General features: G+C 74.6%; 52 protein-coding genes (1 of these 52 running past the window's edge). 17 read left to right on the top strand and 35 right to left on the bottom strand.

All coding sequences use genetic code 11. From position 1 onward, the window contains the following. A protein-coding gene (gene hrcA, locus EPD83_RS07240; protein ID WP_128365922.1) for a heat-inducible transcriptional repressor HrcA crosses the window boundary here: on the bottom strand, window positions 1-783 show its 5' portion. The gene continues 249 nt to the left of window position 1, outside the view; 783 of the gene's 1032 nt are visible here — the first part of the coding sequence; its start codon is at window positions 781-783; its stop codon lies off the left edge, out of view. A gap of 173 nt (window positions 784-956) precedes the next feature. Here hrcA and EPD83_RS07235 point away from each other — a divergent pair, with 173 nt between their 5' ends. Then, window positions 957-1832: a DUF3097 domain-containing protein gene (locus EPD83_RS07235; protein ID WP_128365923.1), complete on the top strand. Its 876-nt coding sequence runs from the start codon at window positions 957-959 to the stop codon at window positions 1830-1832. A 26-nt stretch (window positions 1833-1858) separates the two neighbouring features. On the opposite strand, the gene EPD83_RS07230 is transcribed toward EPD83_RS07235, so the two are convergent. Continuing rightward, window positions 1859-2143: a TfoX/Sxy family protein gene (locus EPD83_RS07230; protein ID WP_235950396.1), complete on the bottom strand. Its 285-nt coding sequence runs from the start codon at window positions 2141-2143 to the stop codon at window positions 1859-1861. 149 nt (window positions 2144-2292) lie between these two features. Between EPD83_RS07230 and EPD83_RS20605 the strand changes: the two genes are divergently transcribed. Next, the gene (locus EPD83_RS20605; protein ID WP_165566405.1) at window positions 2293-2829 is read left to right on the top strand and encodes a DUF4870 domain-containing protein; all 537 of its coding nucleotides are present in this window, start codon (window positions 2293-2295) and stop codon (window positions 2827-2829) included. Window positions 2830-2859: 30 nt separating this feature from the next. On the opposite strand, the gene hemW is transcribed toward EPD83_RS20605, so the two are convergent. Further along, window positions 2860-4089: a radical SAM family heme chaperone HemW gene (hemW, locus tag EPD83_RS07220; protein ID WP_128365924.1), complete on the bottom strand. Its 1230-nt coding sequence runs from the start codon at window positions 4087-4089 to the stop codon at window positions 2860-2862. 76 nt (window positions 4090-4165) lie between these two features. Between hemW and EPD83_RS07215 the strand changes: the two genes are divergently transcribed. Together EPD83_RS07215 and EPD83_RS07210 are read left to right on the top strand one after the other, a co-directional pair. Continuing rightward, entirely contained in the window at window positions 4166-4945 is a 780-nt protein-coding gene (locus EPD83_RS07215; RefSeq protein ID WP_235950395.1) for a tyrosine-protein phosphatase, read from the top strand. Beyond that, window positions 4938-5486 carry an NUDIX hydrolase gene (locus tag EPD83_RS07210; protein WP_205859445.1) on the top strand — a complete coding sequence of 183 codons (549 nt, stop codon included), beginning with the start codon at window positions 4938-4940 and terminating at the stop codon, window positions 5484-5486. Before EPD83_RS07215 ends, EPD83_RS07210 begins: the two co-directional genes overlap by 8 nt. A gap of 27 nt (window positions 5487-5513) precedes the next feature. Here EPD83_RS07210 and EPD83_RS07205 read toward each other — a convergent pair whose 3' ends face one another. Then, window positions 5514-6512, bottom strand: a complete 999-nt coding sequence (locus tag EPD83_RS07205; RefSeq protein ID WP_128365926.1) for a LacI family DNA-binding transcriptional regulator — start codon at window positions 6510-6512, stop codon at window positions 5514-5516. A 187-nt stretch (window positions 6513-6699) separates the two neighbouring features. On the opposite strand from EPD83_RS07205, the gene EPD83_RS07200 reads away from it, so the two are divergent. Then, window positions 6700-8682, top strand: coding sequence for a glycoside hydrolase family 30 beta sandwich domain-containing protein (locus tag EPD83_RS07200; protein WP_128365927.1), 1983 nt, complete (start codon window positions 6700-6702; stop codon window positions 8680-8682). Here the strand turns inward: EPD83_RS07200 and EPD83_RS07195 are convergent. Together EPD83_RS07195 and lepA are read right to left on the bottom strand one after the other, a co-directional pair. After that, a complete protein-coding gene (locus EPD83_RS07195; RefSeq protein ID WP_128365928.1) occupies window positions 8655-9899 on the bottom strand; it encodes an MFS transporter in 1245 nt (414 codons plus the stop codon). The genes EPD83_RS07200 and EPD83_RS07195 overlap by 28 nt on opposite strands. Beyond that, window positions 9896-11752, bottom strand: a complete 1857-nt coding sequence (lepA, locus tag EPD83_RS07190; protein WP_235950394.1) for a translation elongation factor 4 — start codon at window positions 11750-11752, stop codon at window positions 9896-9898. The genes EPD83_RS07195 and lepA overlap by 4 nt, the downstream gene beginning before the upstream one ends. 126 nt (window positions 11753-11878) lie before the next feature. Between lepA and EPD83_RS07185 the strand changes: the two genes are divergently transcribed. Together EPD83_RS07185 and EPD83_RS07180 are read left to right on the top strand one after the other, a co-directional pair. Beyond that, window positions 11879-12364, top strand: coding sequence for a type II toxin-antitoxin system PemK/MazF family toxin (locus EPD83_RS07185; protein WP_165566403.1), 486 nt, complete (start codon window positions 11879-11881; stop codon window positions 12362-12364). Window positions 12365-12395: 31 nt separating this feature from the next. Further along, a complete protein-coding gene (locus tag EPD83_RS07180) occupies window positions 12396-12926 on the top strand; it encodes a type II toxin-antitoxin system PemK/MazF family toxin (RefSeq protein WP_128368028.1) in 531 nt (176 codons plus the stop codon). A gap of 73 nt (window positions 12927-12999) precedes the next feature. On the opposite strand, the gene rpsT is transcribed toward EPD83_RS07180, so the two are convergent. The 4 genes from rpsT to EPD83_RS07160 all read right to left on the bottom strand — a co-directional run bounded on the left by rpsT (window position 13000) and on the right by EPD83_RS07160 (window position 18059). Then, a complete protein-coding gene (gene rpsT, locus EPD83_RS07175) occupies window positions 13000-13260 on the bottom strand; it encodes a 30S ribosomal protein S20 (protein ID WP_128368029.1) in 261 nt (86 codons plus the stop codon). A gap of 200 nt (window positions 13261-13460) precedes the next feature. After that, on the bottom strand, window positions 13461-14453 hold the full coding sequence (holA, locus tag EPD83_RS07170) for a DNA polymerase III subunit delta (protein WP_165566402.1): 993 nt from the start codon (window positions 14451-14453) through the stop codon (window positions 13461-13463). Between the two features lie 34 nt (window positions 14454-14487). Beyond that, complete coding sequence (locus EPD83_RS07165; protein WP_128365978.1) at window positions 14488-15738, bottom strand: MFS transporter; 1251 nt, start codon at window positions 15736-15738, stop codon at window positions 14488-14490. A 62-nt stretch (window positions 15739-15800) separates the two neighbouring features. Then, complete coding sequence (locus tag EPD83_RS07160) at window positions 15801-18059, bottom strand: ATP-dependent DNA helicase (protein WP_235950393.1); 2259 nt, start codon at window positions 18057-18059, stop codon at window positions 15801-15803. Window positions 18060-18188: 129 nt separating this feature from the next. Between EPD83_RS07160 and EPD83_RS07155 the strand changes: the two genes are divergently transcribed. Then, on the top strand, window positions 18189-19895 hold the full coding sequence (locus EPD83_RS07155) for a formate--tetrahydrofolate ligase (RefSeq protein ID WP_235950392.1): 1707 nt from the start codon (window positions 18189-18191) through the stop codon (window positions 19893-19895). Window positions 19896-19917: 22 nt separating this feature from the next. Next, a complete protein-coding gene (locus EPD83_RS07150) occupies window positions 19918-21096 on the top strand; it encodes a hypothetical protein (RefSeq protein ID WP_128365980.1) in 1179 nt (392 codons plus the stop codon). Between the two features lie 6 nt (window positions 21097-21102). Here the strand turns inward: EPD83_RS07150 and EPD83_RS07145 are convergent, their stop codons facing one another. Beyond that, window positions 21103-22203 (bottom strand): GNAT family N-acetyltransferase, encoded by a 1101-nt coding sequence (locus EPD83_RS07145; RefSeq protein ID WP_128365981.1) that lies wholly within the window; start codon window positions 22201-22203, stop codon window positions 21103-21105. Window positions 22204-22242: 39 nt separating this feature from the next. Between EPD83_RS07145 and EPD83_RS07140 the strand changes: the two genes are divergently transcribed. Beyond that, the gene (locus EPD83_RS07140) at window positions 22243-22635 is read left to right on the top strand and encodes a hypothetical protein (protein ID WP_128365982.1); all 393 of its coding nucleotides are present in this window, start codon (window positions 22243-22245) and stop codon (window positions 22633-22635) included. Between the two features lie 4 nt (window positions 22636-22639). On the opposite strand, the gene hflX is transcribed toward EPD83_RS07140, so the two are convergent. Next, window positions 22640-24112, bottom strand: coding sequence for a GTPase HflX (hflX, locus tag EPD83_RS07135; protein ID WP_128365983.1), 1473 nt, complete (start codon window positions 24110-24112; stop codon window positions 22640-22642). Window positions 24113-24207: 95 nt separating this feature from the next. On the opposite strand from hflX, the gene EPD83_RS07130 reads away from it, so the two are divergent. Then, window positions 24208-24822, top strand: coding sequence for a class I SAM-dependent methyltransferase (locus EPD83_RS07130; RefSeq protein WP_128365984.1), 615 nt, complete (start codon window positions 24208-24210; stop codon window positions 24820-24822). 78 nt (window positions 24823-24900) lie between these two features. Here EPD83_RS07130 and ggt read toward each other — a convergent pair whose 3' ends face one another. From ggt to def, 4 genes are read right to left on the bottom strand one after another with little or no spacing between them, the layout of a single operon-like run. Continuing rightward, window positions 24901-26781 carry a gamma-glutamyltransferase gene (gene ggt / locus EPD83_RS07125; protein WP_128365573.1) on the bottom strand — a complete coding sequence of 627 codons (1881 nt, stop codon included), beginning with the start codon at window positions 26779-26781 and terminating at the stop codon, window positions 24901-24903. Window positions 26782-26827: 46 nt separating this feature from the next. Beyond that, a complete protein-coding gene (gene dapF, locus EPD83_RS07120) occupies window positions 26828-27706 on the bottom strand; it encodes a diaminopimelate epimerase (protein WP_128365574.1) in 879 nt (292 codons plus the stop codon). Then, window positions 27699-28667, bottom strand: coding sequence for a tRNA (adenosine(37)-N6)-dimethylallyltransferase MiaA (miaA, locus tag EPD83_RS07115; protein WP_205859444.1), 969 nt, complete (start codon window positions 28665-28667; stop codon window positions 27699-27701). The genes dapF and miaA overlap by 8 nt, the downstream gene beginning before the upstream one ends. Before the next feature lie 49 nt (window positions 28668-28716). Beyond that, window positions 28717-29322, bottom strand: a complete 606-nt coding sequence (gene def / locus EPD83_RS07110) for a peptide deformylase (RefSeq protein ID WP_128365576.1) — start codon at window positions 29320-29322, stop codon at window positions 28717-28719. A gap of 133 nt (window positions 29323-29455) precedes the next feature. Between def and EPD83_RS07105 the strand changes: the two genes are divergently transcribed. Continuing rightward, window positions 29456-29647: an antitoxin gene (locus EPD83_RS07105; protein ID WP_128365577.1), complete on the top strand. Its 192-nt coding sequence runs from the start codon at window positions 29456-29458 to the stop codon at window positions 29645-29647. A gap of 163 nt (window positions 29648-29810) precedes the next feature. Then, the gene (locus EPD83_RS07100; RefSeq protein WP_128365578.1) at window positions 29811-30023 is read left to right on the top strand and encodes a hypothetical protein; all 213 of its coding nucleotides are present in this window, start codon (window positions 29811-29813) and stop codon (window positions 30021-30023) included. A 106-nt stretch (window positions 30024-30129) separates the two neighbouring features. Here the strand turns inward: EPD83_RS07100 and miaB are convergent, their stop codons facing one another. The 6 genes from miaB to EPD83_RS07070 all read right to left on the bottom strand — a co-directional run bounded on the left by miaB (window position 30130) and on the right by EPD83_RS07070 (window position 36923). After that, window positions 30130-31647, bottom strand: a complete 1518-nt coding sequence (miaB, locus tag EPD83_RS07095; RefSeq protein WP_128365579.1) for a tRNA (N6-isopentenyl adenosine(37)-C2)-methylthiotransferase MiaB — start codon at window positions 31645-31647, stop codon at window positions 30130-30132. Between the two features lie 38 nt (window positions 31648-31685). Next, window positions 31686-32495, bottom strand: coding sequence for an ABC transporter permease (locus EPD83_RS07090; RefSeq protein ID WP_128365580.1), 810 nt, complete (start codon window positions 32493-32495; stop codon window positions 31686-31688). After that, window positions 32492-33496, bottom strand: a complete 1005-nt coding sequence (locus EPD83_RS07085) for an ATP-binding cassette domain-containing protein (protein WP_128365581.1) — start codon at window positions 33494-33496, stop codon at window positions 32492-32494. The genes EPD83_RS07090 and EPD83_RS07085 overlap by 4 nt, the downstream gene beginning before the upstream one ends. 103 nt (window positions 33497-33599) lie before the next feature. Continuing rightward, entirely contained in the window at window positions 33600-34439 is an 840-nt protein-coding gene (locus EPD83_RS07080) for a transglutaminase family protein (protein ID WP_128365582.1), read from the bottom strand. A 1-nt stretch (window position 34440) separates the two neighbouring features. Then, window positions 34441-35367 carry an alpha-E domain-containing protein gene (locus EPD83_RS07075; protein WP_128365583.1) on the bottom strand — a complete coding sequence of 309 codons (927 nt, stop codon included), beginning with the start codon at window positions 35365-35367 and terminating at the stop codon, window positions 34441-34443. Then, the gene (locus tag EPD83_RS07070; RefSeq protein ID WP_128365590.1) at window positions 35361-36923 is read right to left on the bottom strand and encodes a circularly permuted type 2 ATP-grasp protein; all 1563 of its coding nucleotides are present in this window, start codon (window positions 36921-36923) and stop codon (window positions 35361-35363) included. Before EPD83_RS07070 ends, EPD83_RS07075 begins: the two co-directional genes overlap by 7 nt. A gap of 231 nt (window positions 36924-37154) precedes the next feature. Between EPD83_RS07070 and EPD83_RS07065 the strand changes: the two genes are divergently transcribed. Beyond that, window positions 37155-37565: a YccF domain-containing protein gene (locus EPD83_RS07065; protein ID WP_128365584.1), complete on the top strand. Its 411-nt coding sequence runs from the start codon at window positions 37155-37157 to the stop codon at window positions 37563-37565. Window positions 37566-37592: 27 nt separating this feature from the next. On the opposite strand, the gene EPD83_RS07060 is transcribed toward EPD83_RS07065, so the two are convergent. The 9 genes from EPD83_RS07060 to EPD83_RS07020 form a co-directional block, all read right to left on the bottom strand. After that, window positions 37593-38141 (bottom strand): regulatory protein RecX, encoded by a 549-nt coding sequence (locus EPD83_RS07060; protein ID WP_235950391.1) that lies wholly within the window; start codon window positions 38139-38141, stop codon window positions 37593-37595. Window positions 38142-38277: 136 nt separating this feature from the next. Then, window positions 38278-39312, bottom strand: coding sequence for a recombinase RecA (gene recA, locus EPD83_RS07055; protein ID WP_128365591.1), 1035 nt, complete (start codon window positions 39310-39312; stop codon window positions 38278-38280). Window positions 39313-39637: 325 nt separating this feature from the next. Further along, window positions 39638-40066 (bottom strand): hypothetical protein, encoded by a 429-nt coding sequence (locus EPD83_RS07050; protein WP_128365586.1) that lies wholly within the window; start codon window positions 40064-40066, stop codon window positions 39638-39640. Then, window positions 40063-42126 carry a CARDB domain-containing protein gene (locus tag EPD83_RS07045; RefSeq protein WP_128365587.1) on the bottom strand — a complete coding sequence of 688 codons (2064 nt, stop codon included), beginning with the start codon at window positions 42124-42126 and terminating at the stop codon, window positions 40063-40065. Before EPD83_RS07045 ends, EPD83_RS07050 begins: the two co-directional genes overlap by 4 nt. 119 nt (window positions 42127-42245) lie before the next feature. Next, window positions 42246-43031, bottom strand: coding sequence for an ABC transporter permease (locus EPD83_RS07040; RefSeq protein ID WP_128365588.1), 786 nt, complete (start codon window positions 43029-43031; stop codon window positions 42246-42248). Beyond that, window positions 43028-43873 carry an ABC transporter permease gene (locus EPD83_RS07035; RefSeq protein WP_128365589.1) on the bottom strand — a complete coding sequence of 282 codons (846 nt, stop codon included), beginning with the start codon at window positions 43871-43873 and terminating at the stop codon, window positions 43028-43030. Before EPD83_RS07035 ends, EPD83_RS07040 begins: the two co-directional genes overlap by 4 nt. Beyond that, entirely contained in the window at window positions 43873-44802 is a 930-nt protein-coding gene (locus EPD83_RS07030) for an ABC transporter ATP-binding protein (RefSeq protein WP_128368639.1), read from the bottom strand. The genes EPD83_RS07035 and EPD83_RS07030 overlap by 1 nt, the downstream gene beginning before the upstream one ends. Window positions 44803-44873: 71 nt before the next feature. Then, window positions 44874-45098, bottom strand: a complete 225-nt coding sequence (locus EPD83_RS07025; protein WP_128368638.1) for a DUF3046 domain-containing protein — start codon at window positions 45096-45098, stop codon at window positions 44874-44876. Window positions 45099-45188: 90 nt separating this feature from the next. Next, a complete protein-coding gene (locus tag EPD83_RS07020) occupies window positions 45189-46181 on the bottom strand; it encodes an aldo/keto reductase (RefSeq protein WP_165566401.1) in 993 nt (330 codons plus the stop codon). 112 nt (window positions 46182-46293) lie between these two features. Between EPD83_RS07020 and EPD83_RS07015 the strand changes: the two genes are divergently transcribed. Then, the gene (locus tag EPD83_RS07015; RefSeq protein WP_165566400.1) at window positions 46294-51000 is read left to right on the top strand and encodes an ATP-dependent helicase; all 4707 of its coding nucleotides are present in this window, start codon (window positions 46294-46296) and stop codon (window positions 50998-51000) included. Between the two features lie 9 nt (window positions 51001-51009). Then, window positions 51010-51885 carry a DNA-formamidopyrimidine glycosylase family protein gene (locus EPD83_RS07010; protein ID WP_128367086.1) on the top strand — a complete coding sequence of 292 codons (876 nt, stop codon included), beginning with the start codon at window positions 51010-51012 and terminating at the stop codon, window positions 51883-51885. Between the two features lie 31 nt (window positions 51886-51916). Here EPD83_RS07010 and EPD83_RS07005 read toward each other — a convergent pair whose 3' ends face one another. From EPD83_RS07005 to rimO, 4 genes are all read right to left on the bottom strand, one after another. Then, window positions 51917-52225: a helix-turn-helix domain-containing protein gene (locus tag EPD83_RS07005; RefSeq protein WP_128367087.1), complete on the bottom strand. Its 309-nt coding sequence runs from the start codon at window positions 52223-52225 to the stop codon at window positions 51917-51919. Further along, a complete protein-coding gene (locus EPD83_RS07000; protein ID WP_128367088.1) occupies window positions 52222-52761 on the bottom strand; it encodes a CinA family protein in 540 nt (179 codons plus the stop codon). Before EPD83_RS07000 ends, EPD83_RS07005 begins: the two co-directional genes overlap by 4 nt. Then, window positions 52758-53432 (bottom strand): CDP-diacylglycerol--glycerol-3-phosphate 3-phosphatidyltransferase, encoded by a 675-nt coding sequence (gene pgsA, locus EPD83_RS06995; RefSeq protein ID WP_165566406.1) that lies wholly within the window; start codon window positions 53430-53432, stop codon window positions 52758-52760. Before pgsA ends, EPD83_RS07000 begins: the two co-directional genes overlap by 4 nt. An 83-nt stretch (window positions 53433-53515) precedes the next feature. Beyond that, window positions 53516-54928 (bottom strand): 30S ribosomal protein S12 methylthiotransferase RimO, encoded by a 1413-nt coding sequence (gene rimO, locus EPD83_RS06990; protein WP_128368177.1) that lies wholly within the window; start codon window positions 54926-54928, stop codon window positions 53516-53518. Between the two features lie 60 nt (window positions 54929-54988). Here rimO and EPD83_RS06985 point away from each other — a divergent pair, with 60 nt between their 5' ends. Continuing rightward, window positions 54989-56182 (top strand): dipeptidase, encoded by a 1194-nt coding sequence (locus EPD83_RS06985; protein WP_128368178.1) that lies wholly within the window; start codon window positions 54989-54991, stop codon window positions 56180-56182. Window positions 56183-56330 lie beyond the last annotated feature (148 nt).

Below are 56330 nucleotides of genomic sequence, written 5' to 3'. Positions count from 1 at the left end.
CTCGAGCGCCTCGAGCACCGGCCCGATGCTCGCGACGAAGTCGCCGCCGGAGCGCACGAGGTTGGCGGTGCCGGCGAGGACGACGCGCTCCTCGCGCTCCTCGACGAGGGAGTCCTCGAGCGCCGCGACGACGGCCCGGGCGACGTCCCGCAGCCCGGGCTCGAGCCGGTCCGGGACGACGGCGAGCTCGGCCGAGGCGTCGGCGAGCGTGCGTCCGGCCGTCGCGCCGTTGAGCTCGGATCGCAGGACGGCGAGCGTGCTCTCGCCCTCGACCGTCATCAGGTCGGTGCCGACGTCGACGACGCGCTGCTCGACCCGGCCGGTGGTCGTGATGAGGACGACGAGCAGCCGCGGCCCGCCGATGGGGACGAGCTCGACGTGCCGCACGGACGAGCGCGACAGCGACGGGTACTGGACGACGGCGACCTGCCGGGTCAGCGACGCCAGCAGACGGACCGTGCGGTCGACGACGTCGTCGAGGTCGAGCGCGCCCTCGAGGAAGTGACCGATGGCGCGCTGCTCCGCGGCGGTCATCGGCTTGACCTGGCTCAGGCGGTCGACGAAGACCCGGTAGCCGGCGTCCGTGGGGATCCGCCCGGCGCTGGTGTGCGGGGCGGCGATGAGGCCCTCCTCCTCCAGCGCGGCCATGTCGTTGCGCACGGTGGCGGCGGACACGCCGAGCTGGTGACGCTCGAGCAGCGCCTTGGAGCCCACGGGCTCCGAGGTCTCGACGTAGTCCTGGACGATCGCCCGGAGGACCCGGAGTCGACGGTCCTCGCTCATCGGGGGTCACCTCCCGGGCCATGGTCGACAGTCGGAGCGGGCGGCGGACACCGGTGCTGGCACTCTCGCCGTCCGAGTGCCAAGCCTAGCCGCCGGGCCGGACATCGCGAAAAGCCGGGACGTCCGCGCGGCGGTCACCGGCCCGTCCGGCCCGCGCGGCTAGCGTCGCCGCCGTGGTGGACAGGTACGGGTCGGACGTGCTCTCGGACGACTGGCGGAAGCCCCCGCGCGGGCGGTCCACCGAGCTGCCCGCCGAGCCGGGCACCGTCGTCGAGGACGTCGAGACCGGCTGGGTCGGCGCCGTCGTCGCCGTCGAGAAGGCCGGCGGCGTGCACGTCGTCCATCTCGAGGACCGGCGGGGCCGGCTCAAGGGCTTCCCCCTCGGCCCCGGGTTCCTCCTCGACGGCGCCCCCGTCACCCTCGTCCCGCCCCGCGCGGCGGCGGACGCCCGCCTCGACGCCGCCCGGGCGGCCACGGCCCGCACGGCCAGCGGCTCGGTGGCCGCGCCTCGCACCCGCGCCCGGGTCGCCCGGGCCTCGCGGATCTACGTCGAGGGCCGGCACGACGCCGAGCTCGTCGAGAAGGTCTGGGGCGAGGACCTGCGTGCCGAGGGTGTCGTCGTCGAGATGCTCGACGGAGTCGACGACCTCGCCGGTGTCGTCCGCCAGGTGCAGCCCGGTCCGGGCCACCGCATGGGCGTGCTCGTCGACCACCTCGTCCCCGGCAGCAAGGAGACCCGGGTCGTCGACGAGGCCCGCCGGGTCCGGTCGTACGCCGACCACCTCCTCGTCGTCGGGCACCCCTACGTCGACGTGTGGCAGTCGGTCAAGCCGCAGCGCCTCGGCCTGGACGCCTGGCCGGTCATCCCGCGCGGGCAGTCGTGGAAGCACGGCGTCTGCGCCCACCTCGGCTGGCCGCACGACACCCAGGCGGACCTGGCGCGGGCCTGGCGGCGGATCCTCGCGTCCGTCACCTCGTGGACCGACCTCGAGCCGGAGCTGCTCGGCCGGGTCGAGGAGCTCATCGACTTCGTCACCGCCCCCGAGTGACGACGGGGTCAGCCGGCGGCGCGCGCCTATGCGACAACGCGTCCGACCCACTCCCGCAACACGGCGTCCTCGGCGAGCGCACCGGCGTCGACGCGCACCCAGCCGCCCATCACGCGCTCGCCCATCCGCTGCTCAGCCACCCCCGGCCGGTCCAGCAGGGACTCCCGCTCCGCACGGTCCACCCGGACCATGAGCCCGTCGGGGCCGACCGCGACCGCCATGGCGCCCTCGACCATGAACGAGACGCCGCCGAACATGCGCTTCTCCTCGGCGTCGGGCAGGAGGGTCCGGACCCGGTCGAGGAGCTCCACGGCCCCAGTGTGCCCGCGGTGCGAGCCGCCGCGGTAGGGGTCGGCCCTGACCCGACCCGGAGCCCGACCCCGAGCGGTCCCCGGAACCGCACCCGCGTCCCGTCCGTCCCTGGTGTGATGGGACGAGACACCCCCACCGAGGAGGAGACATGACCGACCACCCCCAGGGCGACCGTCCCGAGGGCGGCTCGCCGTTCGCGAACCCCACGCCCCCGCCCCCGCCGGCCGAGCAGTCCGGCAGCGCCGCCCCGCCCCCGCCCCCGCCCGGCGGCCAGGAGTACCGCCAGCCCTACGGCGCGCCGGCCCCCGGCACGTACGGCGGCTCGACGCCGACGCCGATGTCACAGCAGGAGGAGAAGACGTGGGGCGCGGCCGCCCACGGCGTCTCCCTCGCGGCCACGGTGCTCAGCGGCGGCTTCCTCAGCTTCGTCGCGGCGCTCGTCGTCTACCTCGTCGTCAAGGACCGGGGACCGTTCGTGCGGGCGCATGCGGCGAACGCCCTCAACGTCCAGATCGTCGCGAGCATCGTGTTCCTCGTGTCGCTGCCGCTCATGGCCGTCTTCATCGGCTTCCTCACCTTCGGCGTCGCGTGGATCGTCGCGGTGATCCTCCACGTCGTCGGTCTCATCAAGGCCAACAACGGGGAGTGGTGGACCCCGCCGCTCACCCCGAGCTTCGTCCGCTGACGACACCCCTCGTGCGCCGGCGGCGCGGCCTCACGGGCCGAGCAGCCGGCGCACGACCGTGTCGGCGAGCAGCCGGCCGCGCAGGGTGAGGACGCAGCGGCGGTCGCGGACGGCGGCGGCCCCCTCGAGCAGCCCGTCGGCGACGAGTCCCGCGACGGCCGTGCGACCGGCGTCGTCCAGCCGGTCCACCGGCAGGCCGTCGCGCAGCCGCACCCCGAGCAGCACCTCCTCGTCGCGGCGCTGCTCGACGGTCAGCACCTCGCGCCCGGCCGCCGGGGAGTCCCCCAACGCCAGCCGGGCCGCGTAGGCCCGGGGGTGCTTGACGTTCCACCAGCGCACCCCGCCCACGTGCCCGTGTGCGCCGGGGCCGACACCCCACCAGGCGTCACCCCGCCAGTACCCCTCGTTGTGACGGCACCGGCCCGCGGGCGTCCGGGCCCAGTTGCTCACCTCGTACCAGTCGTAGCCCGCCTGCGCGAGGAGCGTGTCGGCGAGCTCGTACTTGTCGGCCTCGTCGTCGCCGTCGGGCGCCGGCAGCTCGCCGCGCGAGACCTGACGGGCCATCGCCGTCCCCGCCTCGACGACGAGGGCGTAGGCCGAGACGTGGTCGGGTGCGTGCTCGAGTGCCGCCTCCAGGCTGCGCCGCCAGTCTCCGAGGGACTCCCCCGGCGTGCCGTAGATGAGGTCAAGGCTCGTGGCCAGCCCGGCGGCCCGCGCCGCGGACACCGCCCGGCCCACCCGGGCGGGGTCGTGGGTGCGGTCCAGCGTCGCGAGGACGTGCGGCACCGCCGACTGCATGCCCACGCTCACCCGGGTGAAGCCGCCGGCGGCCAGGGTCGCCAGGCCGGCCTCGTCGACCGAGTCGGGGTTGGCCTCGGTGGTCACCTCGGCGTCCGCGGCCAGCCCGAACCGCTCGCGCACCCCGTCGAGGACCCGGACGAGGTCGGCGGGGGGCAGCAGGGTGGGGGTGCCCCCGCCGACGAAGACGGTGTCGACGACGGGCGCGGCATCCCCGAGCACCCGCGCGGCGAGGTCGAGCTCGCGCAGCGCCGTGTCCGCGTAGTCGTCCGTGGAGGCGCCCGCGCCGAGCTCGGGCAGGGTGTAGGTGTTGAAGTCGCAGTAGCCGCAGCGCACGGCGCAGAACGGCACGTGGACGTAGACGCCGAACCGGCCCTCGCCCAGCCGGGAGAGCGCCGCGGCGGGCAGCTCCCCGCTGGGGGGCGCGGGCTCGCCGTCGGGCAGTCGTGGCACGCCCGCCATTGTCGGCCATGCCCCGGCGGAGGCCGGGACCGGGCGCCGCCGTCGGTGGGAGGTGGCCGCGGCCTACGATGATGCGGTGCCGGACCGCTGGATCGACCTCGACGGGCTCGTCAACATGCGCGACGTCGGCGGGCTGCCGACCCGCGACGGCGGCGCGACGGTGCCGGGGCGGCTCATCCGCTCCGACAACCTCCAGGACCTCACCGAGGCCGACGTCACCCGGCTCGTCGAGGACCTCGGCGTCACCGACGTCGTCGACCTGCGCACCGAGACCGAGCTGCACCTCGAGGGTGACGGGCCGTTGCGGCGGCTGGAGTCGCTGACCCACCACCACCACTCGCTGCTGCCGGCGCGCGCGCCGGAGTCGGCCGACGAGGTCGCGGCCCGAGCCCTCGCCCTGCCCCGCCGGGAGCGGGACCGCAGCCCCGCGTTCTGGTCCGAGCACTACCTCGGCTACCTCGCCAAGCGGCCCGACTCGGTCGCCGCGGCCCTCGCGGCCGTCGCCCGGGCCCGCGGCGCGGCCGTGGTGCACTGCGCCGCCGGCAAGGACCGCACCGGCACCGTCGTGGCCATGGCCCTCGACGTCGCGGGCGTCCCGCACGAGGAGATCGTCGCCGACTACGTGCTGTCCGGCGAGCGGATCGAGGCCATCATCGCCCGGGTCGCCGGCACCGACTCCCAGGGCCCGGTGCTGCGGGACCAGGACGTCGCCGACCAGACCCCCCGGGCGGAGTCGATGCAGGCCATCCTCGACGCCGTCGAGGACGGCTGGGGCGGCGCGGAGGGCTGGCTGCGCGCGCAGGGCTGGTCGGCCGACGACGTCGGCGCGCTGCGTGACCGGCTCACCCGTGCCTGAGCCGGGGACCGGGCACGACCGCCGCCGGCCGCGCACGTCGCGCCGGGCGGTGCGGGTCCTGCTGCTCGACGAGGCGGGCCGGATCCTCCTCATCGAGGACTCCGACCTCGGCCTGGACCCCGTGACGCACTGGTGGAGCACCCCGGGTGGCGGCGTGGACCCGGGCGAGACCGACGAGCAGGCCGCGGTCCGCGAGCTCTTCGAGGAGACCGGCCTCACCGTCGGCGCCGACGAGGTCGAGGGACCGTTGCTCGTGCGCACCGTCGTCCACGGCTACAGCGACAAGGTGGTGGACCAGACCGAGGTGTTCTTCCGGGTCCGGGTGCCCGCCTTCGAGGTCGACACCTCCGGCCACACCGACGAGGAGCGGCTCACCATCGCCGACATCCGCTGGTGGGACGTGCCGGCGCTGCTCGCGTCCGGCGCCCTCGTGTGGCCGGCCGACCTCGCCGACCTGCTGGCCCTGGCCGAGGACCGCCCACGGTGGCGGGACGGCCCGGTGGACGGGGGGACGGTGGAGGAGTCCTCGCTGCCGGCCTGAGACCGGAGGCGGTCAGACCGGCCGCGGTCAGAGCGGGGAGGGGCCGGTCGATCCTCGGGGGAGAAGGGTCGTGGCGAGCTCGACATGGAGGGCCTCGACCCGCGAGCCCCGCATCAGCCGCGACAGCAGGCCCACGGCGATCCGCCCCATCTCCGCCAGCGGCTGCCGGACGGTGGTCAGCTGTGGTGCGGTGGCCCGGGCCAGGTCGATGTCGTCGAAGCCGGTCACGGACACCTGCTCCGGGACGTGCAGGCCGCGGGCCTCGGCGGCGCGCAGCACCCCGAGGGCGACCTTGTCGTTGAAGGCGACGACCGCCGTCGGTGGCTCCGGCAGGTCCAGGAGCTCGCCACCGGCCCGCTGCCCGTCGGCGGTCGTCGCCTCGACCTGCCGGACGAGCGCGGGATCGGGGAGCATCCCGGTCTCCAGCAGCGCCGCGGCGTGTCCCGCGGCGCGTTCGCTCGAGGCGACCCAGCCCGCCGGGCCGCGCAGGAGGGCGATCCGCCGGTGCCCGAGCCCGAGGAGGTGGCGGGTGCACTGCCGTGCCCCGGACAGGTGTGCGGCGGAGACCGCCGCGACATCGGCGGGCGGGGGCGTCCGGGGGTCCAGGACGACGAGCGGAAGCCCGGCCCGACGCACGGCGACCAGCGCCTCGGGCGTTTCCGGAGGGAGCAGGAGGAGGGCTCCAGTGACGCGCGGACGGGTGGCCAGCGTGGCCAGGGAGTCCCGGTGCTGGGCGCTCTCGCCGGCCTCGAGGACGACCTCGAAGCCCTCCGCCTCCAGCGTCTCCGCCGCCGATGACACCAGCAGCCCGAAGTAGTCGGTGAGCGTGTACGGGCACCGCAGGAACACCCGCCCGGCCGGGACCCCGTCCCTTCCGGTCGGGGCGAGGCGATCCAGCGCAGCGCGGACCGCCTCCCGGGTCCCCGGGGCGACGTGTCGGGCGTCGTTGAGGACCCGCGAGACCGTGGCGATGGAGACGCCCGCCTCGGCGGCCACCGCACGCACGGTGGGGGTGGTTCGGGCCATTGCGTTACATCCGTTTCATCGTCACGCACCCTGGAGCCGCAGCCTGACCTGGTGCATGATCGTTGAGAACTCCGCGGGGCGACCCATCCCTGGGCGGCCCTCACCAGTCCGCGGGCACCTGGCGTTACAGATGTTACAGGAGCCGCGGAGGGCACCGAACGACCGGCTCGACGAGGAGACGTGTGCGATGACGAGAACCACCCACCGGCGAGCGCGGCGCGGCCGCACGCTCGTCGCCACCACGGGCGCGCTCGCGCTCGGCGTGACCGTGCTGTCGGCGGCGCCCGGCATCGCCGCCCCCGGGAAGTCCGCCGCGGACGAGGTCCCGGTCCGGGTCTGGGTGACCACCCCGGACCGTGCGGAGCTGCTCCACGAGCGGGCCCCCGTCCACTTCACCGAGGGCGGGTCCGACCTCACGACCATCCGGGTCGACCCACGGCAGCGGTTCCAGAGCATGGACGGCTTCGGCGCCTCGATCACCGACTCCTCGGCCGCGGTGCTCTCCGGTCTCGACCCCGCCACCCGCGAGGCGACGATGCGCTCGCTGTTCGACCCCAGGGACGGTATCGGGGTGAGCTTCCTGCGCCAGCCGGTCGGCTCCTCCGACTTCACCGCCGACGACCACCACTGGACCTACGACGACGTGCCCGCCGGGGAGACCGACTTCCCCCTCGAGCACTTCAGCATCGCCCACGACGAGAAGCAGGTGCTGCCCCTGCTGCGCGAGGCCAAGCGGCTGAACCCGGAGATCACCGTGCTCGCCACCCCGTGGAGCCCGCCCGCGTGGATGAAGACGGGCCACAGCCTGGTCGGCGGACGCCTCAAGGACGACCCGAAGGTCTACGACGCCTACGCCCGCTACCTCGTGAAGTTCGTCCAGGCCTACGCCGCGGCCGGAGTCCCGGTCGACTACCTCACCGTGCAGAACGAGCCGCAGAACCGCACACCCGACGGCTACCCCGGCACCGACCTGCCGGTGCGTCAGGAGGTGAAGGTCATCGAGGCCCTCGGACCGCTGCTGCGCGCTGCCAGCCCGCACACCCGCATCCTCGCCTACGACCACAACTGGGCCACCCACCCCGACGACGTCGCGAACACCCCGCCCGGTGAGAGCCCGGAGACCGACTACCCCTACGAGGTGCTCGCCTCCCCCGCCGCCACGTGGGTCGCCGGCACCGCCTACCACTGCTATGCGGGCGACCCCGGCGCCCAGACGGCGCTGCACGACGCCTACCCCAAGAAGGGGATCTGGTTCACCGAGTGCTCCGGGTCGCACGGGCCGGACGACACCGTCCCGCAGATCTTCCGCGGCACCCTCACCTGGCACGCGCGCACCCTCACCGTCGGCACGACCCGCAACTGGGCGAAGTCGGTCGTGAACTGGAACATCGCCCTGCGCGAGGACGGCGGACCGCACCTCGGTGGCTGCGACACCTGCACCGGGCTCGTCACCGTGATGCCGGACGGCACCGTGCGGACCGACGCGGAGTACTACACGATCGGCCATCTCTCGAAGTTCGTCGCGCCGGGCGCGGTCCGCATCGGGTCCACCTCTTACGGCAACCCCGCGTGGAACGGGCAGGTCACCGACGTCGCGTTCCGCAACCCCGACGGTTCGACCGCACTCGTCGTCCACAACGAGAACGACGACCCCCGCTCGTTCGCCGTCCGGCTCGGGGCGCAGCGCTTCGAGTACACGCTGCCGGGCGGTTCGGTCGCGACCTTCGTCTGGGGCCCGGACGGGGCCCTCGACCGCTCGGTACCCACCGAGGTCTCGACCGACGGCGCCGACGCCACCGCCACCTCGAACGCGCAGGACGCCGGGCTCGTCGTCGACGGCGACGGCTCGACCCGCTGGTCCAGCGGGACCGGCCAGACGCCCGGTCAGAGCGTGACCATCGACCTGCGCCGGGTCCGGACCTTCGACACCGTCGACGTCGACAGCGGCGGGAACCTCGGCGACTACGCCCGCGGATACCGCGTGGAGACGAGCAAGGACGGCGCCCACTGGACCACCTTCGGCGAAGGCACCGGGACCGGCCAGCTCGAGACCGTGACCTCGAGGACCACCGCGGCCCGGTGGGTCCGGGTCACGTCGACGGCCTCGGCCGGCAATTGGTGGTCGATCTCGCAGATCCGCCTCTACCGCTCCGGGGGCCCGACGGGCTGAGCCCGCCGGCTCGTCCTCACCCGGGCCCCCACCCGGGTGAGGACGAGGATGGCGCTGCCGAGGACGACGAGACAGCCGCAGAGCGCGTAGACGCCGGTGTACCCGAGGACGCTGCCGCCGCCGAGCGCGATGACCGGCCCGGAGACGATGGCTCCGACGCGGGTGGTGTTCATGAAGAGCGAGGACGCGAGCCCCGGCCGGCCGAGGACGTCCTGGAAGAGGGTGAGCCCGACGCCGGACATCGTCGCGATGAAGACGGCGTTGAGCAGCTGGCCGGCGACGAGGGTGACCGGGCCGCCGGCGACGGTCATCGTCGCGTAGTAGGCGAGGCCGAGGACGGTGCCGGCGGCGACGACGCGGCGCGGGCCGAACCGGGTCGTGAGCCGGCCGAGCGAGACGAGGATGGGGATCTCGAGCGCGGCGCAGGTGCCGAGGGCGACCCCGCTCCACTCCATGCTCAGGCCCAGCTCGTGGGTGACGTAGAGCGGCGTCACCGACACCGCCGCGCTCACGGCCGCCCCGAGGGAGACGAAGACCGCGAGGAGCACGAGGACGTCCGGCCGGCGCAGGGCGACGGCCATCCGGTCGCCGGACGGCGGGGCCACGTCCGCCTGCGGAGAGCGCCCGTGCTCGCGCATCATCACCCGGGTGAGGCCGAGGCCGAGGACGCCGAGCCCGGCGACCGCCCAGAGGATCGAGCGGTTGCCGAGGAAGCCCATGAGGAAGGCGGCGAGCGGCGGACCGCCGACCCAGGCGAAGGAGAACACCGCCCGGGTCCGCATGATCTGGGCCGGGGTGGCCCCGGTGTGCCGCTGGTGGGCGAAGATCAGCCCGATCGCGACCCCGGCCGGGCCGCCGAGCGCCACGAGGGCGAGGACCGCGAACGGCAGGGTCGAGACCAGGGCCAGGGCGGTCGTGAGCGCGATGGTGAAGCCGCCGCACATGAGCAGCGGGCGCAGGTAGTCACCCGAGCGGTCGGCCCGCGACGGCACGACGAGGGTGGAGACGAACCCGCTGACGTTGTAGGCCATGAGCGCCAGCCCGACCTCGCGGGCGCTCGCGCCGTAGAGGGCGACGAGGATGATCCCGATCGCCGGGTTGAGGAAGGCGAACTGGGTGCCCCACAGGAGGGCGGAGAGCGGGACGAGCAGCCGGGAGGGCTGGTGACCGGTGGTGGTGGAGGCCGAGGACGTCGTTGTCGCTGCGGGCGCCGTCACTTCTTCGACGCCGTGGCACCGGCGCCGTCGGAGGTGAGCGCGGCGATGAAGGCCTCCGGGGGCACCTCGACCGAGCCGATGTTCTTCATCCTCTTCTTCCCGGCCTTCTGCTTCTCGAGCAGCTTGCGCTTGCGCGAGATGTCGCCGCCGTAGCACTTGGCGAGGACGTCCTTGCGGATGGCCCGGATGTTCTCGCGGGCGATGACCCGGGCGCCGACGGCGGCCTGGATCGGCACCTCGAACTGCTGGCGCGGGATGAGCTCCTTGAGCTTGCCGGCCATCATCACGCCGTAGCCGTAGGCGCGGTCCTTGTGGACGATCGCCGAGAACGCGTCGACCTGCTCGCCCTGGAGGAGGATGTCGACCTTGACGAGGTCGGCGACCTGCTCGCCGTCGGGCTCGTAGTCGAGGCTGGCGTACCCGCGGGTGCGCGACTTCAGGGCGTCGAAGAAGTCGAAGACGATCTCGGCCAGCGGCAGCGTGTACCGCATCTCGACCCGCTCCTCGGAGAGGTACTCCATCCCGAGCAGCGTGCCGCGCTTGCCCTGGCAGAGCTCCATGATGGCGCCGATGAAGTCGCTCGGGGCGAGGATCGTCGCGCGTACCTTGGGCTCGCGGACCTCGGCGACCTTGCCACCGGGGAACTCGCTGGGGTTCGTGACGCGGATGACGGTGCCGTCCTCCATCGTCACGTCGTAGACGACGTTGGGCTGGGTCGAGATGAGGTCGAGGCCGAACTCCCGCTCCAGCCGCTCGCGGACGATCTCGAGGTGCAGCAGGCCGAGGAAGCCGCAACGGAAGCCGAACCCGAGGGCGACGGAGGTCTCCGGCTCGTAGACGAGCGCGGCGTCGTTGAGCTTGAGCTTGTCGAGCGCCTCGCGCAGGTCCGGGTAGTCGCTGCCGTCGATCGGGTACAGGCCCGAGAACACCATCGGCTTGGGGTCGCGGTAGCCGCCGAGCGCGGTCGTCGCGGGCTTCGCGGAGTTCGTGACGGTGTCGCCGACCTTGGACTGGCGCACGTCCTTCACGCCGGTGATGAGGTACCCCACCTCGCCGACGCCCAGGCCGCGGGCCGACTGGGGCTCGGGGCTGATGACACCGATCTCCAGCAGCTCGTGGGTGGCCTTGGTCGACATCATCGCGATGCGCTCGCGCGGGTTGAGGTTGCCGTCGACGACCCGGACGTAGGTGACGACGCCGCGGTAGGTGTCGTAGACCGAGTCGAAGATCATCGCCCGGGCCGGGGCGTCGGCGTCCCCCACCGGCGCCGGCAGCTGGCGGACGATGGCGTCGAGCAGCGGCTCGACCCCCTGCCCGGTCTTGCCCGACACCTGGAAGCAGTCCGCGGGGTCGCAGCCGATGAGGCCGGCGAGCTCCTCGGCGTACTTCTCGGGCTGGGCGGCGGGCAGGTCGATCTTGTTGAGGACCGGGATGATCGTGAGGTCGTTCTCCATCGCGAGGTAGAGGTTCGCGAGGGTCTGCGCCTCGATGCCCTGCGCGGCGTCGACGAGGAGGACCGCGCCCTCGCAGGCCGCGAGGCTGCGGGAGACCTCGTAGGTGAAGTCGACGTGGCCCGGGGTGTCGATCATGTTGAGGACGTGGCTCGCGCCGTCGACCTCCCACGGCATCCGGACCGCCTGGGACTTGATGGTGATGCCCCGCTCGCGCTCGATGTCCATCCGGTCGAGGTACTGCGCCCGCATCGCGCGGTCGTCGACGATGCCGGTGATCTGGAGCATCCGGTCGGCGAGGGTGGACTTGCCGTGGTCGATGTGGGCGATGATGCAGAAGTTGCGGATCGACTCCGGCGGCGTCGCGTGCGGCTGCAGCACGCTGCTGGCGCGGGGGGACACGGGGACGGGGTTTCCTCGGATGGTCTCGGAGACGGGGATCTGCACCCAGTGTCCCACGTCCCGGCGGTGCGCCCGAACCGCGCCGAGCGCCTGCGGCCGTCGGCGCCGGCCACTACGCTCCCGCCCATGGCGGACCGGGAGGGGACCTCGGAGACCGTGCTCGCGCGGCTCGGACGGTGGCTGCGCACCCTGCTGGGGCTGGCACCGCCCTACCCCGGCGACTTCACCGGGCGGCTCGTCCCGGAGTACTCCCCGAAGGCCGACGGCCGCCCCGATCCCGGCGAGGTCGTCTGGACCTGGGTGCCGTTCGCCGAGGACCACCGGCAGGGCAAGGACCGCCCGGTGCTGCTCGTCGGCCGCGACGGGCGGTGGCTGCTCGGGCTGCAGCTCACCTCGAGGTCCCACCGCGGCCACCCGGGCAACGCCGGGCCGCGCGGTCCGCGCTGGGTGGACGTCGGCGTCGGCGGCTGGGACCCGCAGCGCCGGCCGAGCGAGGTGCGGGTGGACCGGGTCGTGCGCGTCGACCCGAGGCGGGTGCGACGCGAGGGCGCCGTGCTGCCGCGCGAGCGGTTCGACGCGGTGGCCGCCGCCGTCGCCCGGCGCCACCGCTGACCGGCACGTCCGCGTCAGTAGGGTCACCCCCATGCAGTGGCAGCGGATCCTCCGGCCCGTGCTCGACTCCGCCGTCCGGGAGGTGGTGCGGGCCGCGACGAGGACCCGGCGGGCGTCCGCCCCGTCGCGCCGTACCTCGGCGCCGGCCCGGGCGGCCGGCGCCTACCCCGGCGACTTCACCGGGTCGCTGGACCCGACGTACGCCCCGGAGCCCGACGGCGAGCCGGACCCCGGGGAGATCGTCTGGACCTGGGTGCCCTACGAGGAGGACCACTCCCGCGGCAAGGACCGGCCGGTCCTGCTCGTCGGGCGCGACGGCCCGTGGCTGCTCGCCCTCCAGCTGACGAGCAAGGACCACGACCGCGACGAGGAGCAGGAGCGGCGGGCGGGGCGGCTCTGGGTCGACATCGGCTCCGGCGCCTGGGACTCGCGCGGCCGGCCGAGCGAGGTCCGGGTGAACCGGGTCCTGCGGATCGACCCCTCGGCCGTGCGCCGGGAGGGCGCGGTCCTCCCCCGCGAGCGCTTCGACGAGGTCGCCGCCGCCGTGCGGGCGGCCGGCTGACGTTCCGGCCCGGACCCGGCGAGGGCCCGTCACCGGTGCGGTGACGGGCCCTCGCCGGGTCAGGCGGCTCGGCTCAGAGCTGGGCGGCCTGCCGGGCCATCGCGGACTTCTTGTTCGCGGCCTGGTTCTTGTGGATGACGCCCTTGCTCACGGCCTTGTCGAGCTTGGTCGACGCGACCTTGAGGGCCTCGCCCGCGGCGGCGGAGTCGCCGGAGGCGGCGGCCGCGCGGAAGCGGCGGATCGCCGTCTTGAACTCGGACTTGACCGCCTTGTTGCGGTCGGTCGCGACCTGGTTCGTCTTGATCCGCTTGAGCTGGGACTTGATGTTCGCCACTGGTTCGTATGCCTTCGGTCGGGGTTCGGTTGCCGTAGAGGGCGGCAGACGCGGGTCGGGACCGGGCGTGGGGCACCCGTGGTTGACTCGCGCTGGATGGTGCTCGTGCGCGCGCGACCACACGCGCACGCAGTCGTCAAAGGTACCAGCGGCGGCGCCCACCCGCCAAAACGCGTCGGCCCGAGGCCGTCCGGGCCGGGTCAGTCGGTCCGGTTGCGGGAGTGGCGCGCGGTGATGGCGAGCACCGCCCGCTCGACGGCGTAGACGGGGTCGCGGCCACCACCCTTGACCTCCGCGTCGGCCGCGGCGAGGACCTGGACGGCCACCGCGAGGTCGTCGGCGGTCCAGCCGCCGAGGGTCCGGCGGGCCCGGTCGACCTGCCACGGCGCCATGCCGACCTCCCGGGCGATGTCACCGGACCGGCCGCGACCGGCGGTGCCGACCTTGATGAGCTGGCGCACCTGCTGGGCCAGGACGGCGACGATGGGGACGGGGTCGACACCGACGGCGATGGCGTGCCGGAGCAGCCGCAGCGCCTCGGCGGGGTCGCCGGCCATCGTCGCGTCGGCGACCCGGAAGCCCGTCGCCTCGACCTTGCCACCGTGGTAGGTGAGGACGACCTTCTCGTCGATGACGCCGGTGGTGTCCTCGACGAGCTGGGCGCACGCGGCCGCGAGCTCACGGACGTCCCGGCCGACGGCCTCGACGAGGGCGTGGACGGCCTCGGCCGTCGCCTTGCGCCGGGCGCGGCGGAACTCATGGGTGGCGAAGTCCGCCTTGTCCCGGTCGGTCTTGACCGCCGGGGCGTCGACCACCCGCGCGCCGGTCCCCCGCAGTGCGTCGAGCACCTTCTTCCCCCGCTGCCCGCCCTTGTGCAGCACGACGAGGGTGAGGTCGGGCTCCGGCGGCGCCGCGAGCACGGCGAGCAGGTCGGCCTGGAGCTCGTCGGGGGCCTCGTCGACGTCGTGGACGACGACGCACTTGGCCCCGCCGAACAGCGACGGGCTGGTGTGCAGCACGAGCTGGCCGCTCTCGTAGGCGCCGGCGTAGAGGCGGATGACCTCGAGGTCGGGGGAGGTGACCCGCAGCTGGTCCAGGGTCTCGGCCAAACCGCGCTCGGCGAGGACGCCCTCGGGCCCGGCGATGAGCACGTACGGGGGCACCCGCCGGGCGAGCGCGAGGTCCTCGGTCATGGCGCTCACTCTGCCACCCGCCGCCGACGCCGGGTCAGCCCTGCGGCGGCGCCGGCCGGACCCGTCCGCCGCCCCAGGCCAGGGGCTCGCGCGGCGGGCGGGCCAGCAGGTCCGCCCGGAACCCACGCCGGGCGAGCAGCACGAGGACCCCGGCGACGACGAAGCAGCCGGCGCCGACGAACCAGGCCGCCCTGAAGCCCCCGTGCTGCGCGAGCGTCCCGAGCAGCAGCGGACCCGCCGCGCCGCCGACGAAAGCGCCGGCCTGGATGACGCCCGAGGCCTGCGCCGGGCTGTCCCGCCCGACCCGGGCCACGGCGAAGAGCATGAGCCCCGGCCAGGCCCAGCCGACGGCGAAGGCGAGGACCCCGAAGACGACGACCGCCCAGGGCGTGCCGAGGGCGACGCCCGCCAGGCACACCGCCCCGGAGAGCATCTGCGCGGCGACGACGGGCAGGTTCGCGCCGTTGCGGCGGTCCGCGCGCCACCCGGCGAGCACCCGCATCGCGATGGACGCGGCCGACCCCACGGCCATGAGCAGCCCGGTGGCCGTCGGGTCGAGTCCCGCCTCGAACCCCCAGGACGCGACGAAGGCGCCGAGGAAGTTCGCGGCCGCGCTGGCGAAGGTGATGGCCAGGCCGCAGAGCAGCAGCGGCGGCCACGGGGGACGGTCCGGGTGCTCGACCGCGCCGACCGGCCCCCCGGCCTCGGCGGGCGAGCGCAGCAGCGCGGAGGCGACGACGACGGCCCCCACCGCCGCGCTCGTGACGAAGGTGCTGCGCCAGCCGAACCAGCGCCCGAGCGTCGGCACGGCGATGCCGCCCGCCATGACGGCCAGCTGCACCGCCGACTGCTTGACGCCGAACCCCAGCCCTCGCCGCGAGGCCGACAGCGCCCGCGCCATCGAGGTGTTCGCCGCGGTCTGGCAGCAGGCGTTGCCGAGGCCCAGCAGGGCCATGCAGGTGAGCAGGGCGGCGGGCCCGTGCACGAGCGTGGCCATGACGAGCCCCCCGACCGCGACGAGGCCCCCGGCGACGACGATCCCCGTGCGCCGGCCCGCCCCGTCCACGAGGCGCCCGGCGAGCACCGACCCGGCCGCCGCGGCCGCGAAGAAGATGCTCACCGCGCCGCCGAGGACGCCGAGACCGATGCCGAGGTCGCCCCGGACGCCGACGGCCTGCGCGCCGAGGAGGAAGGGCGGGAGCGCGCCGAGCGCGGTGAGGCCGGACGCGGCGAGCATGAGCCGCGCCGGGCGCCCGGCGTCCGCTTCTCCGACCGGGATCCGCACGCCCCCGAGGCTAGCGAGGACCGCCGTGTCCGGCCGCGGTGCCCACCGGGCGCTCGGCGCTCTCAGTCGAAGGTCAGGCGCGCGTCGGCGCCCGCCTCCAGGCCGAGCCCGTCCAGCCGCGCGGCGACGACGTCGGGCGGCAGCTCCATCGACTCCGCGAGCTCCTCCAGCGTCAGGCCGAGGCCGACGCCGTCGCGCAGCTCCTCGTCCTCCTGCGCGCTCCACGCGTGGCCCTGGGTGACGGCGGTCCGGGCGGACTCCGGCGGCGGGGGCGGGTGGGCGACGGGGCGCTCGGCGGGCTCCGGGGCGGCCGCGGCCATCGTCGTGCCCGCGACGGCGCCGGTGAGGCCGCGCAGGGTCGGCTCGCTCACCGGCAGCGGCGGGGGCGCGGTCTCGTCGAGCCGCCGCAGGGCGCCGAGGACGAGGTCGCGGTCGGCCGTCGGCCAGAACGGCGGCAGCGAGCGCTGGAGGAACCCGGCGTAGCGCCCCGTCATCATCCGCGAGTCGAGGAAGGCGACGACACCGCGGTCGTCGGACCGGCGGATGAGTCGTCCGGCGCCCTGGGCCAGGCGCAGCGCCGCGTGCGTCGCCGAGACCGCCATGAAGCCGTTGCCGCCCATCCGGGCGATGGCCTGCGAGCGCGCCGACGCCAGCGGGTCGTCCGGGCGGGGGAAGGGGATGCGGTCGACGATGACGAGCTGGCAGGACGAGCCGGGGACGTCGACGCCCTGCCACAGCGACAGGGTGCCGAACAGGCAGGTCCGCGGGTCCTTGGCGAACTCGCGCACGAGGGTCGCGATCTGGTCCTCGCCCTGGCAGAGGACGACGACGTCGGTGTCCTCGAGCCGCTCGCGCATCACCTCGGTGGCCTCGCGGGCGGCGCGCATCGACGAGAACAGCCCGAGCGTGCGCCCGCCGGCGGCCCGCACCAGCGCCTCGATCTCGTCCAGCGTCTCCGGGGCCGTCCCGTCGCGCCCCGGCGGCGGCAGGTGGGTGGCGACGTAGGCGACACCCTGGCGCGGGTAGTCGAACGGGCTGCCGACGTCCAGGCCGCGCCACCGGGGGGCGTCCTCGCCGCGCAGCCCGATGGTCCCGGCCACGGCGTCGAAGGAGCCGCCGAGCTCGAGGGTCGCCGAGGTGATGACGACCGTCCGGTCGCCGAACACCTTGTCCCGCACGAGCATGGCGACGCTCATCGGCGCCACCCGCAGCACCGGACCGCGCCGCGGGTCCTTCGAGACCCAGACGACGTCGAGCTCGCGCTCGTCGAGCATCCGCTCGGCCGACTCGAACAGCTCGTCGACGGCGGCCCGGGCCACCTGCTTCGCGGTGTCCGGCTGCTCGCCCTGCTGGGGCTTGAGCTCGGTGGAGGCGGCCCGGGCGACGTCGCGGATGCGTCCGAGCGCGGTGGCCAGCGCGTCGGGCAGGCTCGTCAGGCGGCCCTCGGGCAGCGGCTCGAGCACCGACTCCAGCAGGGTCGCGGCGTCGTCGAGGGCCTCGGCGGCGTCGGCCTGCCGGCCCGCGCGCTTGCCGGCCGCGCGCACGGACCCGGGGGTCAGCTCGTCGGTGATCGTCGAGGTGACCCGGTCGACGAGCTCGTGGCCCTCGTCGACGACGAGGACGTCGTGCTCGGGCAGCAGCTGACGCCCTTCGAAGGCGTCGATGGCCATGAACGAGTGGTTCGTGACGACGACGTCGACGTCGCGCGCGGCCTCCCGGGAACGCTCGACGAAGCACTCCGAGACCATCGGGCAGCGCGAGCCCAGGCACTCCTGGGCGCTCACCGACACCTGTCGCCAGGCGCGCTCGGAGACGCCGGGGACGAGCTCGTCGCGGTCGCCGGACTCGGTGCGCTCGGCCCACTGCCGCAGCCGCACGACCTCCTGGCCGAGGCGTCCGGCCGACCGGTCGACGTCGCCGACCGCCATGAGGCTGTCGGCGTCCTCGTCGGGGAAGCCGCCCTCGAGCTTGTGCAGGCAGACGTAGTTGCGCCGGCCCTTGACGAGGGCGTACGTGGGCCGGCGGCCGAGGACCGGCTCCAGCGCCTCCGCGAGGCGGGGCATGTCGCGGTCGACGATCTGGGCCTGCAGCGCGAGGGTGGCCGTGGCGACGACGGCGGTGCGCCCGGTGTCGACGGCGTGCTGCACCGCGGGAACGAGGTAGGCCAGCGACTTGCCGGTGCCCGTGCCGGCCTGGACGAGCAGGTGCTCGCGCCGGCGGACGGCGTCGGCGACGGCCTCGGCCATCTCGACCTGGCCGGTGCGCTCGGCACCGCCCACCCCGGCGACCGCGGCGCGCAGCAGGTCGTCGAGGGAGGGCACCCCGGCAGACTAGGCGGTGCGGTGGCGCGGCCGCCGCCGTCGTCCCCAGCGTTGCGTATGACGCACCCGGTTGCGTCCAGTGCGTCGTTCCTCTTGTCGGCGGACCCCCCGCGGTGTCACGATGGCGCCGTGACCACGAGCGCGCGCACCCGCCCCGTCCCGCCCGACATCGAGATCGCGGAGGCCGCCGAGCTCACCCCGATCCTCGACCTGGCGCGCGAGCGCCTCGGCATCGACCCCGAGCACCTCGTGCCCTACGGCCACGACAAGGCGAAGGTCTCGCTCGCGGGGGTGCGCGCGCTGGAGTCCCGCACCGACGGGCGGCTCGTCCTCGTCACCGCCATCTCCCCGACCCCGGCCGGCGAGGGCAAGACGACGACCTCGGTCGGGCTCGCCGACGGCCTGGCCGCGCTCGGCGAGAACGCGATGGTCGCACTGCGCGAGCCGTCGATGGGGCCGGTCTTCGGCATCAAGGGCGGGGCCGCGGGCGGCGGGTACTCCCAGGTCGTCCCCATGGCCGACATCAACCTCAACTTCACCGGCGACTTCGCGGCCATCGCCGCCGCGAACAACCTCCTCTCGGCCGTGCTCGACAACCATCTGCACCACGGCAACGCCCTGGACATCGACCCCCGGACGGTCACCTGGAAGCGGGTCGTCGACCTCAACGACCGCGCCCTGCGCGACGTCGTCGTCGGGCTCGGCGGCGTGGCCAACGGCATCCCGCGCGAGGACGGCTTCGACATCGTCGTCGCCTCCGAGGTCATGGCCATCCTCTGCCTCGCGACCTCCGTGGCCGACCTGCGCGAGCGGCTCGGCCGCGTCGTCGTCGGCTACACCCGCGGAACCAAGCAGGCGGTGCACGCCCGCGACCTCAACGTCCACGGGGCGATGACGGTGATCCTGCGCGACGCACTGGCCCCCAACCTCGTCCAGACCCTCGAGCACACCCCGGCGATGATCCACGGCGGCCCGTTCGCGAACATCGCGCACGGCTGCAACTCGGTGATGGCGACCCGCACGGCGCTCAAGCTCGCCGACTACGTCGTCACCGAGGCCGGCTTCGGCGCGGACCTCGGCGCGGAGAAGTTCGTCGACATCAAGTGCCGCGCCACCGGGCTGCGCCCCTCCGCGGTCGTCGTCGTCGCGACGGTCCGCGCGCTGAAGTACCACGGCGGGGTGAACGTCCCCGACCTCGGCACCGAGTCGGTCGAGGCCGTGACGGCGGGCATGGCCAACCTGCGCCGGCACCTGCGCAACGTCCGCGACGTCTACGGCCTGCCGCCGGTCGTCGCGCTCAACCGCTTCCCCTCCGACACCGACGCCGAGGTCGCCGAGGTGCTGCGCCTCGTCGAGGCCGAGGGCGTGCGCGCCTACGAGGCCACCCACTTCGCCGACGGCTCGGACGGCTCGAAGGCCCTGGCCCGCGGCGTGCTCGAGGTCATCGAGGAGGGCAGCGCGGACCTGCAGTTCGTCTACCCCGACGACATGCCCCTGGCGCAGAAGGCCGAGGCCGTCGCCACCCGCGTCTACGGCGCCGCCGGCGTGACCTTCGAGCCCAAGGCGGCCAAGCGCCTCGCGGCCATCGAGGCCGAGGGCTACGGCCACCTGCCGATCTGCATGGCCAAGACGCAGAGCTCGTTCTCCACCGACCCGACCCTGCGCGGCGCACCCGAGGGCCACACGGTGAGCGTCCGCGAGGTCCGCCTGGCGGCGGGAGCGGGGTTCGTCGTCATGGTCACCGGCGAGATCATGACGATGCCCGGCCTGCCGAAGGTCCCCGCCAGCGAGCGCATCGACGTCGACGACGACGGGCGCATCGTCGGCCTCAGCTGACCCGGCCGGGCACACTGTCGGTGTGACGGGCGAGGTGCGGAACGGACCGGGGCGGTCCTCGCGCTCGACCTCGCGCCTGCCCGTGCCCCGCGAGCAGGCCGGGACGGTCGTGCTCGTCTTCGCCACCGCCTGCGCGGTCACCGTCATGGCGACCCGGGCCTACCTCACGCTCACCGGCTTCCCGCAGATCGGCGGCGAGGTCTACCACCTCGCGCACGCGCTGTGGGGCGGGGTGCTCCTCACGGTCGCCGTCGTCCTGGCGGCCGGCCTGTCCGACACGTGGGTGCCGCCGGCCGCGGGCGCGCTCGGCGGCGTCGGCGCCGGGCTGTTCGTCGACGAGGTCGGCAAGTTCATCACGCAGACCAACGACTACTTCTTCCCGCTCGCGGCGACCATCGTCTACCTCTTCCTCGTCCTCCTCGCGGGCGCGACGTTCGCGCTGTCGCGCTACCGGCGGGACACCGCCGAGGCGCACCTGTACGTCGTCCTCGACCTCGCCGCGGCGGCGGCCGACGACCGCCTGACGACGCAGCGACACCTGCGCCTCCTCCACCACCTCGACCGGGCGCGTGAGTGCGACCCGGACGAGCAGCAGCGGCGCATCATCGACGCGATGGCCTCGGCGTTCGCCACCGAGCGGGCCCTCGCGGAACAGCACGGCAGCAGCCGCTGGGACAGGCTCGCCACCCGTCTGGGCCCGACCGTGACGCGCCGGCTGGCCCGGGCCGTGCTGCTCCTGCACGCCTTCGGCGCCGTGACCGCGATCGTCACCCTCGTCGCCCTGCCGTTCCTGCCCCCGGAGCTGCGGACCGTCGACCTTGTCACCGCCTCCGGCGACACCTACGAGCTCGGCGGCTTCGGGTTCCGCGTCGCGGTCGCCTCGACCGTCGCCGGTGCGGTGGGCGGCGTCCTCGCCCTCGTCGCCGTCGTCCTCATGTCGCCCTCGCGCCGCCGCGTCCGTCCCGCCACCGTCTGGGGCGTCGCGGGGATGGCCGTCCTCCTCGGGGTCGCCGACCCGCTCGCGTCCTACACCTCGCAGTTCTCCGTCTTCCTGGCCTCCACCGCGCAGGCGCTCGCCCTGCTCGCGCTCCTGCTCTGGAACCGGGCGGAACGGGTCGCGGTCGAGGCGAGCGAGCGCGAGGACGCGCTCGCCTCCGTCGACGCGCCCGGTCCCGGCCCTCGCGGGGGCGGCCGGCCCTGACCCGCGTCAGGGGCGGCCGTCGCCGACCATCGGCCGGTCGTCAAGCCGCCGGGCCAGCTGGATGCTGTCCCGGTCGTCGCCGGGCGCCACCCGGATGTTGCCGGGCACCCGGCCGACCTCGACGTAGCCGTTGCGCTCGTAGAACCGGCTGAGCCCGAGGCCGCTGCGGGCGACGACGGCCACGACCTCGACGCCGTCCTCGCGGGCGGCCCGGTGCAGCGCCGCCAGGACGAGCCGGCCGAGGTTGCGCCCGCGCGAGCCGGGGTCGCTCATCACCCGGTAGCCGGTCCGGAAGTGCGTGAGCAGCGGGCCGGTCTCGGCGCCCCAGAACCCGCAGGCGAGGACCTCGCCCGCCGGGCCGCGCAGCAGCACGGCGGTCGCGCGCCCCGCGGCCAGGGCCGACTCGTGCGCCGCGAGGGCCTCGGCCACCGCCTCCCGCGGGGCACCGGGCGGGAAGCCCACCGCTCCCCCCGCGTCGTTCGTCGCGCACCACAGGTCCAGGAGCCCCTCGCGGGCGTCGGCACCGAGACGGCCGCGGTGGGTCTCGGCCCGCGGGGCGAGCAGCACCACGGGCGGGGCGACGTCGTCGGGGTCGGCGGCCCGGGCCCGGGCGACCGCCGGTGGCGGCACGCCCGGCAGCTCGACGCCCGCGGCGGCGGCGCCGACGAGGCGCAGGCCGGCCCGCTGCGCCGTACGGATCGACGCGTCGTGGCCGGGTCGGGCGGTGGCGACCAGCGGCAGCACCGGCCGGTGCTCGACGACGTCGGCGACGAGCGCCCGGGCGACCTCGGTGCCGAGGCCCCGGCCGTGGTGGGCGAGGTCGAACCGGTAGTACAGGTTGAGGTGCTCCCGCTCCCGGCCGTGGATGACGCCGGCCACCCCCAGAGCCTCGCCCGTCGCGTCCTCGACGACGCCGTACCCGAAGCCGTGCTCGGCCCAGTGGGCCAGCGCGCGCTCGAACGTCGCCCCGGCCGCCTGCGGGTCGGCGGCCCGGGCCCACGGGGCCAGCGGGTACTGCGCGGGGTCGGTGTGCAGGCGCACCCACAGGTCCCGGTCGCCCTCGGCCGGCGGCCGCAGCCGGGTCCGCTCCGTGCGCAGGAAGGTCACGCCGCGACCCTACGACGGCGCTTTCGTAGACTCCGGGCCATGACACCGGTCCGCCTGCTGCGCGTCCTCGCGACCGTCCTCCTCGCGGTGGCCGTGGGCCAGGCGGGGTTCGGCTCCGGCCTCGTGGCGACCCTCGTCGACCCCCCGAAGAGCGAGGCCCTGGAAGCCGTGCACGAGGCCGGCGCCTACGTCGTCCTCGTCACGACGATTGCGTGCGTCGTGGCGGCGCTGCGGGTCCGGCGGGGCGACGGGCCGTCGTGGCCGCTGTGGTTCGCGCTGTCGCTGCTGGCCGCCGCCGTCCTCCAGGTGACGCTGGGGTCGCTGGAGGTCGTCGGGGCCCACGTCTTCGTCGGCGTCCTGCTCCTGTGCGGCGTCACGACCTACGTGTCCTACGTCTGGCGGTGGCTCGCCGACCCGCGAGGGCGCGCCTGAGGCGTCAGACCGCGAAGGCGGAGAGGTCGTCGGCGAGCTCGGCGTCGACCCGCGCCGTGAGCCGGGTGCCCTCGGCGACGTGCTCGCTGGCCAGCACCTCGCCGACCTCGTGGACGCGGCTCACGAGGTCGCCGCGGTCGTAGGGCACGAGGACCTCAACGTCGATGTCCGGCTGCGGCAGCTCGTCGGCGACGAGGGCGCGCAGGGCGTCCAGCCCCTCGCCGGTGCGGGCGGACACGACGAGGCAGTGCTTCTCGTGCCGGAGCAGACGGTCGAGGACCTCGGGGTCGGCGAGGTCGGCCTTGTTGACGACGACGACCTCCTTGACGTCCGTGGCGCCGACGTCGGCGAGGACGGAGCGGACCGCGGTGATCTGGCCCTCCGGGTCGGGGTGGGAGCCGTCGACGACGTGGAGCAGCAGGTCGCTGTCGGCGACCTCCTCGAGGGTCGAGCGGAACGCCTCGACGAGCTGGTGGGGCAGCTGGCGGACGAAGCCGACGGTGTCGGCGAGGGTGTAGAGCCGGCCGTCCGGGGTCTCGGCGCGGCGGACGGTGGGGTCGAGGGTCGCGAAGAGCTGGTTCTCGACGAGCACGCCGGCCCCGGTGAGCCGGTTGAGGAGGCTCGACTTCCCGGCGTTGGTGTAGCCGGCGATGGCGACGCTCGGGACCCGGTTCGCCCGGCGGCCGCCGCGCTTGGTGTCACGGACGGTCTTAATGTCCTTGATCTCCCGGCGCAGCCGCGCGATGCGGGAGTTGATCCGGCGCCGGTCGAGCTCGATCTTCGTCTCGCCGGGTCCGCGCGAGCCCATGCCCTGGCCACCCGCGGCCTGGCCGCCGGCCTGCCGGGACATCGACTCGCCCCAGCCGCGCAGCCGCGGCAGCAGGTACTGCAGCTGGGCGAGCTCGACCTGGGCCTTGCCCTCCCGGCTCTTGGCGTGCTGGGCGAAGATGTCGAGGATGAGCGCCGTCCGGTCGATGACCTTGACCTTGACGACGTCCTCGAGCGCGCGGCGCTGGCTGGGTGCGAGCTCGGTGTCGGCGATGACGGTGTCGGCGCCCTCGGCGACGACGACGTCGCGCAGCTCGACGGCCTTGCCCTTGCCGAGGTAGGTGGCCGGGTCCGGGTGCGCCCGGCGCTGGACGACCCCCGCGAGCACCTCCGACCCGGCGGTCTCGGCGAGGGCGGCGAGCTCCCGCAGGGAGTTCTCGGCGTCCTCCAGGGTGCCCTCGGACCACACCGCGGCGAGGACGACGCGCTCCAGCCGGAGCTGGCGGTACTCGACCTCGGTGATGTCCTCGAGCTCGGTCGAGAGCCCGGACACGCGGCGGAGCGCGGCGCGCTCCTCGCGGTCGTACTGGTCGCCGTCGTAGTCGAGGCGGTCGTCGTCGAGGACGACGCCGGCGTCGTCGAGGGTCTCGGGGGCGGTGTCGCGGGCCAGGGCGGAGGCCCGTCCGGAGAGGATGTCGCGTGCTGTCATGTTCTCCCTACTGTCGCACGGTGGAACGCCGGGCGGCGACGGGTTTCTTCCGCGGTGCGGGCGTCGTCGCCGCCGGCCGCTAGCCTTCGGAGCCGATGAGCGAGCACTACTTCACCGCCGACCCCGCGAGCGCCGACGAGCGCCGGGCGCTGACCGTCCGGCTGGCCGGTCGCGAGGTCACCGTGCAGGTGGCGGGGGGTGTCTTCTCCCCCGGCGGCCTCGACAAGGGCACCGCGGTGCTCCTGGAGCACGTCGCCGAGCCACCCCCCGAGGGCACCTTCGTCGACCTCGGCTGCGGCTGGGGCCCGCTCGCCCTCACCCTCGGCCTGCGCTCCCCCGCCGCGACCGTCTGGGCGGTCGACGTCAACGCCCGGGCGCTGGACCTGTGCCGGCGCAACGCCGCCGCGCTCGGCCTGGAGCGCGTGCGGGCGGTGACCGCCGAGCAGGTGCCGGCCGAGGTGCGCGTCGACCGGCTGTGGTCGAACCCGCCGATCCGGGTCGGCAAGGCCGTCCTGCACGACCTGCTGCGCACCTGGCTGCCGCGGCTCGCGCCCGACGGGGTGGCGTCGCTCGTCGTGCAGAAGAACCTCGGCTCCGACAGCCTCCAGCGCTGGGTCACCGGCGAGCTCGGCATGCCGTGCGAGCGCGTCGCCTCCAGCCGCGGGTTCCGCGTCCTCGAGGTCCGCCCCCCGGCGGACATTTCGGGGTGACCCCGAAATGTCCGCCGGGCAGGGGTTCGGAAGCGGGGTCTCGGTGACGAACCGGGGTCCCGGCACCGTCGCCGTCCGCTAGCCGGCGTCGGGGACGACGACCATCGCCGACCCGCCACCGCGCCGGACGGGCTCGGCCGCCGCGGTGTAGCGGTCCGGGCCGAGCACCCGGATCGCCGTCGCGGCGCCGATCTCCGGGGTGCTCGAGAGCCGGTGCCCGAGTGCGGTGAGCCCGGCCCCGACCGGCGACCCGGCGATGGCCGGCTCCGCCGACTCGGTGGACCCGTTGCGGCTGGACAGCCGCGGCGCCGCGACGGCGTCGCCGACCGACAGGTCGCGCTCGTAGACCCCGAGGAGGATCTGCGCCGTCGTCGTGATGATCGTCGAGCCACCGGGGCTGCCGGCGACGAGCTCGAGGCCGTCGGCGCCGACGACGACCGTCGGCGACATCGACGAGCGCGGCCGCTTGCCCGGGCCGGGCAGGTTCGGGTCGGGCACGCCCGGCGTCAGCGGCACGAAGTCGAAGTCGGTCAGCTCGTTGTTGAGGATGAACCCCCAGCCGGGCACGGTGATGGCCGAGCCGCCGGTCTGCTCGATGGTCGAGGTGTAGGACACCGCGTTGCCCCACCGGTCGACCACCGACAGGTGCGTCGTCGACATCCCCTCGTGCGGCAGGATCCCGGAGGCCCGGGCGTCACCGCAGTCGGCGTACGAGCCGTCGGGACTGCCGAACGGCACGGGTCGCGGCATCGCGGCGGCGGGGTCGAACAGGCAGCTGCGCTCGTCCGCGAACCCCTGCGAGACGAGCTCACCGGTCGGCACGCCGGGAACGTCCCCGACGTACCGGTTGCGGTCGGCGAAGGCCGTCGCGGACGCCTCGGAGAACCGGTGCAGGTACTGCACCTGGTCGACCTCGCTCGTCGGGGTGCCGGTGCGCTCGTCGTAGGCCTCGACGAGGTTGAGGATCTCGGCGACGGCGATCCCGCCGCTGCTCGGCACCGGCATGCCGTAGACGTCGCGGCCGCGGTAGCGCGAGTGCACGGGCGCCCTGTCCAGCGCCTCGTAGCGGGCGAGGTCGGCACGGGTCAGCTCTCCGGCGGGGACCTCGACACCGGGCGCGGTCGTCGGGTCCTGGATCTCGGCGACGACGGCGCGGGCCAGCCGGCCGTCGTAGAGGCTCTCGACCCCGTGGGTGCGGATCTCCCGGTAGGCCGCGGACAGGTCCGGGTTGCGGAAGACCGAGCCGACGGCCGGGGCCTGCCCGCCCGGCAGGAAGACCACGGCGGTCTCGGGGAACATCGAGAACCGGTCCGCGTTGGCGACCGTCTGGTCATGGAAGGTCTGGTCGACGACGAAGCCGTTGCGGGCCAGCCGCTCGGCCGGCTTGAGCAGGTCGCGCAGGCGCTCGCTGCCCCAGCGGTCGACGGCGCGCTGCCAGGTCGCGGGGTTGCCCGGCACGCCGACCGACAGGCCGGAGTTCACGGCCGTCCGGAACGGCAGCGGGTCGCCGTCGGCGTCGAGGAACGCGGTCTCGTCGTAGCTCATCGGGGCGGTCTCGCGGCCGTCGACGGTGTCGACCCGCCCGGAGGAGGCGTCGTAGTGGACGAAGAACCCGCCACCGCCGATGCCGGTCGAGTACGGCTCGGTGACCCCGAGCGCCGCCGCCGTGGCGACCGCGGCGTCGGTGGCGTTGCCGCCGGCGGCGAGGACGTCGATGCCGACCTGGCTGGCCACGGGGTCGACGGACGCGACGGCCCCGCCCGAGCCGGTCATCACCGGGACCTTGGGCAGGTCGTGCCCGACCGGCGGTGGACCGCCTCGCTGCGGACGGTCGCGGTCCGGCGCGGCGGTGGCTGGGACCGCGCCGAGGGCGAGGGCGGCGGCGGTGCCGACCGCCAGCGCGGCGAGCGCGCGGCGGTGGAACGGACGGGTGGTGCGGGCGGCGGTCGGGGTCCCCATCCGGGAACGGTAGAGCGGCCGCGGGGGTCCCGCCACCGGAGCGGCGTCAGGCCGGCAGGACCTCCGCCGGGACCGTGCCGTCGGCGACGAGGACGGCCGGACCGGCGAGCTCGACGCCGTGGTCGGCGAGCAGTCGGACGGTGAGCCGGCCGCCGGGGACGTCGACGAGCCACGTCGAGCCGGTGTCGAGGGACCCGGCCCAGAAGCTCGTCGCGACGGCGGCGGCGCAGGCCCCGGTGCCGCACGAGCGGGTCTCGCCGACTCCGCGCTCGTGGACGCGCATCGCCACGTGGCCGGGTCCGATGGGGCGGACGAGCTCGACGTTGGTGCCGTTCGGCGGGGCCGGCCGGACCAGCGGGGCGCGGCCGAGGTCGAGGGCGCCGAGGTCGACGTCCTCGGGCAGGGCGACGACGGTGTGCGGGTTGCCGAGGTCGACCGAGATGGCCGAGAACGGGTCCCCGTCGCCGACGTGGACCAGCGCGTCGGCGCCGTCGCGGTCGGCGGTCTGCGGGTCGGCGAGCCGCCACGGTCCGAGGTCCACCGCCCAGCCGTCGGCGTCGGCGCGGACGACCCTGGCGCCCGTGCGGGTCGCGATGGTGAAGGCGTCGCCCGTCTCCAGACCCTCGCGTCGCAGGTAGGCGGCGAAGACGCGGGTACCGTTCCCGCACATCTCCGCCACCGAGCCGTCGGCGTTGCGGTAGTCCATGAACCAGCGGGCCCGGTCGGCCTGCTCGCGCACCGCGGGCTCGTCGGCGAGCTCGGTCGGGACGACCCGGATGACCCCGTCGCCCCCGACGCCGGCCCGCCGGTCGGCGAGGAAGGCGGCGCGCCCGGCCGAGAGGCCGAGGGCGCCGTCGAGGTCCGGGACGAGGACGAAGTCGTTCTCGGTCCCGTGCCCCTTCGTGAAGGTCAGCGGGTCAGCCATGCCCGCCATCGTCCCATCCCTCGCGCCGCAGCCAGTGCGCCGCCTCCTCGACGAGCGCCGCGGCGCGCCCGAGCAGGTCCGGGGCGAGGGCGTCGAGCCAGTGCACCCGCGGGTCCGCGCCGAACCAGGACTCCTGGCGCCGGACGAGCCGCCGGGTGCGGGCGGCGGTGTCGGCCACCGCCTCGGCGAGCGTCATCGTCCCGTCGAGGACGGCGAGCGCCTGCGCGTAGCCGACGGCCCGGCTCGCGGTGCGCCCCTCGCGCAGGCCGCGGCCGGCGAGCCCGGCGGTCTCCTCGACGAGCCCGGCGTCGAACATCGCCCGCGTCCGCTGCTCGATCCGGCGGTCGAGCCGCTCACGGTCCAGGCGGAGGCCGAGGACGACGGTGGGCCGCACGTGCTCGCGGCGGGGCATGGTCGCGCTGAAGGGGCGTCCGGTGAGCTCGACGACCTCGAGCGCCCGCACCACCCGGCGGGTGTTCGCGGGCTCGATGGCGGCCGCGGCGACGGGGTCCAGACGGCCGAGCTCGGCGAACAGTGCCGCGCCGCCCTCGTCCTGCGCCCGGGCCTCCAGCGCGGCGCGCACGGCGGGGTCGGTGGGCGGGATCTGCAGCCGGTCCAGGGCCGCCCGCACGTACAGGCCGGACCCGCCGACGACCAGCGGCACCCGGCCCCGCCGCAGCACCCCCTCGAGGTCGGCCCGGGCGTCGCGCTGGTACGCGGCGACGGTGGCCTCCTCGGTGACGTCGAGGACGTCGAGCTGGTGGTGCGGGACCCCCTGCCGCTCGTCCGGGGCGAGCTTGGCCGTGCCGATGTCCATGCCCCGGTACAGCTGCGAGGCGTCCGCCCCGACGACCTCACCGCCCAGCCGCAGCGCGAGCGCGACGCCGAGGTCGGACTTGCCCGTGGCGGTGGGCCCGACGACGGCGACGACGAGCCCGGGATCCGGGGTCGCCGGCGCCACGGGGTCGACCTCAGGAGGAGTCACGACGGACCGGCGGTGCCGTGCCCGGTCAGTCGACGCGGTCGGCGTCGGGCGTCTCGTCGTCGTGGCCGAAGGGGTCGCGGTCCACCCCGGGCATCCACGAGCCGCCCGGCTTGCCCCACCCGTTGGCCCGGACGGCCTTCTTCGCCTTGCGGGCCCAGGGGTCGGCGAGGCGGTCGACGTAGAGGAAGCCGTTGAGGTGGTCGTACTCGTGCTGGAGCATCCGGGCGAACCAGCCGGTGGCCTCGTAGCGCAGCTCGCGGCCGTCGACGTCCTGGCCGGTGAGCGTGGCCCGCTCCCCGCGCCGCAGCGGGAAGGACTCCCCCGGCACCGAGAGGCAGCCCTCGGACTCCTCGTGCGGGTCGGGGTCGCCGACGACCGGCTTGGCGGCGACGAGATAGGGGTTGATGACGACCCCGCGGGGCGGGATGCCGTCGTCGTTGGCCAGCTGCCAGGTGAAGATGCGCAGTCCCACCCCGACCTGCGGTGCGGCCAGACCGACGCCCCGGGCCGCGTCCATCGTCTCGAACATGTCCGCGACGAGCTCGCGGACCTCGTCGTCGATGACGGAGACCGGCTCGGCGCGCCGGTGCAGGACGGGCTCGCCGGTGATGACGACGGGGCGGATGGTCATGCCTCGGATTCTTCCAGAACCCCGCGGCGTCACCGGTGCGGGCCGGGGGTGGCGCCGCCCGCGGAACGGGTGTGGACTGGAGGTGCTCCGCCACGGAGCGCGTCCACCGTCCCCCACCGCCAGGAGGCCGCCGATGGGATTCCTCGACAACGCCAAGGACAAGCTCTCCGAGCTCTCCGACCAGCACCCCGACCAGGTCGAGTCGCTCAGCGACCAGGCCATCGAGCGCGGCGGCGACGCCGCCGACTCGGCCACCGGCGAGAAGTACGCCGACCACGTGGACCAGGCCCAGACCCGGGCCGACGGGATGATCGGCGAGCGCTGAGCCACCCGGCGTGAGGCCCCTCGGCGCGACGCGCCGGGGGGTCTCGTCCGTTCGGACACCATCGCCGCGGCATTCGGACCGAAGGCGTGTCGGGGCCCTCGAACGGGGTGCGTCGGGGCCCGTGGCGTCACTACGGTGGTCCCACTCTCGCCACCGGAAGGACGTGACGCTCGTGTCGCACTGGACCTCAGGGCTCCCCAAGCTGGACATCCAGCCCTTCGACCCCTCGCCCCTCTACGCCGCCGTCGAGGAGACCAACCGCGAGCGCGCCCAGACCCGGGCCCGTCGCCGCACCCGGCTGCTGCCGGCCCTCGCCGTCGTCGGCATCGCCGCCGTCGTGGGAGCCGTCCTCGGCACCCTCGCGCTGATGGGCTGACCCGCCCCGGCGCCATCGCATCCACGCGCGCCCGTCTCGCCCGGTCCTCGCCGAGCAGGCGGGCGCAGCCGTGTCCGGGGCCGCCCCGGTCCCGCCCGGTCCCGGGTCAGGCCGAGCAGGCGGGGGCGGCGGGGGTCGTCGTCGCCGGGCGGCCGACGGCCGGCATGCCGAGCGGGACGGCCGGCCCGGCCCGCCCGTCCGGACCCTGCAGCGCCTCCCAGGCGTCCCCGCCGCGGGTCCGCCGCACGAGGTAGCGGCCCCCGCGCACCCCGCCGTCGGCGACGAGGTGGTGCGGCGCGCCGTAGGTGACGGCGGCGGTCACCGCGTCGCCGGGACGCGGGCGCTCCGCGCCGTCCGGCACCGCGACGTGGACCAGCCGGTTGTCGCGGGCCCGGCCCGACACCCGCGCGGTCTCGCCGTCCTTGCGGCCCTCACCGGGGGCGACGAGCACCTCGACCTCCCGCCCCTCCAGGGCCCGGTTGCCGGCCCAGGACATCTCCTCCTGCAGCGCGACGAGGCGGTCGAAGCGCTCCTGGACGACCGGCTTCGGCACCTGGTCCGGCATGGTCGCCGCGGGGGTGCCGGCGCGCACGGAGTACTGGAAGGTGAAGGCGCTGGAGAAGCGCGAGGCCTCGACGACGCGCAGCGTCTCGGCGAAGTCGTTCTCGGTCTCGCCCGGGAAGCCGACGATGAGGTCGGTGGTGATCGCCGCGTCCGGCATGGCCGCACGGACCCGGTCGAGGATGCCGAGGAACCGCTCGCTGCGGTAGCTGCGGCGCATGGCCTTCAGGACGCGGTCGGAGCCGGACTGCAGCGGCATGTGCAGGCTGGGCATGACGTTCGGGGTCTCGGCCATCGCGGCGATGACGTCGTCGGTGAAGGCGGCGGGGTGCGGGCTCGTGAAGCGCACCCGCTCGAGCCCGTCGACCTCGCCGCAGGCCCGCAGCAGCTTGCCGAAGGCGAGCCGGTCGCCGAACTCGACGCCGTAGCTGTTGACGTTCTGCCCGAGCAGCGTGATCTCGACGACGCCTTGGGCCACGAGCGCCTCGACCTCGGCGAGGACGTCGCCCGGGCGCCGGTCCTGCTCCTTGCCCCGCAGGCTGGGGACGATGCAGAAGGTGCACGTGTTGTTGCAGCCGACCGAGACCGACACCCAGCCCGAGAACGCGGAGTCGCGGCGGGTGGGCAGGGTCGAGGGGAAGGTCTCGAGCGACTCGAGGATCTCGACCTGCGCGCGGCGGTTGTGCCGGGCCCGGTCCAGCAGCGCGGGCAGGCTGCCGATGTTGTGGGTGCCGAAGACGACGTCGACCCACGGTGCCCTCGTGACGATGGTGTCGCGGTCCTTCTGCGCCAGACAGCCGCCGACCGCGATCTGGAGGTCGGGGTTGCGCTGCTTGGCCGGCCGCAGCTGCCCGAGGTTGCCGTAGAGCTTGTTGTCGGCGTTCTCGCGCACGGCACAGGTGTTGAAGACGACGACGTCCGCGACGTCGGGGCGGTCGCCGGCCGGCACGCTCGCGAGGTCGACGTACCCGGCGGTCTCGAGCAGCCCGGCGAGCCGCTCGGAGTCGTGGACGTTCATCTGGCACCCGTGGGTGCGCACGTCGTAGGTCTTCGCTGTCGTCATGGCGCGTCCAGGGTACGTGCCGCCACGCCGTCCGGCGCTCAGCGGGAGGTGGTGCGCTGGTACTGCCGGACCGAGAGCGGGACGAAGACCAGGAGCACGGCCGCCGACCACAGCAGCGAGTAGACGACGGGGTGCTGCAGCGGCCAGACGTCCGGCGGTGGGAACTGCGGGTTGGTGTTGCCGAACAGCTCGCGGGCGGCCTGGGTGACGCTGGACACCGGGTTCCAGTACGCGAAGGTGCGCAGGGGCCCGGGCAGCGTCTCGGGGCTGACGAAGGTGTTGGCGATGAAGGTCAGCGGGAAGATGACGATGAAGGCCGCATTGTTGACGACCTCCGGGGTGCGCACGAGCAGCCCGACGAGTGCCATGATCCACGAGACCGCGTAGGCGAACAGGAGCAGCAGCAGGAAGCCGCCGAGGGCGTCGAGCGGGTTGCTGCGGATCCGCCAGCCGACGACGAGCCCGCTCAGCCCCATGACGAGGAGGCTGATGAGGTTGTTGACGACGTCGGAGGCGGTCCGCCCGAGCAGCACCGCGGCCGGCGACATCGGCAGGGTGCGGAACCGGTCGATGAACCCCTTCTGCAGGTCCTCGGCCAGGCTGAAGCCGGTGAACGTGCTGCCGAAGACGACCGTCTGGGCGAAGATCCCCGCGATGAGGAACTCCTTGTAGTCGATGCCGGTGTTCTGCTCGCCGATCGCCCCGCCGAAGACGTAGGCGAAGAGCAGGACGAACATGATCGGCTGCAGCGTCGTGAAGACGAGCAGGTCGGGGACCCGCCGGATCTTGATCAGGTTGCGCCGGGTGACGGTGACGGCGTCGGCCGCGGTGTGCGCGAGGGAGGTCATCCGGCAACCTCCTGGGTCTCGCGGGTCGCCCCGTCCGAGTCGTCCGGCTCCTCGGTCGCCCGGCCGGTGAGGGTGAGGAAGACGTCGTCGAGGGTCGGGCGACGCAGCCCGAGGTCGGACACGCCGACCCCGGCGTCGTCGAGCCGGCGGACGGCCTCGACGAGGACGCTCGCCCCGCCGCTGACCGGCACGGTGAGCCGGCGCGACCGCTCGTCGACGACCGCCTCGCCGCGGCCGAGCCCGGCCAGCGCCTCGCGCGCGGACCCGAGCGAGGCGGCGTCCTCGACGACGACCTCGACCCGCTCCCCGCCGACCTGCTCCTTGAGGTCGTCGGCGGTGCCCTCGGCGATGACCCGGCCGTGGTCGATGACGGCGATCCGGTCGGCCAGCTGGTCGGCCTCCTCGAGGTACTGCGTGGTGAGCAGCAGCGTCGTGCCGCCCTTGACGAGGTCGTCGATGACCTTCCACATCCCGAGGCGCGAGCGCGGGTCGAGCCCGGTCGTCGGCTCGTCGAGGAACAGCACCGGTGGCCGGGCGACGAGCGCGCCCGCGAGGTCGAGGCGCCGGCGCATCCCGCCGGAGTACCCCTTGACCTGGCGGTCGGCGGCGTCGGCGAGGTCGAACTGCTCGAGCAGCTCGCGGGCCCGCTCCTTGGCGGCTCCCGACCCGAGGTGGTAGAGGCGGCCGACCATGTCGAGGTTCTCGAACCCCGTGAGGTACTCGTCGACCGCGGCGTACTGCCCGCTGACCCCGATGGTGCTGCGCACGCCACCGGGATCACGCAGGACGTCGGTGCCCCGGACCCGCGCGGACCCGGCGTCCGGGACGAGCAGCGTGGTGAGCACCTTGATCGTCGTCGTCTTGCCCGCCCCGTTCGGCCCGAGCAGCCCGACGACCGTGCCCTCGGCGACGCGCAGGTCCAGGCCGTCCAGGGCCCGGACCTCGCCCTCCCCGGAGCCGTAGACCTTGACCAGCCCCTCGGCCTCCACGGCGTCCACCATCGCGTTCCCTCCACCTCGACCGCGGCGTCTCCACGACCTCGTCGCCGCCCACTGTAGGAGTGCCCACCGACGGGGCCCGCCCCGGTCGGGTCGCGGCCCCGGCTCAGGCCAGGCGGCTCATCGTCACGACGACCTCCTGGGCGGCGGTCGCGCGCCCCGAGTAGATGCCCTTGAACGGCGGGACGTCGTCGTAGTCGCGACCACGGGCCACGACGACGTGGTCCTGCCCCACCCGGATGCCGTTGGTCGGGTCGGCGGCGACCCAGGCGTCGTCCCAGAACTCGACCCACGCGTGGCTCTCACCGGTGGCGGACTCGCCGACGGCGAGGTCGGCCCGGGGGACGAGGTAGCCGGACACGTACCGCGCCGGGATGCCGAGGGTGCGCAGCGCGCCGACGGTGACGTGCGCGAAGTCCTGGCAGACCCCGGCCCGGTCGTCCCAGGCCTCCGCGCCGCGGCTGCTCACCCCGGTGGACCCCGGCCGGTACTCCATCTCGGCGCGGACCCGGGCGCAGACGCCGTCGGCGGCCTCCCGTGGCGTGGCGGCGTCCCGCACGGCGTCGACGAGGGCGAGCACGCCCTCACCGGGCTGCGTTCGCGGCGAGAGCATGAGCCACTCGTAGAGGCGGTCCTGCACCGCCGGGTCGCGCACGGCGTCCCACCCGGCGCCGGGGCCGTGGTCGACCGCGTCGGACCGCTCGACGGTCGAGATCGCCTCGATGTCGAGGCGCCGGTGCTCCGACAGGCTCTCCATCGCCATGACGTGGGTGCCCCAGTGGTCGCGGTAGACGTTGCTCCACGTCATCGGGCGGATGCGGATGCGGTTCTCCAGCGTCGTCTGGCCCGGCTCGTTGAGCGGGGTCATCCGCAGCTCGTTGTGGGCGGCGCGCACGGGCCCGTCGTAGGCCAGCGCGGTCGTGTGCACGATGCGGTAGCGGCGCACCTCAGATCACGTCCCTCGTCCAGGTCGGCAGGGGTCCGGACTGGAAGTAGCGGGTGGCGATGGCGGTCGACGCGGCGTCGACGGCGGTCTGGACCCGGCGCATCTGCGCCGGCAGGTCGGCGATGACGTCCTGCGGGTTGCGGTACTCCAGCGAGGTGCGGATGCGCCCCAGCTGGCGACGGGCCTCGTCGGCGATGCCGATGCCCTCGGTCTGCGGCGGGGTGAGGGCGGCCAGGCGGTGCTCGGCCTCGAGGAGCGAGAAGTGCACCGAGCGCGGGAACTCGCGGTCCAGGACGAGGAAGGCGGCCGCGCGCTCGTCGGTGAGCAGGCCGCGCTGGCTGCGCATGAACGCCTGCTGGGCCCCGCAGCTGGACAGGACGACCGACCACGGCGCGCCCCCGCCGGGCAGCCCTCCGGTGGCGACGAGCCGGGCGGTCATGTCCGCGCGTTCCACGCTGCGGCCGAGGACGAGAAAGTCCCAGGCCTCGTCGTGCGACATCGTCGAGTCGGCGATGCCGGAGACGAGCGCTGCCCGCTCGCGCACCCACGACAGGTGCCGGTCGGTGACGACGCCGCGGCCGAAGCCGTTCCAGCGGTGCCACGTCGTGTTGATGCCCTCCCACAGCTCGGTCGAGAGCGTCTCGCGGGCGCGGCGGGCGTTCTCGCGGGCGGCGAACCAGGCACCCGTGATCGAGCTCGCGTTGGACCGGTCGAAGACGAGCGAGGCGCCGACGTCGTCGAACGTCGCCTCGGGACGGCCCGGGAGGCCCATGATCACCGACAGGACGGTGTGCGAGGCGGCGGCCTCGTCGGCCGCGGGGTCCTCGAGCAGCTGGAGGCGCAGGACGTCGACGATCCGGGCGGTCCCGTCGGCGCGCTCGGTGTACCGGCCGATCCAGAAGAGGGACTCGGCGATCCGGCTCAGCACGCGCGGTCACCCCCGGCCGCGCCGGCGCTGCGGTCGCGTTCCTGCTGCTGTTGTTGCTGCTGGGCGCGCATGCTGTCCTCGAGCGAGGCCGTCGGGGCGCTCATGACGACGACCTCCCGGTTCTCGGTCGCGGTCATCGTGGCCGGGACGCTGGCGCGCCGGTCCGAGAGCACCCAGGTGTCCTTGGACCCGCCGCCCTGGCTGCTGTTGACGACGAGCTCGCCCTCGGGCAGCGCCACCCGGGTGAGACCGCCGGGCAGCACGCGCACCCGCTCGCCGTCGTTGACGGCGAAGGGGCGCAGGTCGACGTGCCGCGGGGCGAGGGCACCGTCGATGAAGGTCGGCACGGTGGAGAGCTGGACCACCGGCTGCGCGATCCAGCCGCGGGGGTCCTCCTCCAGGGTGCGCCGCAGCCGGTCCAGCGTCGCACCGTCGGCCTTGGGTCCGACGACGAGGCCCTTGCCGCCCGAGCCGTCCACCGGCTTGACGACCATCTCGTCGAGGTGGTCGATGACGTGGCGCAGCGCGTCCCCGCCGTCGGCGCAGCGGAAGGTGTCGACGTTGGGCAGGATCGGGTCCTCGTCGAGGTAGAAGCGGATGAGGTCGGGCAGGTAGCTGTAGATGAGCTTGTCGTCGGCGACGCCGTTGCCCACGGCGTTGGCGACGCTGACCCGGGCGGCGCGCATGGCCGAGGTCAGACCGGCGACCCCGAGCACCGAGTCGCCGCGGAAGTGGACGGGGTCGATGAAGTCGTCGTCGACCCGGCGGTAGATGACGTCGACCGGACGGTCCCCGGTGGTCGTGCGCATGCGCACCTGGCCGCCGACGCAGACGAGGTCGCGGCCCTCGACGAGCTCGACGCCCATCATCCGGGCGAGGAGGGCGTGCTCGAAGTACGCGGAGTTGAAGACGCCCGGGGTGAGGACGACGACCGTGGGGTCGCCCGCCCCGTCCGGGGCGGCCGCCCGCAGCGCCGAGAGCAGCATCCGCGGGTAGTCGTGGACCGGGCGGATGCGCATCGTCGCGAAGGCCTCGGGGAAGACGTTGGCCATGGCCCGGCGGTTGGCGATGACGTAGCTGACCCCGCTCGGGACGCGGACGTTGTCCTCGAGGACCCGGAAGGTGCCCTGCTCGTCGCGGATGAGGTCGACGCCGGCGACGTGCACCCGGACGCCGTTCGGCGGCCGGATGCCCATGACGGCGCGGTGGTAGTGGCTGGAGGAGGCGATGAGCTTCCACGGGACGATGCCCTCGTGCACCGCGCGGGGGATCTCCCCCTCCCGCGAGTAGATGTCGTCCAGGAAGGTCTCGAGCGCGGTGACCCGCTGCGCCACACCGGACTCGATGATCTGCCACTCGTGGGCGGAGATGACGCGCGGCACGGCGTCGAGCGGGAACGGGCGCTCCTCCCCGGCGTAGTCGAAGGTGACGCCCTGGTCGAGGTAGGAGCGGGCGAGGATGTCCGCACGCTCCTTGAGCGTGGCGCCGCGCATCGAGCGGAGGGTGTGGAAGACGGGCTTGTACGGGGTGCGCGGCTCCCCCGGCGTGCCGAGCATCTCGTCCCAGGCGGCGCCCAGCCGGTAGCCGTCGAAGAGGCTGCCGTTCGGGTCGGTCGTCGTCGGCTCGCTCACCCTCCGAACCTAGGGGGAATCGGTGACCATGTCATCACCGCCGGGTCTCCGGCGTGTTTCCGGGACATCCCCGATGGGCGCCGGCCGGGCGTCGTGACAGGCTGGGGCGTACCGCGATTCCCGTCCGGCCCACCCGGCCGACCTCCTGGAGGCACCGTGCGCACGCTGCTCAACGTCATCTGGTTCGTCTTCGGCGGCTTCTGGCTCGCCCTGGGCTACGCCCTGGCCGGCGTGGTGTTCTGCGTGCTCGTCGTGACCATCCCGCTCGGGGTCGCCTCCTTCCGGATGGCCAGCTACGCGCTGTGGCCGTTCGGACGGGCCGTCGTCGACAAGCCGGGCTCGGGCGGTGGGGCGCTCGTCCTCAACATCGTATGGATCCTGCTCGCCGGCTGGTGGCTGGCGCTCGGTCACCTCACGACCGCGGTCGCGCAGGCCGTGACGATCGTCGGCATCCCCCTGGCGGTGGCCAACCTCAAGCTCATCCCGGTCTCGCTCGTCCCCTACGGCAAGGACATCGTGCCCCGCGACTCCATCCCGGCCGGGGCCCGCCCGCTGCACTCCTTCTGACCGGCCGGCCCGGCGAGGACGCGGCGGTCAGTCGCGCTGGTGCTCGGGGGCGTCGCGGACGGCCTCGCGGACCACGCGCATCGCGACCTCACCGTCGTAGCCCTTGCGGGCGAGCATGCCGGCGAGCCGGCGGGTCTGGACGTGGGGCTCGAGGCCGTGCATCGTCCGCAGCTTCTTCGCGACGAGCTGTCGAGCCCGCTCCTCCTCGTCGTGGGGGTCGACCTCGGCCAGGGCCGCGGCCGCGGTGTCGTCGTCGACACCCTTCTTGCGCAGCTCCTGGCGCAGCGCCCGCCGGGCGAGCCCGCGCCCGGCCTGCTGCGATCGCACGAGCATGCCGGCGTAGGCGCCGTCGTCGACGAGGCCGACCTCCTCCATCCGGTCCAGGACAGCGTCCGCGACCTCCCCGGGGCAGTCCTTGCGGCGCAGCGCCTGCGCCAGCTGGGACCGGCTGCGGGGCCCCGCGGTCAGCTGCCGCAGGACGATCTGCCGGGCCCAGTCGTGCGGGTCCGGCTCCTCGCCGCGGGTGCGCGGGTCGGCCTCCGGGTCCGGCCGCGGGGCGGCCCGGCGCGTTCCCACACCTCGACCACTCCGCCGCCCGCGCCGACCGGAGCCGTCGCCGGCCGGCTCGGCCGCCCACTCGGGCGGCGGAGCCGAGCCGTCAGCGAAGCCCACGGCGGGCGGGGGTCACGGGCGGGACTGCGGCCACCACGGCTCAGAAGTCGACGGGGACGTCCGTCGTCGGCTCCGGGTCCGGCCTGGCGCCGACCCCGAGCTTGTCCTTGATCTTGCGCTCGATCTCGTCGGCGAGCTCGGGGTTGTCCTTGAGGAAGGTGCGGGCGTTCTCCTTGCCCTGGCCGAGCTGGTCGCCCTCGTAGGTGTACCAGGCACCGGCCTTGCGGACGAAGCCATGGTCGACGCCCATGTCGATGAGGCCGCCCTCGCGGGAGATGCCCTGCCCGTAGAGGATGTCGAACTCGGCCTGCTTGAACGGCGGCGACACCTTGTTCTTCACGACCTTGACCCGGGTGCGGTTGCCGACCGGGTCGCTGCCGTCCTTGAGGGTCTCGATGCGGCGCACGTCGAGCCGGACCGAGGCGTAGAACTTCAGCGCCTTGCCGCCCGTCGTGGTCTCGGGCGAGCCGAACATCACGCCGATCTTCTCGCGCAGCTGGTTGATGAAGATCGCCGTGGTGCCGGTGCTGTTGAGGGCGCCGGTGATCTTCCGCAGGGCCTGCGACATCAGGCGGGCCTGGAGACCGACGTGGCTGTCGCCCATCTCGCCCTCGATCTCGGCGCGCGGCACGAGGGCCGCGACGGAGTCGATGACGATGATGTCGAGCGCGCCGGAGCGGATGAGCATGTCGGCGATCTCGAGGGCCTGCTCCCCCGTGTCCGGCTGGGACACCAGGAGGGCGTCGATGTCGACGCCGAGCTTCTTCGCGTACTCGGGGTCGAGGGCATGCTCGGCGTCGATGAACGCCGCGATGCCGCCGCCCTTCTGGGCGTTCGCGACGGCGTGCAGCGCCACCGTCGTCTTTCCGGAGGACTCCGGGCCGTAGATCTCGACGACGCGGCCACGGGGCAGCCCCCCGATGCCGAGCGCGACGTCCAGGGAGATCGAGCCCGTGGGGATGACGGCGATCGGCGGACGGACGTCGTCGCCGAGGCGCATGACCGCACCCTTGCCGTGCGTCTTCTCGATCTGCGCCATCACCGAGGCGATGGCCTTGTTCTTCTCGTCGCCCATGCCGGCGCCCTTCACACTGGGCGGGTTGAGGACGGCACCGCGAGCGCCGTTGGGTCCAGCCATGTCACACCTAGTCCTTCGTGTCGTCGTCGATCGCGTCCACCGTCGACCAGCTCTCGCCGTCGGCCTCGTCGCGAGGTCTGGTCAGACGCTAGGTGGAGGCACCGACAGCCGTCACGGGTCGCCGTGGGACCTGTGGACGAGCGCCGCCGGGACCACCACCTGTGGACGAGCGTAGACGAACACGTGTTCGACCCCGGGACGGCGCGCCGCGACACGCCGAGGCGGACCGGAGGTCACGCACCACCCCGGCGACCGCGAGGGCTCAGCCCGACGACGCGAGGACCTGGACCACCGTCTCGCCGGGGCAGTCGGCCGACTCCCGGATCGCCCATCGGCCCCGCTGGTCGCCCTTCTCCCAGTTCGCCTCGGCGTCGTGTTCCTCGGTCTCGCCCGAGGTCACCGTGAACCCGGCGTCCTGGACCGGGCCGTTGAGCGCCGCGAGCACGTCCTGGAATGGCGTGGCCGTGACCCCGGTGATGACGAGACCGTCGGCGCCGCGGTCCTCGCCGTGGTAGACGACCGTGCCCGGCGGGAACGGGAAGTCGGCCGGGAACCCGTCGGGCGTCTTCGACAACGCCGTGGCGTCCCCGACGCACACGGTGCGGTCGGCGGAGCTGTCGATCCCCTCGGAGCAGCCGGAAGCGAGGAGGCCGACGGCGAGGACGGCTGCCGTGAGGGGCAGCCGCGTCACTTCGTGACCGTCCGCACGGCCTTGTTGTCGCCCTCGTCGGCCTCGCGCACCGTGTTCGCCGGGTCGACGGAGGCGAGCACGGAGTGGCTGCCCCTGGCCGCCTTCCACGAGTACGTCAAGGTCGTGCTCGCCCCGGGGGCCAGCGTCGTCGACGCGGTCGTGCCGACGACGCTGCCGTTGTCGGTGACCTGGGTGCCGAAGCCGGTGGCCTTGGCGCCGCCGACGTTCTTCACCGTCACCGAGGCCGTGAGCCCCGACTTGCTCTTGCCGACGGTGAAGCCGGAGACGGTGAGGTCGGGCAGCGGGTCGGACGCCGCGAAGAGGGTCTTTCCGCTGCTCTGCCGGGCGATCGTCGCGTACGCGTCGCGGCCGTTCTGCGCGGGGTGGGTGACGCAGGCGTCGATGCACCCGTCGGCGAACCCGACCTCGATGCGGCCGGCCTTGTCGACCTGCACGTCCATGAAGTCGAGCAGGTTGCGGTCGTCGCCGCAGGTGGTGCCGCCGGTGCAGATGCTGCCGCGCTGCACGGGGTCGTTCGGCGTCGCGTCCGAGGTCTGCCAGGTCCTGCCGCCGTCGTAGGTCGTCGCGACGTAGAGGTGCCAGATGCCGGTGAAGGTGGCCTGGTCCTGATAGTTGCCGCCGGTGGGCGTCCCGAGGAAGGCGAAGGCCGCGCGGTCGTCGTCGCCCGCGACCATGGCCGGGAAGACGGCGTTCTTGATGCCGGCCTCGAGGCCGACGGGCTGCAGGTCGGTCCAGGTCGCGCCCTTGTCGCGGCTGGTGGCGACCGCCGGGCGGCCGTCCGCGCCGACGTAGCCGAAGTACGTCGTGCCGTTGGCGCCGATGCCGACGGCCGGGTCGCTGTCGCCGGGCGTGCTGCCGGGGACGGATCGGACGGTCCACGAGGTGCCGTTGTCACCGGAGACGGCGACGGCCGAGGTGCTCCCGCAGGACTTGTTCGGCAGGTACGCGGTGCCGTCGGGGGCGACCTTGACGTGCCCGTGCAGGCCGCCGCAGTCGAGGAGGCTGTAGGTCGGGACGCCGGCACCGAACGTCGTGCCGCCGTCACGGGAGACGGCGCAGAAGGCGGTCGCGATGTCCTGCGAGCAGTAGTACACGGCGTTCGGGTACGTGGTCCCGGGCAGCGGCCCGACGCCGGTGGCCGAGAACGGCCCGCCGCCGATGGTCTGGTGGTCGACGCCGCTCGGGATGCCGCCTCCGGTGGAGGGGTTCCACGAGGTGCCGTCGTCGTCGGTCCAGCAGGTCAGTGAGTTCGCCCCGGTGAGCTGGGACTGGAAGGTCCGGCCGGTGTGGCTGTCGGTGAAGAGGATCGGGTCCAGGCTCACCGTGCTCCCGGCGGCGCAGCCGTTGGCCAGCGACGCCGACACGTCCTTCCACGTCGCGGTCGCGGGGCTCGAGCTGTCGTCGAAGGTGACCTTGTACGTCGAGAGGTAGGCCTGGTAGAGGCTCGCCCCGCTCTTCCAGTTCGTCCCGATGGACGGCTCGCCGGCGTTGTTCGCGTCGGCGAGCGACGAGGGCGCCGGGTAGACCCCGAAGCCGGGCGGGGTCGCGGTGCCGGGCGCCGGGTCGGCGGGCTTGTCGGTGAGGGTGGCCGTCGCGCTGTAGGACTGTCCGGCCGGGGCGAAGGGCACGACCCGCACCGTGTAGTCGCCGGTGGTGGGCGGCAGGACGACGGTCTCGGGGTCGGCGCTGGAGGCGGACGAGCCGACGACGGAGCCCGCGGCGTCCAGGACGTAGAGGTCGAAGTCGGCGGCGGCGAGCGGCCACTGCACCGTGATGGTGAGGGCGTGGGCGTCGCCGTAGCCGGCCGGGGTGCCCACGTGCAGCGCGAAGTCGTCGCACGACGTCGGCACGGTGCAGTCGGGCTGGTCCAGCGCCGTGCCGGTGGTGTTGGCGGTGACGAACGGTCCCCCGCTCCACGACACGCTGCGAGCGGTGTCGGTGACGGTTCCCCGCGTCGGGGTCGCCGCCTCGCCGGCTCCCGCGACCCCCAGGGCGGCGAGGCCGACGCAGACGGCGGCGAGGTAGCGCATGGCTCTCATGGATGCTCCCGGGGGGTACTGGACAGGACGGTCAACCATCACTCCGCGCGAGTCGTTCTGCAACAGATGAATTCAGGCGGCTCTCAGGATCTGTCGAGGGTCGGCCGCTCCGGTCGGCCTCAGGTGAGCAGCAGGGCGCCGATGCGGCGCGAGGTCCCGAGGACCCCGACGACGCCGAGCACGACGAGGTAGCCCGCGTGCCAGAGCAGCCCCCAGGAGACCTCGCCGAGGACGAGGGCCCGCTCCAGGGCGACCCCGTGGTAGAGCGGGGTGGCCCGGACCAGCCACTGCAGCGCATCGGGGTAGGTGGACAGCGGGAAGAAGGTCGCCGAGAAGAGGAACAGTGGCTGGACGACGAGGTTGACGTAGTCGACGTGCTGCCACGTGCGCATGAACGTCGCGGCGTACATCCCCACCGCCCCGAAGGCCAGCCCGACGAGGGTCGCGGCCGGCACGGCGAGCAGGGACCACCACGAGTGCACGAGCCCGGCCACCCACGCGACGGCGAGGAACATCGAGGAGTAGAGCGCCCCGCGCAGCAGCGACCACGACACCTCCCCCACCGCGACGTCGCGGGGCGAGACCGGCGTCGCGAGCATGGCGTCGTAGACCTTGGCGTGCTTGAGCTTGAAGTAGAAGTTGTAGACCGAGTCCGCGACCGCCCCGTTCATCGCCGACACCGCGAGGAGGGCCGGCGCCACGAACTCCGCGTACGGGACCACGGCGCCGCTGTCGGTGGTGACCGTGCGGATGAGCGCCCCGAGGCCCACGCCGATCGAGAACAGGTAGAACACCGGCTCGACGAGGCCGCTGAGCAGGAGGATCCACGCCCGCCGGAACGCCGTGACGTTGCGCAGCAGGACGAAGCGGGCGAGCCCGAGCGAGGGGGTTGCGGTGACGGTCACGGCAGCAGCCTCACCCGGAAGCGCCACCGGGCGAGCACCCAGCCGACGCCGACGTAGAGCAGCAGGACCGCGAGATGCGCGAGCGTGGACCAGCCGGGGGCGACGCCCTCGGAGGCCTCGCGGCTCAGCACGACCCCGTGCCAGAGCGGGGTGACCCAGGCGAGCGGCTGCATCCACCCGGGCAGCTGCTCGATGGGGAAGAAGGTGCCGGAGAAGAGCATGAGCGGGGTGACGACGAAGCGGAAGAGGATGCTGAAGACGTTGTCGGTGTCGACCGTGGCCGACAGTGCGAAGGTCGGGACCGCGAACGCGAGGCCGGTGAGGACGGCGACCGGTACCGCGAGAACCGCCCACCAGGAGCCGAAGGCCCCGAAGGGTGCCGCGACGAGGACGAACGCGGCGCTGCTGACGGTCAGCTGGAGGGCGACGACGGCCAGGTGGCCGAGGAGCAACTCGGAGGACCGCAGCGGGGTGGCGAGCATCGCGGAGTACATCTGGTTCCACTTGATGTAGCCCATGACGGCGTACGTCGACTCGCCGAACGCCGTCGTCATCGCCTGCATCGCGACGATGCCGGGGACGACGAAGCGTAGGTAGGGCAGGCCGTCGATCCCCCCGGTGCGCTCGTCGACGAGGGCCCCGAGGCCGAGGCCCATCGCGAGCAGGAAGAACAGCGGCGAGGCGAACCGGCCGACGACGGTGCCCTTCCAGGTGCGCCGGGCGACGAGCAGGTGGTGGCCCATGACCGCCGCGATGCGCTCCGTGGCGCTCGTCGGGCGGCGCGGGCCGCGGCCCAGCCGGCCGCTGGGGGTGGTCGCGGTGAGGGCGTCGGCGCTCGCCATCAGTCGACCAGCGTCCGGCCGGTGAGGGTGAGGAAGACGTCCTCGAGGGTCGAGCGCCGCACGAGCGAGGACAGCGGGTGCACCCCACGCCCGCCGAGCTCGGCGAGCGCGGCGTCCCCGTCGTCGGCGTAGACGAGCAGGCGGTCCGGCAGGACCTCGACCCGCTCGCCGACGCCGTCGAGCGCGTCGAGGTGCCGCTCCTGCTCGTCGACGGCGAACCGCAGCTCGACGACCTCGCGGGTGGAGTGGGTCTCGATGAGGGCGCGCGGCGAGCCCTCGGCGACGATCCGTCCGTGGTCCATGACGACGAGCCGGTCGCACAGCTGCTCGGCCTCGTCCATGTAGTGCGTCGTGATGATGAGGGTGACGCCCTCGCGCTTGAGCCGGAAGAGCCGGTCCCACAGCACGTGCCGGGCCTGCGGGTCCAGACCGGTGGTGGGCTCGTCGAGCAGCAGGACCTCGGGGTCGTTCATCAGCGAGCGGGCGATGGTGAGCCGCCGCTTCATCCCGCCGGAGAGCGGCTCGACCCGGTCGCCGCGGCGCTCGGTGAGCTGGGCGAACTCCAGCAGGTCCTCGGCGCGGCGGCGGACCTCGGCGCGGGTGAGGCCGAAGAAACGGCCGTAGACCCAGAGGTTCTCCTCGACCGACAGGTCCTCGTCGAGAATGTCCTTCTGCGGGCAGACCCCCAGCCGGGCCCGGATCCGCGGGCCGTCGACCGCGGGGTCCAGACCGAGGATCGTCAGCTCGCCGGAGGTGACCGGCGAGACGCAGCCGACCATCCGCATCGTCGAGGACTTCCCCGCGCCGTTCGGGCCGAGGAACCCGAAGGCCTCGCCGCGGCGCACCTCGACGTCGATGCCGTCGACCGCGACGAAGTCGCCGAACGTCTTCGTCAGCCCCCGCGCGCTCAGCAGCACCTCGTCCGTCACGTCGCGAGAGGCTAGCCGAGCCCGCCGACGGTCCACCTCCGGGTTCCCCGCGACCCCGCGGCCCGTCGAGGTCAGTCGCGCGGTGGCGGCACCTCCCGGCCGTGCCGGCGCGACTCCGGGACGTCGAGGTCGTCGCAGAGGGCGAGCCACACCTCGCGCGGCGCGACGCCGTCGTCGAGGGCCTCCTGGGCCGTCCGGTCGCCGAGCGCCCCGAGCACATGGCTGCCGGCGAGGGTCGGCGCGTACGTCGCGCCGAACTCCTCGGCCATGAGCTCCCAGAAGCGCGAGTGCCGCATGCGCCCGAGCCTAACGACGGGCTCCCAGCCGTCGGGTGTCGGTGGCAGGCCCTAGGGTCGCCCACCCCGACGGCGAGCCGCTCCGGGCGGTCACCAGTGCGGATGCACCGACTCCCGCAGTAGGTCGTCGTAGACCTCGTGGACCGCGGCGTCGAAGGCGTCCAGGTCGAGACCGCCGTCCAGCAGGTCGGCCGCCTCGACGTTGCCGCGCGCCTGCTCGGGGTTGCGGGCGCCGGGGATGACCGACGTGACGCCCGGACGGGAGGCGACCCAGGCCAGGCTGGCGGCGGCCAGGGACACCCCGTCGGGCAGCCGCTCGGCCAGGCGCGAGGCCGCCTCGAGCCCCGTGCCGAAGTCGACGCCGGAGAAGGTCTCGCCACGGTCGAAGGCCTCGCCGTCGCGGTTGTAGCTGCGGTGGTCGTCCTGCGCGAAGGTCGTGTCGCGGGTGTACTTGCCGGTGAGCAGACCGGAGGCCAGGGGGACCCGGGCGAAGATCGCGACGCCGGCCTCGCGGGCGGCGGGCAGCACGGCGTCGAGCGGCTTGAGCCGGAAGGCGTTGAGGATGATCTGCACGTTCGTCACGTGCGGGCGGGCGATGGCCGCCAGCGCCTGGTCGCAGGTCTCGACCGAGACCCCGTAGGCGGCGATCGCGCCGTCGGCCACGAGCGCGTCGAGGGCGTCGTAGGTGGCGTCGGCCTCGATGGTCGCGGTCGGCGGGCAGTGCAGCTGCACGAGGTCGAGGGTGTCGACGCCGAGGTTGCGGCGGCTGCGCGCGGTCCAGGCGGCGAAGTTCTCCGGGGTGTAGTTCTCCGGCTCCTGGTCCACCCGGCGGCCCATCTTCGTCGCGACCGTGATGCCGTGGCCGGGCCGGGCGGCGAGGAAGGACCCGATGAGGGACTCGCTGCGCCCGTCGCCGTAGACGTCGGCGGTGTCGAAGAGCGTGACGCCCCGGTCGGCCGCGGCCTCGAGCACCGCGGTCGCGTCGGCCTCGCTGACCTCTCCCCAGTCGGCGCCGAGCTGCCAGGTGCCGAGCCCCATGACCGAGACCTCGCGTCCGGTCCGTCCGAGGGGTCGCTGCTCCATGAGGGGTCCTTCCGTCGCTGGTCAGTGGGCCTCCTCGACCCTAGCGACGTCGTCCCCCGGTGCGGCGTCCCGGGGCCCGGCTGTCGGTGGCGGGTGAGAGGCTGACGCCAGCATGAGCGACGACGTCCTCGACCGGTTCTCCCCCGCCACCGCCGCCTGGTTCCGCGGCAGCTTCAGCGAGCCCACGGCCGCGCAGGCCGGCGCCTGGGAGGCCGTCTCCGGGGGCCGGCACGCGCTCGTCGTCGCGCCCACGGGGTCGGGGAAGACGCTCTCGGCGTTCCTCTGGGCGCTGGACCGGCTCGCCTCGCGGCCCGTCCCCGAGGAGCGGCTGCAGCGGTGCCGGGTCCTCTACGTCTCGCCGATGAAGGCCCTGGCCGTCGACGTCGAGCGCAACCTGCGCAGCCCGCTCGTCGGCATCCGGCACGCGGCGTCACGGCTCGGCCTCCCCGAGCCCGACATCACCGTCGCCGTGCGCTCCGGCGACACCCCGGCCGACGAGCGGCGCGCCTTCGCCCGCACCCCCAGCGACGTGCTCATCACGACGCCCGAGTCGCTCTTCCTCCTCCTCACCAGCGCCGCCCGCGAGGCGCTCACCGGTGTCGAGACCGTCATCCTCGACGAGGTCCACGCCCTCGCGGGCACCAAGCGCGGGGCGCACCTCGCCCTGTCGCTGGAGCGGCTCGACGGCCTGCTCGACAGCCCGGCGCAGCGGATCGGGCTGTCGGCCACGGTCCGCCCGGTCGAGGAGGTCGCGCGGTACCTCGCGGGCGGGCGCCCGGTCGACGTCGTCCAGCCGCCCTCGACCAAGGAGTGGGACCTCAAGGTCGTCGTCCCGGTCCCCGACATGTCCGAGCTCGGGCAGCCCACCGGCGACCTCGCCGGCGCCGCGTCCGGGCAGGAGCAGCGCGCCTCGATCTGGCCGCACGTCGAGGAGCGCATCGTCGGCCTCGTCGCCGACCACACCTCGACCCTCGTCTTCTCCAACAGCCGGCGCCTCGCCGAGCGACTCACCACCCGGCTCAACGAGATCTGGGAGGAGCGGGTCGAGGTCGCCGCCGGGGCGGAGACGGTGGGGGCCGAGCACGGCCAGGCGCGCCCGGCGGTGCTGAGGAACACCCCGGCGCAGGTCATGGCCCAGTCCGGGCAGGGCGGTGGCGCCGCGGCCGTCATCGCCCGCGCCCACCACGGGTCGGTGAGCAAGGAGCAGCGCGCCCAGATCGAGGAGGAGCTGAAGTCCGGCCGGCTGCCCGCCGTCGTCGCCACCTCGAGCCTCGAGCTCGGCATCGACATGGGCGCGGTCGACCTCGTCGTCCAGGTCGAGTCGCCGCCGTCGGTGGCCTCCGGGCTCCAGCGGGTCGGGCGCGCCGGCCACCAGGTCGGCGCCGTGTCGCGCGGCGTGCTGTTCCCGAAGTTCCGCGGCGACCTCGTCCAGACCGCCGTCGTCGTCGAGCGGATGCTGTCCGGCTCCATCGAGGCGCTGCACGTCCCGCAGAACCCGCTGGACGTCCTGGCCCAGCAGGTCGTCGCCATGTGCGCGCTCGACGAGTGGACCGTCGAGGACGTCCTCGCCCTGGCCCGGCGGTCGGCGCCCTACGCGACGCTCACCCGCTCGGTCCTGGAGTCGGTGCTCGACATGCTCGCCGGCAAGTACCCGAGCGAGGACTTCGCCGAGTTACGGGCCCGGATCACCTGGGACCGGCTGGCCGACACCCTCACCGGCCGCCGGGGCGCCCAGCGCCTGGCCGTCACCTCCGGTGGGACCATCCCCGACCGTGGCCTCTACGCCGTCTTCCTCGCGACGGGCGAGGGTCCGGGCCGGCGGGTCGGCGAGCTCGACGAGGAGATGGTCTACGAGTCCCGGGTCGGCGACCTCTTCACCCTGGGCACCTCCACCTGGCGCATCGAGGACATCACCCACGACCGCGTCCTCGTCACCCCGGCGCCGGGCCTGCCCGGCCGGCTGCCGTTCTGGAAGGGTGACAGCCTCGGCCGTCCGGCCGAGCTGGGCAAGGCGGTCGGCGCATTCGTCCGCGAGGTCGACGCCCTCTCGCCCGAGTCCGCGCGGGAGCGGGTCATGGCCGCCGGGCTCGACACCTGGGCCGCCGACAACCTCCTCACCTACCTGCGCGAGCAGCGCGAGGCCACCGGGCACGTCCCGGACGACCGCACCGTCGTCGTCGAGCGGTTCCGCGACGAGCTCGGCGACTGGCGGGTGGCGGTCCACTCCCCCTTCGGCGCCCAGGTCCACGCCCCCTGGGCGCTGGCCGTGAGCGCCCGGATGCGCGACCGCTTCGGCGTCGACGTCCAGGCCATGCACGGCGACGACGGCATCGTCCTGCGGCTGCCCGACCTGGAGTGGAACGACGTCGAGGGCCTGGACCGCCGGGGCGTCGGCCGCGAGCTGCTCGACCTCGTCGTCCTCGACCCCGACGACGTCCGCGGCCTGGTCACCGAGGAGATCGGCGGCTCGGCGCTCTTCGCCTCCCGCTTCCGCGAGTGCGCCGCCCGGGCGCTGCTCCTGCCGCGCCGCCGCCCGGACCGGCGGCAGCCGCTGTGGCAGCAGCGCCAGCGCGCCTCCCAGCTGCTCGAGGTCGCGAGCCGCTACCCCACCTTCCCCATCGTGCTCGAGGCCGTCCGCGAGTGCGTGCAGGACGTCTTCGACGTGCCCGGCCTCGTCGCGCTCATGCAGGACGTCGCCGGCCGCAGGGTCACCGTCGTCGACGTCGAGAGCACCACGCCGTCGCCGTTCGCGAAGTCGCTGCTCTTCGGCTACGTCGCCCAGTTCCTCTACGAGGGCGACAGCCCGCTCGCCGAGAAGCGCGCCGCCGCCCTGGCCCTGGACCCCTCCCTGCTCGCCGAGCTGCTCGGCGGGTCCGAGGGGCTGGCCCTGCGCGACCTCCTCGACGCCGAGCAGGTCGCCCGCACCGAGACCGAGCTGCAGCGCCTCACCCCCGAGCGCGCCGCCCGCGACGCCGACGACGCCCTCGACCTGCTGCGCGTCCTCGGGCCGTTGTCGGTCGACGCCGTCCTCCAGCGCTGCCGCGAGGGCGTGAGCGGCGACGACGTCGAGGGCTGGCTGGCCGGCCTCGAGTCCGCCCGCCAGGTCATCCCCGTCCGGGTCGCCGGCGAGGAGCGCTGGTCGGCCATCGAGGACGCCTCCCGGCTGCGCGACGCCCTCGGCGCCTCGCTGCCCCCCGGTGTCCCGCAGACCTTCCTCGAGCCGGTCACCGACCCGCTCGGCGACCTCGTCGCCCGTTTCGCCCGCACCCACGCGCCGTTCCAGGCCGCGCAGGTCGCCCGCGCCTACGGCATCGGCGTCGCCGTCGCGACGGGGGCGCTGGCCCGGCTCGCCTCGTCCGGCCGCGTCGTCGAGGGCGAGTTCCTGCCCACCGGCGGCGGGGGCACCGAGTACTGCGACGCCGAGGTCCTGCGGATGCTGCGCCGGCGCTCGCTCGCGGCGCTGCGGGCCGAGGTCGAGCCGGTCACGCCGGTCGAGCTCGCGCGGTTCCTCCAGGAGTGGCAGGGCGTCGGCGGCCGGCTGCGGGGGCGCGACGGCGTCGTCCGGGCCGTCGAGCAGCTGAGCGGGGCCGTGCTGCCCGCGAGCGCCTGGGAGTCCCTCGTGCTGCCGGCGCGGGTCGCCGACTACGCACCCGGGATGCTCGACGAGCTCATGGCCTCCGGGGAGGTGCTGTGGTGCGGGCACGGGTCGCTCCCGGGCGACGACGGCTGGGTGTCGCTGCACCTCGCCGACTCCGCGCACCTCACCCTGCCCGGGCCGGACCCCGAGCGGGTGCCGTCCGAGCAGGGCCTGGCCGTGCTGGACGCGCTGGCCGGGGGCGGGGCGCACTTCTTCCGCTCCCTCTCGGACCAGGTCGGCAGCACCGACGACGAGACGCTGACCGGCACCCTCTGGGACCTCGTCTGGGCCGGGCGCGTCACCGGCGACACCTTCGCCCCGGTCCGGGCGCTGCTCGCCGGGGGCCGCACGACCCACAAGCGGACGACCCCCGGCCCGCGGCGGACCCGGTACGGGTCGCGGCGCGGCCCGCTCGGAGCGCTGGGCTCGGCGCCCAGCCGCCCGGCCCTGCCCGCGCGCTCGGGTCCGGCCCGGGCGACCGGCCGGTGGTCGCTCCTCCCCCCCGCCGAGGACGACCCCACCCTGCGCGCCCTCGCCACCGCCGAGCTCCTGCTCGACCGGCACGGCATCGTCACCCGGGGCGCCGTCGCGGCCGAGGACATCACCGGCGGCTTCGCCGCCGTCTACCGCGTGCTCGGCAAGGCCGAGGAGAGCGGACGGGTGCGGCGCGGCTACTTCGTCGAGGGCCTCGGCGCCTCGCAGTTCGGGACCGGCGGGGCCATCGACCGGCTCCGGGCCGGCGGTTCCGCGGTGCGCGAGCGGGACCGTCCCGACCCCGTGCCCGTCGTCCTCGCCGCCAGTGACCCGGCCAACCCGTACGGGGGCGCGCTGCCCTGGCCCGAGCGGGCCGTCGACCCCGCCGAGGACGGCGGCGACGGCGACAAGCGCCGGCGGCACCAGCCCGGTCGCAAGGCCGGCTCCGTCGTCGTCCTCGTCGACGGCGTCCTCGCCCTCTACGTCGAGCGCGGCGGCAAGACCCTGCTCACCTACACCGAGGACCCCGACCTCCTCGCCGCCGCGGCCGGGGCCCTGGCCGACGCGGTCCGGCGGGGCCACCTGGGCCGGATCACCGTCGAGAAGGCCGACGGCGGGCGGCTGCTGGGGTCGGACCACCCGGTCATCTCGGCGCTGGAGTCCGCGGGCTTCCACCTCACGCCGCGCGGCCTGCGGATGCGCCGGTGAGGGTCGCTCGTGCCCGAGGGTGACACCGTCCACCGCACCGCCGCGCGCCTGCACGCCGCGCTCGCGGGGGCGCCGGTGACGCACGCCGAGCTGCGCTGGCCGTCCGCGCCCGACGTCGACCTGCGCGGGTCGGTGACCCTGGAGGTCCTCGCCCGCGGCAAGCACGTCCTCCAGCGCTTCGACACCGGCTCGACCCTGCACACCCACCTGCGGATGGAGGGGCAGTGGCGGGTCGAGCACCCCGGCCCGCGCACCGAGCGCGGGCTGCGCCGTCCCGACCTGCGCGCCGCCGTCCTCACCGCCGAGTGGACGGCGCTCGGGCTGCGGCTCGGCATGCTCGACCTCGTGCCCACCGCCCGGGAGGCCGACCTCGTCGGTCACCTCGGCCCCGACGTGCTCGGCCCCGACTGGGACCCGGAGCGAGCCCGCGACGCGGTGGGCGCCGACCGTCGGACCGTCGTCGAGGCCCTACTCGACCAGCGCAACCTCGCCGGGGTGGGGACCTTCTGGGCCAGCGAGCTGCTCTTCCTCGAGCGGATCCACCCGTGGACGCCCGCCGCCGAGGTCGACCCGGAGGTGCTCGACCGTCTGCTGGCGCGCACCCATCGGCTCATGGCCGCCGGTGAGCGGTCCGGCTGGCAGATGACGACCGGGGTGCAGCGCTCCGGCGAGGAGGCCTACGTCCACGCGCGGTCGGGACGACCGTGCCGGAGGTGCGGCGACACCGTCCGGGTCGCGACGGCGGGGGTACCGCCCCGGGAGCGGACGATCTTCTCCTGCCCCACGTGCCAGGGCGGTATCGCGCCCACGGACGACGGCCGGCCGCAGCGGCCGCTCAGCAGCAGCCCGGGGTCGCGCGGCGGCTACCGTCGCCGCAACGCCTGACGGCGCCCGGGAGGTGGCGACCCGCGCCGGGTCAGGCCGCGGAGGCGGAGACCTGGTCGGGGTCGAGGGCCGGCGCGACCGGCAGGGTCACCGGGGCCGAGAGGGTCTCGACGTGCTCGACGCGGTCCCGGACGACGCCGAGCAGCTCCGAGAGGGTGAGCCCGAGGCCGTCGCAGATCGAGGCCAGCAGCTCCGAGGACGCCTCCTTGGTGCCGCGCTCGACCTCGCTCAGGTACCCGAGTGAGACGGCGGCGGACCCGGCGACGTCGCGCAGGGTGCGGCCCTGGGCGCGGCGCGCCTCGCGCAGCGCCTCGCCGAGCTCGTGGCGGAGCAGGATCACGGCGCCTCCTTCCGGGTCGTCGGCGGACCTGACAGGGCACCACCGTACCCCGCAGGGGGGTCGGCGTCCCGGAGGTTCCGGCACTCCTCCCCCAGCAGGAGCAGGACCGCGTCGACGGTCTGTCGTCGGATCTCCTCCCGCCCACCGGAGAACATCCGCCGCTCGGCCCGTGTTCCCGCCGGTCCTGCGACCGCGACGTGGACCTCGCCGACGGGTTTCCCGTCCGCGGGCTCCGGCCCGGCGACCCCGGTGGTCGCCACCCCGAAGGTCGCGCCGAGGAGCCGCCGCACCCCCTCGGCCATGCCCCGCGCGACGTCGGGGTCGACCGCACCGCGCTCCGCGAGCAGGCCGGCGTCCACCCCGAGCACCGAGGCCTTGACGTCCGTGGCGTACGACACGACACCGCCGCGGACCACCGCGGACGCACCGGGCACGGACGTGAGGGCGGCGGTGACCAGGCCACCGGTGAGCGACTCCGCTCCGGCCACCGTCCAACCGGCCGCGGCGAGGTCGCGGACGACGTCCCGCGCGCTCACCCCTCCCGCCGCTCCCGGCGCCGGGCGGCCCGGGCCTCGCGGGCGGCCCGCGCGGCCCGTTTGCGGGCGGTGCGGTCGCTGCGCTGGCGCAGCCGGACGGCCTGGACCAGGTAGTCGACCCCCGTGACGACGGTGACGGCCACCGCCGCGGCGAGCAGCCCGTAGGCGAGGAGGTCCCACAGCTCGGGGGCCGGCAGCGTCCACCGCGGCCAGAGCAGGAAGCCGATGCCGAAGGTCTGGAGCAGCGTCTTGAGCTTGCCGCCCCGCCCGGCGGCCATGACGCCGTGCCGGATCACCCAGAAGCGGACGGCCGTGATGCCCCACTCGCGGGCCAGCACGAGCGCGGTCACCCACCACCAGACCTCGCCGACGATCGAGAGCCCGACGAGCGCCATTGTCACGAGCGCCTTGTCGGCGATGGGGTCGGCGACCTTGCCGAAGTTCGTCACCAGCCCCCGGCTGCGGGCGAGGTCGCCGTCCACCCGGTCGGTGACCATCGCCACCGCGAAGACGGCGAAGGCCGCCCAGCGCAGGCCGGGCGTGTCGCCGCCGCGGAGCAGCAGCAGCCACCCGAAGACGGGCACGAGCAGCAGCCGCAGCACGGTGAGGTAGTTCGCGATGTTCCAGGGGCTCGGCCCGGTCTCGGGGACGACCGGGCTCGCGGGGTCGATACCGACCCGGTACGGGTCGCTGGCCCGGCCCTCGGCGAGCGGACCGGGCCGGACCCCGCGCTGGGGGCCCGGGGACTGCTCGCTCACCGGGGCTCCACGAGGAGGTCGACCCCCTCGGCCGCGACGACGACGCCGTCGACGAAGGACCCGGGGGCCGGCAGCGGACCGTCCACCCGCACCCGGCACACGCCGTCGACCTCGGGGCCCTGGTGGTCGGCGCGGCCGACGACGACGTCGGGCTCGTCCTCGTCCTCCTCCTCGACCAGCACCCGCACGGGCTCGCCGACGCGCTCCCCAGCACGCTGAGCCGTGAGCTCCTCGACGAGCGCCGAGACCCGCTCGACCCGCTCGGCGACGACGTGCTCGGGCAGGTGGCCGTCCAGGGTCTCGCCCTCGGTGCCGTCCTCGTCGGAGTAGCCGAAGACCCCGACGACGTCGAGGCGGGCGGACTCGAGGAACCGCTCGAGCTCCGCGACGTCGTCCTCGGTCTCCCCCGGGAAGCCGACGATGACGTTGCTGCGGGCGCCGGCCCCGGGCTGGCGCGAACGGATGCCCTCGAGCAGACCGAGGAACGGCTCGGTGCCGCCGAAGCGTCGCATCCGCCGCAGCAGCGGGGTCGAGGCGTGCTGGAAGGACAGGTCGTACCAGGGCGAGACCCCGGGGGTGGCGGCCATCGTCTCCAGCAGGCCGGGCCGGACCTCGGCGGGCTGGAGGTAGGAGACCCGGACCCGCTCGATGCCGTCGATGCCGGTGAGCTCGGGCAGCATCGTCTCCAGCAGCGTGAGGTCGCCGAGGTCCTTGCCGTAGGACGTCGAGTTCTCGCTGACGAGCAGCAGCTCGTGCACCCCGTGCTCGGCGAGCCAGCGGGCCTCGGCGAGGACGTCGGTGGGCCGGCGCGAGACGAACGAGCCGCGGAACATCGGGATGGCGCAGAACGCGCAGCGTCGGTCGCAGCCGCTGGCGATCTTCAGCGGGGCCCACGGTGCGTCGCCGAGGCGAGAGCGGACGACACCGGCGGCGTGCCCCGGCAGCGCGACGTCGCCGGAGGCCGCGGGCCGGGCGACGGGCGAGAGCGGCAGCAGGCGGCGCCGGTCGGTGGGCACGTGCGACGCGGGCCGGCCGCCGTCGAGGATCGAGCGCAGGTGGGTCGACATGTCGGCGTAGGAGTCGAAGCCGAGCACGGCGTCGGCGTCCGGCAGCTCCTCGGCCAGGGTCCGGCCGTACCGCTCGGCGAGGCAGCCGACGGCGACGACGGCGCGGGTGCGCCCGGTCTCCTTGAGGTCGGCGGCCTCCAGGAGGGTGTCGATCGAGTCCTTCTTCGCCTGCTCGACGAAGCCGCAGGTGTTGACGAGCGCGACGTCGGCGTCGGCGGCGTCGTCGACGAGGGTCCAGCCGTCGGCGGCCAGGCGCCCGGCGAGCTCCTCGGAGTCCACCTCGTTGCGGGTGCACCCGAGGGTCACGAGCGCGACACTGCCCCGGGCCGCCTGCGCACTCATGTCCCCAACTCTAGAGGCGAGCGCGCGCCGCTCCGTCCACCCCCGGGTAGGGTCGCCGCCATGCCTGGGCACGACGGGGGACGGATCGCACGGCTGCTGGAGCGGCAGCCCGTCATCGACGGACACAACGACCTGCCGTGGGAGGCGCGCGAGCGGGCCGGGTACGACTGGGACCGGCTGGACCTCGCCGCCGGCGGCCTGCCGACCCACACCGACCTGCCGCGGCTGCGCGAGGGCGGGGTCGGGGCGCAGTTCTGGTCGGTGTTCGTCCCGGCCACCCTCCAGGGCGACCGGGCGGTCGCGGCCACCCTCGAGCAGGTCGACGCCGTGCACGAGCTCGTCCGGCGCCACCCGGGCGACCTCGCCCTGGCGACGACCCGCGCCGAGGTCGAGGCCGCGTGGACGACGGGGCGGATCGCCTCGCTCATGGGGGCCGAGGGCGGGCACAGCATCGACTCCTCGCTCGGCACGCTGCGGATGCTCCACGCCCTCGGGGTGCGTTACCTGACCCTCACCCACAACGACAACGTGCCCTGGGCGGACTCCGCGACGGACGAGCCCGTGCTCGGCGGGCTGTCGGCCTTCGGCCACGAGGTCGTCCGCGAGATGAACCGGCTCGGCATGCTCGTCGACCTCAGCCACGTCTCGGCCGACACGATGCGCGCCGCCCTCGACACGACCGAGGCGCCGGTGGTCTTCTCGCACTCCTCGGCCCGCGCCGTCTGCGACCACCCGCGCAACGTGCCGGACGACGTCCTGGCCCGGCTGGCCGGCAACGGCGGCGTCTGCATGGTCACCTTCGTCCCCAAGTTCGTCTCACCGGCCGTGCGCGAGTGGGACCTCGAGGCCACTGACGCCGCGGCCGCCGAGGGGATCTCGTCCTCGGACTTCCGGGCCTACGGCGACTTCACGGCCGCCTACCGCCGCTCCCACCCCGCCCCGGCGGCGACCGTCGCCGACGTCGTCGCGCACTGCGAGCACGTGCGGGAGGTCGCGGGCATCGGGCACATCGGTCTCGGCGGCGACTACGACGGGGTCGACGTCCAGCCCGAGGGGCTCGAGGACGTCAGCGGCTACCCGCGGCTGCTCGAGGCGCTGGCCGACCGGGGCTGGAGCGACGACGACCTCGCCGCGCTCACCGGCGGGAACACGCTGCGGCTGCTCGGCGACGTCGAGGACGCGGCCGCGGGCCTGCGCGAGCGGCGCGGCCCGGGCCTGGCCCGCATCGAGGACCTGGACGGCGTCCCGGCCTGACCGGCTCGCCCTCCGGCCCCGGCCCTCACTGCCGGGCGCGCATCACCGTAAGAGCGACGAGCCGCGAGATGACCATCGCGACGTACAGCACCCCGCCCAGCTGCTCGACGGTGACCAGGGCGCGGGCCTGCGGCTTGATCGGGCCCAC

Source organism: Phycicoccus flavus, assembly GCF_004025965.2.
GTDB classification, from domain to species: Bacteria; Actinomycetota; Actinomycetes; order Actinomycetales; family Dermatophilaceae; genus Phycicoccus; species Phycicoccus flavus.
The sequence above is the reverse complement of the archived record's forward strand: the minus strand, read 5'-3'. Positions and strand labels throughout refer to the sequence as shown.

Excerpts from the sequence above, each read along its gene's own strand:
- EPD83_RS07180 (WP_128368028.1), top strand. The coding sequence starts at position 12,396 with ATGCAGTGGCAGCGGATCCTCCGGCCCGTGCTCGACTCCGCCGTCCGG.
- EPD83_RS07185 (WP_165566403.1), top strand. The coding sequence starts at position 11,879 with ATGGCGGACCGGGAGGGGACCTCGGAGACCGTGCTCGCGCGGCTCGGA.
- EPD83_RS07090 (WP_128365580.1), bottom strand. The coding sequence starts at position 32,495 with ATGACCTCCCTCGCGCACACCGCGGCCGACGCCGTCACCGTCACCCGG.
- EPD83_RS07130 (WP_128365984.1), top strand. The coding sequence starts at position 24,208 with ATGAGCGAGCACTACTTCACCGCCGACCCCGCGAGCGCCGACGAGCGC.
- EPD83_RS07200 (WP_128365927.1), top strand. The coding sequence starts at position 6,700 with ATGACGAGAACCACCCACCGGCGAGCGCGGCGCGGCCGCACGCTCGTC.
- ggt (WP_128365573.1), bottom strand. The coding sequence starts at position 26,781 with ATGGGGACCCCGACCGCCGCCCGCACCACCCGTCCGTTCCACCGCCGC.
- EPD83_RS07085 (WP_128365581.1), bottom strand. The coding sequence starts at position 33,496 with ATGGTGGACGCCGTGGAGGCCGAGGGGCTGGTCAAGGTCTACGGCTCC.
- EPD83_RS07070 (WP_128365590.1), bottom strand. The coding sequence starts at position 36,923 with ATGCTCGGCACGCCGGGGGAGCCGCGCACCCCGTACAAGCCCGTCTTC.
- hflX (WP_128365983.1), bottom strand. The coding sequence starts at position 24,112 with ATGACAGCACGCGACATCCTCTCCGGACGGGCCTCCGCCCTGGCCCGC.
- recA (WP_128365591.1), bottom strand. The coding sequence starts at position 39,312 with ATGGGCGACGAGAAGAACAAGGCCATCGCCTCGGTGATGGCGCAGATC.
- EPD83_RS07140 (WP_128365982.1), top strand. The coding sequence starts at position 22,243 with ATGACACCGGTCCGCCTGCTGCGCGTCCTCGCGACCGTCCTCCTCGCG.
- EPD83_RS06985 (WP_128368178.1), top strand. The coding sequence starts at position 54,989 with ATGCCTGGGCACGACGGGGGACGGATCGCACGGCTGCTGGAGCGGCAG.
- EPD83_RS07045 (WP_128365587.1), bottom strand. The coding sequence starts at position 42,126 with ATGAGAGCCATGCGCTACCTCGCCGCCGTCTGCGTCGGCCTCGCCGCC.
- holA (WP_165566402.1), bottom strand. The coding sequence starts at position 14,453 with ATGACCGAGGACCTCGCGCTCGCCCGGCGGGTGCCCCCGTACGTGCTC.
- EPD83_RS07205 (WP_128365926.1), bottom strand. The coding sequence starts at position 6,512 with ATGGCCCGAACCACCCCCACCGTGCGTGCGGTGGCCGCCGAGGCGGGC.
- EPD83_RS07105 (WP_128365577.1), top strand. The coding sequence starts at position 29,456 with ATGGGATTCCTCGACAACGCCAAGGACAAGCTCTCCGAGCTCTCCGAC.
- miaB (WP_128365579.1), bottom strand. The coding sequence starts at position 31,647 with ATGACGACAGCGAAGACCTACGACGTGCGCACCCACGGGTGCCAGATG.
- hemW (WP_128365924.1), bottom strand. The coding sequence starts at position 4,089 with ATGGCGGGCGTGCCACGACTGCCCGACGGCGAGCCCGCGCCCCCCAGC.
- EPD83_RS07020 (WP_165566401.1), bottom strand. The coding sequence starts at position 46,181 with ATGGAGCAGCGACCCCTCGGACGGACCGGACGCGAGGTCTCGGTCATG.
- EPD83_RS07035 (WP_128365589.1), bottom strand. The coding sequence starts at position 43,873 with ATGGCGAGCGCCGACGCCCTCACCGCGACCACCCCCAGCGGCCGGCTG.
- EPD83_RS07015 (WP_165566400.1), top strand. The coding sequence starts at position 46,294 with ATGAGCGACGACGTCCTCGACCGGTTCTCCCCCGCCACCGCCGCCTGG.
- dapF (WP_128365574.1), bottom strand. The coding sequence starts at position 27,706 with ATGGCTGACCCGCTGACCTTCACGAAGGGGCACGGGACCGAGAACGAC.
- def (WP_128365576.1), bottom strand. The coding sequence starts at position 29,322 with ATGACCATCCGCCCCGTCGTCATCACCGGCGAGCCCGTCCTGCACCGG.
- EPD83_RS20605 (WP_165566405.1), top strand. The coding sequence starts at position 2,293 with ATGACCGACCACCCCCAGGGCGACCGTCCCGAGGGCGGCTCGCCGTTC.
- EPD83_RS07025 (WP_128368638.1), bottom strand. The coding sequence starts at position 45,098 with ATGCGGCACTCGCGCTTCTGGGAGCTCATGGCCGAGGAGTTCGGCGCG.
- rimO (WP_128368177.1), bottom strand. The coding sequence starts at position 54,928 with ATGAGTGCGCAGGCGGCCCGGGGCAGTGTCGCGCTCGTGACCCTCGGG.